Origin of the sequence: Pseudomonas sp. BN415 (assembly GCF_029871195.1) — a bacterium.
GTDB lineage: Bacteria > Pseudomonadota > Gammaproteobacteria > Pseudomonadales > Pseudomonadaceae > Metapseudomonas > Metapseudomonas resinovorans.
Genome location: NZ_SSOK01000061.1, coordinates 113920 through 169362 on the forward strand (window position 1 = coordinate 113920; position 55443 = coordinate 169362).

Annotated in this window: 58 protein-coding genes and 1 pseudogene (2 of these 59 cut by a window edge); 22 read left to right on the top strand and 37 right to left on the bottom strand. The window is 63.2% G+C overall.

Features of this window, described 5'->3' with window-relative positions; all coding sequences use genetic code 11:
• The 5 genes in view from E8F20_RS18870 to E8F20_RS18890 are tightly spaced (at most 37 nt apart) and all read right to left on the bottom strand, a layout consistent with a single transcriptional unit that may run on beyond the window.
• Positions 1–390, bottom strand: the 5' portion of a protein-coding gene (locus E8F20_RS18870) for an SCO family protein (protein WP_280285100.1). Its footprint begins 246 nt before the window's first position; only the first 390 of its 636 coding nucleotides appear in the window; it begins with the start codon at positions 388–390; its stop codon lies beyond the left edge, outside the window.
• Entirely contained in the window at positions 387–1292 is a 906-nt protein-coding gene (gene cyoE / locus E8F20_RS18875) for a heme o synthase (protein ID WP_137822110.1), read from the bottom strand. The genes E8F20_RS18870 and cyoE overlap by 4 nt, the downstream gene beginning before the upstream one ends.
• A 12-nt stretch (positions 1293–1304) precedes the next feature.
• Entirely contained in the window at positions 1305–2390 is a 1086-nt protein-coding gene (locus E8F20_RS18880) for a COX15/CtaA family protein (protein ID WP_280285101.1), read from the bottom strand.
• Between the two features lie 37 nt (positions 2391–2427).
• Positions 2428–3009 carry a hypothetical protein gene (locus E8F20_RS18885; RefSeq protein WP_280285102.1) on the bottom strand — a complete coding sequence of 194 codons (582 nt, stop codon included), beginning with the start codon at positions 3007–3009 and terminating at the stop codon, positions 2428–2430.
• A complete protein-coding gene (locus E8F20_RS18890; RefSeq protein ID WP_280285103.1) occupies positions 2984–3712 on the bottom strand; it encodes an SURF1 family protein in 729 nt (242 codons plus the stop codon). Before E8F20_RS18890 ends, E8F20_RS18885 begins: the two co-directional genes overlap by 26 nt.
• 69 nt (positions 3713–3781) lie before the next feature.
• Between E8F20_RS18890 and E8F20_RS18895 the strand changes: the two genes are divergently transcribed.
• Positions 3782–3985 carry a twin transmembrane helix small protein gene (locus tag E8F20_RS18895; RefSeq protein ID WP_028627068.1) on the top strand — a complete coding sequence of 68 codons (204 nt, stop codon included), beginning with the start codon at positions 3782–3784 and terminating at the stop codon, positions 3983–3985.
• Positions 3986–4015: 30 nt separating this feature from the next.
• Here E8F20_RS18895 and E8F20_RS18900 read toward each other — a convergent pair whose 3' ends face one another.
• The 4 genes from E8F20_RS18900 to coxB are packed head-to-tail and all read right to left on the bottom strand — an operon-like array spanning position 4016 to position 8228.
• Positions 4016–4903, bottom strand: coding sequence for a cytochrome c oxidase subunit 3 (locus E8F20_RS18900; RefSeq protein WP_280285104.1), 888 nt, complete (start codon positions 4901–4903; stop codon positions 4016–4018).
• Between the two features lie 25 nt (positions 4904–4928).
• Complete coding sequence (locus E8F20_RS18905) at positions 4929–5480, bottom strand: cytochrome c oxidase assembly protein (RefSeq protein ID WP_028627066.1); 552 nt, start codon at positions 5478–5480, stop codon at positions 4929–4931.
• A 1-nt stretch (position 5481) separates the two neighbouring features.
• Positions 5482–7071 carry a cytochrome c oxidase subunit I gene (ctaD, locus tag E8F20_RS18910; RefSeq protein WP_028627065.1) on the bottom strand — a complete coding sequence of 530 codons (1590 nt, stop codon included), beginning with the start codon at positions 7069–7071 and terminating at the stop codon, positions 5482–5484.
• A 29-nt stretch (positions 7072–7100) separates the two neighbouring features.
• Entirely contained in the window at positions 7101–8228 is a 1128-nt protein-coding gene (coxB, locus tag E8F20_RS18915; RefSeq protein WP_280285105.1) for a cytochrome c oxidase subunit II, read from the bottom strand.
• Positions 8229–8613: 385 nt separating this feature from the next.
• Between coxB and E8F20_RS18920 the strand changes: the two genes are divergently transcribed.
• Positions 8614–9273, top strand: coding sequence for a hypothetical protein (locus E8F20_RS18920; protein ID WP_280285106.1), 660 nt, complete (start codon positions 8614–8616; stop codon positions 9271–9273).
• 55 nt (positions 9274–9328) lie between these two features.
• Here the strand turns inward: E8F20_RS18920 and E8F20_RS18925 are convergent, their stop codons facing one another.
• The 5 genes from E8F20_RS18925 to prlC form a co-directional block, all read right to left on the bottom strand.
• Positions 9329–10036 carry a carbonic anhydrase gene (locus tag E8F20_RS18925; RefSeq protein ID WP_280285107.1) on the bottom strand — a complete coding sequence of 236 codons (708 nt, stop codon included), beginning with the start codon at positions 10034–10036 and terminating at the stop codon, positions 9329–9331.
• 111 nt (positions 10037–10147) lie between these two features.
• The gene (locus E8F20_RS18930) at positions 10148–11206 is read right to left on the bottom strand and encodes a PA0069 family radical SAM protein (RefSeq protein WP_280285108.1); all 1059 of its coding nucleotides are present in this window, start codon (positions 11204–11206) and stop codon (positions 10148–10150) included.
• A gap of 88 nt (positions 11207–11294) precedes the next feature.
• On the bottom strand, positions 11295–12071 hold the full coding sequence (locus E8F20_RS18935) for a DUF1835 domain-containing protein (protein WP_280285109.1): 777 nt from the start codon (positions 12069–12071) through the stop codon (positions 11295–11297).
• A 21-nt stretch (positions 12072–12092) separates the two neighbouring features.
• Positions 12093–12359: a YheV family putative zinc ribbon protein gene (locus tag E8F20_RS18940; protein WP_280285110.1), complete on the bottom strand. Its 267-nt coding sequence runs from the start codon at positions 12357–12359 to the stop codon at positions 12093–12095.
• Positions 12356–14404 (bottom strand): oligopeptidase A, encoded by a 2049-nt coding sequence (gene prlC / locus E8F20_RS18945; protein WP_280285111.1) that lies wholly within the window; start codon positions 14402–14404, stop codon positions 12356–12358. Before prlC ends, E8F20_RS18940 begins: the two co-directional genes overlap by 4 nt.
• Positions 14405–14516: 112 nt before the next feature.
• Between prlC and E8F20_RS18950 the strand changes: the two genes are divergently transcribed.
• Both E8F20_RS18950 and E8F20_RS18955 read left to right on the top strand, forming a co-directional pair.
• Positions 14517–15062, top strand: coding sequence for a gamma carbonic anhydrase family protein (locus tag E8F20_RS18950; RefSeq protein WP_280285116.1), 546 nt, complete (start codon positions 14517–14519; stop codon positions 15060–15062).
• Positions 15063–15066: 4 nt separating this feature from the next.
• The gene (locus E8F20_RS18955) at positions 15067–15711 is read left to right on the top strand and encodes an HAD family hydrolase (protein ID WP_280285117.1); all 645 of its coding nucleotides are present in this window, start codon (positions 15067–15069) and stop codon (positions 15709–15711) included.
• A gap of 290 nt (positions 15712–16001) precedes the next feature.
• Here E8F20_RS18955 and E8F20_RS18960 read toward each other — a convergent pair whose 3' ends face one another.
• Positions 16002–16235 carry a DUF1161 domain-containing protein gene (locus E8F20_RS18960; protein WP_028627054.1) on the bottom strand — a complete coding sequence of 78 codons (234 nt, stop codon included), beginning with the start codon at positions 16233–16235 and terminating at the stop codon, positions 16002–16004.
• 58 nt (positions 16236–16293) lie between these two features.
• Positions 16294–17370: an aminopeptidase gene (locus tag E8F20_RS18965; protein ID WP_280285118.1), complete on the bottom strand. Its 1077-nt coding sequence runs from the start codon at positions 17368–17370 to the stop codon at positions 16294–16296.
• Positions 17371–17422: 52 nt separating this feature from the next.
• On the opposite strand from E8F20_RS18965, the gene E8F20_RS18970 reads away from it, so the two are divergent.
• Both E8F20_RS18970 and E8F20_RS18975 read left to right on the top strand, forming a co-directional pair.
• The gene (locus tag E8F20_RS18970; protein ID WP_280285119.1) at positions 17423–17839 is read left to right on the top strand and encodes a hypothetical protein; all 417 of its coding nucleotides are present in this window, start codon (positions 17423–17425) and stop codon (positions 17837–17839) included.
• Between the two features lie 53 nt (positions 17840–17892).
• A complete protein-coding gene (locus E8F20_RS18975) occupies positions 17893–18318 on the top strand; it encodes a hypothetical protein (RefSeq protein ID WP_280285120.1) in 426 nt (141 codons plus the stop codon).
• Between the two features lie 6 nt (positions 18319–18324).
• Here E8F20_RS18975 and E8F20_RS18980 read toward each other — a convergent pair whose 3' ends face one another.
• The 4 genes from E8F20_RS18980 to E8F20_RS18995 form a co-directional block, all read right to left on the bottom strand.
• Positions 18325–19323 carry an LLM class flavin-dependent oxidoreductase gene (locus E8F20_RS18980; protein ID WP_028627050.1) on the bottom strand — a complete coding sequence of 333 codons (999 nt, stop codon included), beginning with the start codon at positions 19321–19323 and terminating at the stop codon, positions 18325–18327.
• Positions 19324–19491: 168 nt separating this feature from the next.
• Entirely contained in the window at positions 19492–19716 is a 225-nt protein-coding gene (locus tag E8F20_RS18985) for a DUF1161 domain-containing protein (RefSeq protein ID WP_280285121.1), read from the bottom strand.
• A 144-nt stretch (positions 19717–19860) separates the two neighbouring features.
• Positions 19861–20076, bottom strand: coding sequence for a dodecin (locus tag E8F20_RS18990; protein ID WP_280285122.1), 216 nt, complete (start codon positions 20074–20076; stop codon positions 19861–19863).
• A 59-nt stretch (positions 20077–20135) separates the two neighbouring features.
• Positions 20136–21026, bottom strand: a complete 891-nt coding sequence (locus tag E8F20_RS18995; RefSeq protein WP_280285123.1) for a LysR family transcriptional regulator — start codon at positions 21024–21026, stop codon at positions 20136–20138.
• Positions 21027–21174: 148 nt separating this feature from the next.
• Between E8F20_RS18995 and trpB the strand changes: the two genes are divergently transcribed.
• Positions 21175–22383 carry a tryptophan synthase subunit beta gene (gene trpB / locus E8F20_RS19000; protein WP_280285124.1) on the top strand — a complete coding sequence of 403 codons (1209 nt, stop codon included), beginning with the start codon at positions 21175–21177 and terminating at the stop codon, positions 22381–22383.
• On the top strand, positions 22380–23189 hold the full coding sequence (gene trpA, locus E8F20_RS19005; RefSeq protein ID WP_280285125.1) for a tryptophan synthase subunit alpha: 810 nt from the start codon (positions 22380–22382) through the stop codon (positions 23187–23189). Before trpB ends, trpA begins: the two co-directional genes overlap by 4 nt.
• Before the next feature lie 184 nt (positions 23190–23373).
• On the opposite strand, the gene E8F20_RS19010 is transcribed toward trpA, so the two are convergent.
• Complete coding sequence (locus E8F20_RS19010) at positions 23374–23742, bottom strand: DOPA 4,5-dioxygenase family protein (RefSeq protein ID WP_280285126.1); 369 nt, start codon at positions 23740–23742, stop codon at positions 23374–23376.
• Positions 23739–24692 (bottom strand): LysR family transcriptional regulator, encoded by a 954-nt coding sequence (locus E8F20_RS19015; RefSeq protein ID WP_280285127.1) that lies wholly within the window; start codon positions 24690–24692, stop codon positions 23739–23741. Before E8F20_RS19015 ends, E8F20_RS19010 begins: the two co-directional genes overlap by 4 nt.
• A 111-nt stretch (positions 24693–24803) precedes the next feature.
• Between E8F20_RS19015 and betC the strand changes: the two genes are divergently transcribed.
• From betC to E8F20_RS19030, 3 genes are read left to right on the top strand one after another with little or no spacing between them, the layout of a single operon-like run.
• Entirely contained in the window at positions 24804–26309 is a 1506-nt protein-coding gene (gene betC / locus E8F20_RS19020) for a choline-sulfatase (protein WP_280285128.1), read from the top strand.
• Positions 26310–26333: 24 nt separating this feature from the next.
• Positions 26334–27260, top strand: coding sequence for a choline ABC transporter substrate-binding protein (choX, locus tag E8F20_RS19025; RefSeq protein ID WP_280285129.1), 927 nt, complete (start codon positions 26334–26336; stop codon positions 27258–27260).
• A gap of 34 nt (positions 27261–27294) precedes the next feature.
• Positions 27295–28854, top strand: coding sequence for a SulP family inorganic anion transporter (locus E8F20_RS19030; protein ID WP_280285130.1), 1560 nt, complete (start codon positions 27295–27297; stop codon positions 28852–28854).
• Between the two features lie 124 nt (positions 28855–28978).
• Here E8F20_RS19030 and aroE read toward each other — a convergent pair whose 3' ends face one another.
• Both aroE and hemF read right to left on the bottom strand, forming a co-directional pair.
• On the bottom strand, positions 28979–29803 hold the full coding sequence (gene aroE / locus E8F20_RS19035) for a shikimate dehydrogenase (RefSeq protein ID WP_280285131.1): 825 nt from the start codon (positions 29801–29803) through the stop codon (positions 28979–28981).
• Complete coding sequence (gene hemF, locus E8F20_RS19040) at positions 29803–30723, bottom strand: oxygen-dependent coproporphyrinogen oxidase (RefSeq protein WP_280285132.1); 921 nt, start codon at positions 30721–30723, stop codon at positions 29803–29805. Before hemF ends, aroE begins: the two co-directional genes overlap by 1 nt.
• Positions 30724–30858: 135 nt before the next feature.
• Between hemF and E8F20_RS19045 the strand changes: the two genes are divergently transcribed.
• Positions 30859–31836 (top strand): NADPH:quinone reductase, encoded by a 978-nt coding sequence (locus E8F20_RS19045; protein WP_280285133.1) that lies wholly within the window; start codon positions 30859–30861, stop codon positions 31834–31836.
• Here E8F20_RS19045 and E8F20_RS19050 read toward each other — a convergent pair.
• The 3 genes from E8F20_RS19050 to E8F20_RS19060 form a co-directional block, all read right to left on the bottom strand.
• Positions 31826–32380 (bottom strand): Sua5/YciO/YrdC/YwlC family protein, encoded by a 555-nt coding sequence (locus tag E8F20_RS19050; protein ID WP_280285134.1) that lies wholly within the window; start codon positions 32378–32380, stop codon positions 31826–31828. The genes E8F20_RS19045 and E8F20_RS19050 overlap by 11 nt on opposite strands.
• Positions 32381–32422: 42 nt before the next feature.
• Positions 32423–33517: a DNA-processing protein DprA gene (dprA, locus tag E8F20_RS19055; protein WP_280285135.1), complete on the bottom strand. Its 1095-nt coding sequence runs from the start codon at positions 33515–33517 to the stop codon at positions 32423–32425.
• Between the two features lie 84 nt (positions 33518–33601).
• A complete protein-coding gene (locus tag E8F20_RS19060) occupies positions 33602–34627 on the bottom strand; it encodes a LysM peptidoglycan-binding domain-containing protein (RefSeq protein ID WP_274802451.1) in 1026 nt (341 codons plus the stop codon).
• Between the two features lie 141 nt (positions 34628–34768).
• Between E8F20_RS19060 and def the strand changes: the two genes are divergently transcribed.
• From def to E8F20_RS19085, 5 genes are read left to right on the top strand one after another with little or no spacing between them, the layout of a single operon-like run.
• Positions 34769–35275, top strand: coding sequence for a peptide deformylase (gene def, locus E8F20_RS19065; RefSeq protein WP_280285136.1), 507 nt, complete (start codon positions 34769–34771; stop codon positions 35273–35275).
• Positions 35276–35329: 54 nt separating this feature from the next.
• On the top strand, positions 35330–36274 hold the full coding sequence (gene fmt, locus E8F20_RS19070; protein ID WP_280285137.1) for a methionyl-tRNA formyltransferase: 945 nt from the start codon (positions 35330–35332) through the stop codon (positions 36272–36274).
• Positions 36271–37584: a 16S rRNA (cytosine(967)-C(5))-methyltransferase RsmB gene (rsmB, locus tag E8F20_RS19075; RefSeq protein WP_280285138.1), complete on the top strand. Its 1314-nt coding sequence runs from the start codon at positions 36271–36273 to the stop codon at positions 37582–37584. The genes fmt and rsmB overlap by 4 nt, the downstream gene beginning before the upstream one ends.
• Before the next feature lie 11 nt (positions 37585–37595).
• A complete protein-coding gene (gene trkA, locus E8F20_RS19080) occupies positions 37596–38969 on the top strand; it encodes a Trk system potassium transporter TrkA (protein WP_028627029.1) in 1374 nt (457 codons plus the stop codon).
• Between the two features lie 11 nt (positions 38970–38980).
• Positions 38981–39304 (top strand): tetratricopeptide repeat protein, encoded by a 324-nt coding sequence (locus E8F20_RS19085; RefSeq protein WP_280285139.1) that lies wholly within the window; start codon positions 38981–38983, stop codon positions 39302–39304.
• Positions 39305–39422: 118 nt separating this feature from the next.
• Here the strand turns inward: E8F20_RS19085 and E8F20_RS19090 are convergent, their stop codons facing one another.
• Positions 39423–40130: a cysteine hydrolase gene (locus E8F20_RS19090; protein WP_280285140.1), complete on the bottom strand. Its 708-nt coding sequence runs from the start codon at positions 40128–40130 to the stop codon at positions 39423–39425.
• Between the two features lie 149 nt (positions 40131–40279).
• Between E8F20_RS19090 and E8F20_RS19095 the strand changes: the two genes are divergently transcribed.
• On the top strand, positions 40280–41146 hold the full coding sequence (locus tag E8F20_RS19095; protein ID WP_280285141.1) for an AraC family transcriptional regulator: 867 nt from the start codon (positions 40280–40282) through the stop codon (positions 41144–41146).
• On the opposite strand, the gene E8F20_RS19100 is transcribed toward E8F20_RS19095, so the two are convergent.
• From E8F20_RS19100 to E8F20_RS19110, 3 genes are all read right to left on the bottom strand, one after another.
• On the bottom strand, positions 41143–41409 hold the full coding sequence (locus E8F20_RS19100; RefSeq protein ID WP_280285142.1) for a PilZ domain-containing protein: 267 nt from the start codon (positions 41407–41409) through the stop codon (positions 41143–41145). The two genes, E8F20_RS19095 and E8F20_RS19100, sit on opposite strands and share 4 nt — an antisense overlap.
• 123 nt (positions 41410–41532) lie before the next feature.
• Positions 41533–42420: a lysophospholipid acyltransferase gene (locus E8F20_RS19105; protein WP_280285143.1), complete on the bottom strand. Its 888-nt coding sequence runs from the start codon at positions 42418–42420 to the stop codon at positions 41533–41535.
• A gap of 48 nt (positions 42421–42468) precedes the next feature.
• A complete protein-coding gene (locus E8F20_RS19110) occupies positions 42469–43020 on the bottom strand; it encodes a DNA-3-methyladenine glycosylase I (RefSeq protein ID WP_280285144.1) in 552 nt (183 codons plus the stop codon).
• An 82-nt stretch (positions 43021–43102) separates the two neighbouring features.
• On the opposite strand from E8F20_RS19110, the gene glyQ reads away from it, so the two are divergent.
• From glyQ to E8F20_RS19130, 4 genes are all read left to right on the top strand, one after another.
• Entirely contained in the window at positions 43103–44050 is a 948-nt protein-coding gene (gene glyQ, locus E8F20_RS19115) for a glycine--tRNA ligase subunit alpha (protein ID WP_028627021.1), read from the top strand.
• Entirely contained in the window at positions 44047–46092 is a 2046-nt protein-coding gene (glyS, locus tag E8F20_RS19120) for a glycine--tRNA ligase subunit beta (RefSeq protein WP_280285145.1), read from the top strand. The genes glyQ and glyS overlap by 4 nt, the downstream gene beginning before the upstream one ends.
• Positions 46093–46157: 65 nt before the next feature.
• Positions 46158–46694, top strand: a complete 537-nt coding sequence (gene gmhB / locus E8F20_RS19125; RefSeq protein ID WP_280285146.1) for a D-glycero-beta-D-manno-heptose 1,7-bisphosphate 7-phosphatase — start codon at positions 46158–46160, stop codon at positions 46692–46694.
• A gap of 14 nt (positions 46695–46708) precedes the next feature.
• The gene (locus E8F20_RS19130; RefSeq protein WP_280285147.1) at positions 46709–47473 is read left to right on the top strand and encodes a lysophospholipid acyltransferase family protein; all 765 of its coding nucleotides are present in this window, start codon (positions 46709–46711) and stop codon (positions 47471–47473) included.
• A 133-nt stretch (positions 47474–47606) separates the two neighbouring features.
• On the opposite strand, the gene E8F20_RS19135 is transcribed toward E8F20_RS19130, so the two are convergent.
• From E8F20_RS19135 to dnaN, 6 genes and pseudogenes are all read right to left on the bottom strand, one after another.
• Complete coding sequence (locus E8F20_RS19135; protein WP_280285148.1) at positions 47607–47801, bottom strand: hypothetical protein; 195 nt, start codon at positions 47799–47801, stop codon at positions 47607–47609.
• Between the two features lie 739 nt (positions 47802–48540).
• On the bottom strand, positions 48541–49398 hold the full coding sequence (locus E8F20_RS19140; protein ID WP_280285149.1) for a hypothetical protein: 858 nt from the start codon (positions 49396–49398) through the stop codon (positions 48541–48543).
• A gap of 216 nt (positions 49399–49614) precedes the next feature.
• Positions 49615–50622: a hypothetical protein gene (locus E8F20_RS19145; RefSeq protein ID WP_280285150.1), complete on the bottom strand. Its 1008-nt coding sequence runs from the start codon at positions 50620–50622 to the stop codon at positions 49615–49617.
• 459 nt (positions 50623–51081) lie between these two features.
• A complete protein-coding gene (gene gyrB, locus E8F20_RS19150; RefSeq protein WP_280285151.1) occupies positions 51082–53502 on the bottom strand; it encodes a DNA topoisomerase (ATP-hydrolyzing) subunit B in 2421 nt (806 codons plus the stop codon).
• Between the two features lie 3 nt (positions 53503–53505).
• A pseudogene (recF, locus tag E8F20_RS19155) lies at positions 53506–54605 on the bottom strand (DNA replication/repair protein RecF).
• A 7-nt stretch (positions 54606–54612) separates the two neighbouring features.
• On the bottom strand, positions 54613–55443 hold the 3' portion of the coding sequence (gene dnaN / locus E8F20_RS19160; RefSeq protein ID WP_028627013.1) for a DNA polymerase III subunit beta. It continues 273 nt past the right edge of the window; the window shows 831 of its 1104 coding nt (coding positions 274–1104); the start codon falls outside the window, past its right edge — the gene reads right to left on this strand; its stop codon occupies positions 54613–54615.

Genomic DNA, 55443 nt, shown 5'->3' on the forward strand with positions numbered 1-55443 from the left:
GTACTGCTTGAGCTGCTGCGGCGTGTCGCGGTTGGGGTCGACGCTGACGAGGATAATCTGCAGGTTGTTGCGCGCCGCCTCCGGCAGCAGGCCCTTGAGTTCGCGCATTTGCGCCAGCGTGGTGGGGCAGATGTCCGGGCAGAAGGTGTAGCCGAAGAACACCAGGCTCCACTTGTCCTTGAACTGGTCGACGCGCATCTTTTCACCGTCCTGGTTGGTCATTTCCAGCGCCGGCAGGGTGCGGCTCTGCGGCAGCAGGACGATGCCGGCATCGAGCAACTTGGTCGGGTCGGCCTGAGCCTGGCTGGTCAGGACTTTGTGCACGGTGAGGCCGAGCACCACGGCAACCAGGGCGACGAGGACGAAGACGGTTTTCTGGATTCGAGTCATAGGTTCAGCATCAGGTAGTGGTCCACCAGCAGGGCGATGAACAGCAGGAAGAGGTAGGCGATAGAGTACTTGAAGGTCTTGATCGCGGCGTGCGGTCTGCTGTCACGGTACAGCACCCAGGCCCATTGCAGGAAGCGCGCACCCAGGGCCACCGCGCAAACCAGATAGAGCACGCCGCTCATGTGGATGGCGTAGGGCAGCAGGCTCACCGCGAACATCACCAGCGTATAGAGCAGGATGTGCACCTTGGTGTAGTGCTCACCGTGGGTCACCGGCAGCATCGGGATATCGGCCTTGGCGTATTCCTCTTTGCGATGAATGGCGAGCGCCCAGAAGTGCGGCGGGGTCCAGGCGAAGATGATCAGTACCAGCAGCAGCGGTTCGGCGGACAGGTGCCCAGTGACCGCTACCCAGCCGAGCAGCGGCGGTGCGGCGCCGGCCAGGCCGCCGATCACGATGTTCTGTGGCGTGGCGCGTTTGAGGAAGCCGGTGTAGAGCACCGCATAACCCACCAGCGAAGCCAGGGTGAGCCAGGCCGTCAGCTCGTTGGTGAAGGCCAGCAGCAGGGCCTGGCCGACGAGCGCCAGGATAAAGGCGAACGCCAGGGCCGCGACCGGCGAGACACGCCCATTCACCACCGGGCGCTTCAGCGTCCGCGCCATGATCGAATCGATGCGTCGGTCCACCACATGGTTGACCGCCGCTGCAGCCCCCGCGCAGAGGCCGATGCCGAGGTTGCCGAACAGCAGCACCGTCCAGGGCACGCCGGCGCGCGTGGCGAGGAACATGCCCACCAGCGAGGTGATCAGCATCAGCACCACTACCTTGGGCTTGGTCAGCTCCAGGTAGTCGCGCCAACTGGCGTGGGCCTGGCTGTGTCCTTGGCTGAGCAGTGTGGCCATGGCGTGTTCTCCTTATTTACTGTGCGAAGTGATCGCCGTAGGAGCGAGCTCTGCTCGCGAACCCCCGGCAATCTCGCGTTCGCGAGCAGAGCTCGCTCCTACTGAAAGAGCCGGGTGGCGCACCCGGTAATTCACTGAAACCAGCACCAGCAGCAACAGGGCGCCGCCGCCGTTGTGGGCGACGGCCACCGGCAGCGGCAGATGGAACAGCACGTTGCTGATGCCCAGCCCCACCTGCAGGCAGAGTGCCGCCAGCAGCAGTCCGGACAGTCGCGACAGTCCGTTGCGATGGAGTTGCCAGGCAACGCCCAGCAACACGAGGGTCACGGCCAGCGCACCCAAGCGGTGAGTCATGTGAATGGCGGTGCGGGCGTCACTGTCGAGCTGGCCGCCCAGGTAGTTGGGGCCGATGTGCTGAGTCAGGTGGAAGCCATTGGCGAAGTCCATCGTTGGCCACCACTCCCCGTGGCAGGTGGGCAGGTCGACGCAGGCTACCGCTGCATAGTTGGAGCTGACCCAGCCGCCCAGCGCGATCTGTCCGATCACCAGCACCAGCCCCAAGGCTGCCCAGTGCCGCAGTCGGGACGGCAGTTCGACTGCGGGAAAGGCGTTGGACAGCCGCAGACAGAGCAGCAACAACAGCGACAGGGTGGTGAAACCGCCCAACAGATGCGCAGTGACGACCTGGGGCCAAAGCTGGAGGGTCACCGTCCACATGCCGAACGCGGCCTGTGCGATCACCACGCCCACTAGCAGCAACGGCAACTTCAGTGGCTGTCCGTCCTGACCACGCTGGCGCACGGCATGAACGGCAAGGCCGAGGATCACCAGTCCCAGGGTACCGGCGAAATAGCGATGGACCATTTCGTTCCAGCCCTTGTCGGCTTCCACCGGTGCATAGGGGAAGTTGGCTTCGGCGTGGGCCAATTGGGCTTCGGTCTGCGGCACGGCGATGAAGCCGTAGCAGCCGGGCCAATCCGGGCAACCGAGGCCGGCATGGGTCAGGCGGGTGTAGGCGCCCAGTAGCACGACCACAACCGCCAGCAGGGTGGCGAACAGCGCGAGGCGGAATCCGGGCAGGCTCTTGTACTTATCCACAGCAACTGCTCCTCACCTTTCCAGTGAAAGGGATCGTTCAACCGATATTGGACAGCTTCAGCAGGTGGCGCAGGTCGTTGAGAATCTGCTTTCCCTTCGTGGTGCCGTCGTAGCGCAGGACCAGGTTGCCGTGGGGGTCGACTATCCACAGCAAGGCGCCGCCAAGGTTCTCGGTGCTCTTGCCGTAGGCGCCGGCATCCAGGCCATAGCGCTTGAGCTGTGGGTATTCCTGCTTGAGCTTATCGGCGTAGTCCGCTGGCAATCCGGTAACGGCCAGGGCGTGGCTGGCGCGGGAGGCCTCGCGACCCAGGCCGATATGGATTTGCCGCGCGGCATAGACCAACGCCTGGCAATCGGCCTCGCAGCCGGCCGGAGCGGTCACCAGCAGTTGCCAGGTTTCCTGCGGCGCCGCGTCCTGCACGCCGAGGTCGGCCAGCGTCTGTCCATTGCCAATCAGGACGCCGTGATAGCTGCGGCCTTCCGGCACCCAGAAGCTGAACTTGTACATGGCGGTGGCAAGCATCATCGGGCCGATCACCACCATCAGGATCAGCAGCAGTTGAATCCGCCCACGACGGCGCGGCGGTGCCGCCTCAGGCATGGCGAGTGCTGGGTTCATTGTTGTTCTCCCGTCCTTTGCGCAATCCGAAATAGATGAAAAGGCCGAACAGGGCCGCCGTCAGGGCGAACCACTGCACGGCGTAGCCGAGGTGTTTTTCCGGCCCCATGGCGACCACCGCCCAGTCGGTGCGGTAAGCCGCCGTGCCTTCTTCCAGGCGCAGCTCCAGGGGCAGTCCGCTGCGACCGAGGTGCTGCCAGAGATCCGCGGTATCCACCTGGCTGATCAGTTGCGGCCAGCCGGCCGTTTCGAGATGTTTGAGTTCGAAGGCAGCGCCCGGCGGTACGTAGGCCCAGGCAACGAGTTCCAGCTCGCCTGCGGGGGTAGTGAAGGCTGGCGCCACGCGGCGGTCCGGCCAGGGCAGCCAGCCACGGTTGACCAGGAGCCATTGCCCGCTCGTGCTGTCCTGAAAGGGTTGCAGCAACTCGATGCCGGCCTTGCCGTCGCGGATGCGGCTGTCCAGAAACAGGCTGTGCGCTGCGTCGAAATGGCCGTGCAGGCGCACACGCAGGTAGGCGGGAGCGGGGCTGGCGAGGAGGTGTTCGATCGTGACAGGTGGGGCAATGCGGCGGGCATCGGCGGCAGCCAGAAGCTGGCGCTTCTCATCCGCGCGGGAGAGCTGCCAGAAGCCCAGCGCGAGCAACACCGGCAGCAGGGCCAGCACCACCAGGGTGGGCACCAGGCCGGGTCGGAAGGCGCTCACGAGCGCCCCCCGTGAGGCTGAGCAGGGCTGGCTATACTGCACAACATCCCCCTTCCCCCGGAGTCACGCATGCTCAAGGCAGCGATCGTCCTCATGTTGCTTGCCACGGTGGTCAGCCTGTTCAGCGGCCTTTTCTTCCTGGTCAAGGACGAAGGTCGCAGCTCCCGCGTGGTCAATGCGCTAACGGTTCGTGTGGTCCTGGCCGCCCTGACCCTGGCGCTCATCGCCTGGGGTTTCTACAGCGGCCAGTTCGTTTCTCAAGTCACCTGGTAGACCGGAAGCCCCCACCTCCGGCCACCGTTTTCACAGCACGTAGACGAAGGTGAACAGGCCGATCCACACCACGTCCACGAAGTGCCAGTACCAGGCCGCCGCCTCGAAGCCGAAATGGTGATCGCTGTCGAAGTGGCCACGCAGGATACGGATCAGCATCACCGTCAGGATCAGCGCCCCCATGGTTACGTGGGCACCGTGGAATCCGGTGAGCATGAAGAAAGTGGCCCCGTAGATGCCCGACCCCAGGGTCAGCCCCAGTTCCTTGTAGGCATGGATGTATTCCTCAGCCTGGAAGCCCAGGAACACCACACCCAGCAGGATGGTCGCCGCCAGCCAGGCCTTGAGTGGACCACGCTTGTTCTTGCGCAGGGCGTGGTGGGCGAAGGTCACGGTGAAACTGGACGTCACCAGCAGGAGGGTGTTGATCAGCGGCAGGTGCCAGGGGTCGATCACGGCCTTGGGCGGCGGGAACAGCTTGGAGTCGGGGTTCTCCAGCAGAGGCCAGGCGTACTCGAAACTCGGCCAGAGCATGTTGGCGATACCCTTGTCGCCTTCGCCTCCAAGCCAGGGGCCAGCGAAGTGGCGAACATAGAAGAGGGCGCCGAAGAAGGCAGCGAAGAACATCACTTCGGAAAAGATGAACCAGCTCATGCCCCAGCGGAAGGAACGGTCCATCTGCCCGCTGTACAGGCCCGAACGGCTCTCGCGGATCACCGCGCCGAACCAGCCGAACATCATGTAGGCGATCAACAGTCCGCCGACGAAGAAGATCATCGGCCCGTTGGATTCCGGTCGGTCGTACTTCAGGTCGTTGAACCAGGTTCCCAGCCCATAGACTGTGACCAGCAAGGCAATGGTGGCGATGATCGGCCACTTGCTCTGGGCCGGTACGTAATAGTGCTCGTGACTTGCCATCGTTGTTGTTCTCCTTATCGTCCCGTCAGCCGTCATTCCTGGCGACTGGTGGCTTGCGGGCGGTGATATCGAACAGCGTGTAAGCGAGTGTCAGGTGATGTACATCGGCCGGCAGGTCACGGTCGACGATGAAGCGCACCGGCATTTCGATGCGCTCGCCGGGCTGCAGGACCTGCTGGGTGAAACAGAAGCATTCTGTCTTGTGGAAGAAGGCCGCCGCCTTGGACGGCGCCACGCTGGGAATCGCCTGGGCGGTCATTGGCTTGTCGGTCGGATTGTAGGCGACGAACAGCATCTCGTTGCTCGCGCCCGGATGCACCACCAGGTCATCCGCCCTGGGGCGAAATTCCCAGCTCATCCCCGCCGCGTTGGTGGCGAGGAACTGCACCCGCACCTGACGTTGCTGGTCCTCGGACTGCGCGCCCTCGTAGGCCGAGCCCGTGGTCTTGCCATTGATGCCGAAGGCCTGGCACATCACGTCGTAGATCGGCACCAGGGCAAAACCGAAGCCGAACATCGCCACCACCAGCACCAAAAGGCGCTGGATCAGGCGGCGAGTGCTCAATTCCCCGCTCATCTCACTTCACTTCCGGTGGCGTGGTGAAGGTGTGGTAAGGCGCCGGCGAAGGCACCGTCCACTCCAGCCCCTCGGCGCCATCCCAGGGCTTGGCCGGGGCTTTCTTGCCGCCACGGATGCACTTGATGACGATGAACAGGAAGAGGAACTGGGTCGCGCCGAAGCTGAAGGCACCGATGGAGGAGATCATGTTGAAGTCGGCGAACTGCAGGTTGTAGTCCGGAATCCGCCGCGGCATGCCGGCCAGCCCCACGAAGTGCATGGGAAAGAAGGCCATGTTCATGCCGATGAAGCTCAGCCAGAAGTGCAGTTTGCCGAGCGTCTCGTCGTACATGTGGCCGGTCCATTTCGGCAGCCAGTAGTACGCCGAGGCGAAAATGCCAAAGATGGCGCCCGGCACCAGCACGTAGTGGAAGTGCGCCACTACGAAGTAGGTGTCGTGGTACTGGAAGTCCGCCGGTGCGATTGCCAGCATCAGCCCCGAGAAGCCACCGATGGTGAACAGGATGACGAAGGCCACGGCGAACAACATCGGCGTCTCGAAGGTCAGCGAGCCTTCCCACATGGTGCTCACCCAGTTGAACACCTTCACCCCGGTGGGCACGGCGATCAGCATGGTGGCGAACATGAAGAACAGCTCACCGGTCAGCGGAATGCCCACGGTGAACATGTGGTGTGCCCAGACGATGAACGAGAGAAAGGCAATCGACGCCGTGGCGTAGACCATCGAGGTGTAGCCGAACAGCGGCTTGCGGCTGAAGGCCGGAATGATCGCGCTGACCGCACCGAATGCGGGCAGGATCATGATGTACACCTCAGGATGGCCGAAGAACCAGAACACATGCTGGAACAGCACCGGGTCACCGCCGCCGGCAGCACTGAAGAAGCTGGTGCCGAAGTGGATGTCCATCAGCATCATCGTCACGCAGCCGGCCAGTACCGGCATCACCGCGATCAGCAGGAAGGCGGTGATCAGCCAGGTCCAGACGAACAGCGGCATTTTCATCAGGGTCATGCCCGGAGCGCGCAGGTTGAGGATGGTGGCGATCACGTTGATCGCCCCCATGATCGAACTGATGCCCATCAGGTGGATGGCGAAGATGAAGAAAGTCACGCTTTCCGGCGCGTAGGTCGTGGATAACGGCGCGTAGAAGGTCCAGCCGAAGTTGGGCCCTCCGCCTGCGGAGAACAACGTGCTGACCAGCAGGCCGAAGGCAGCCGGCAGCAGCCAGAAGCTGAAGTTGTTCATCCGCGGCAGCGCCATGTCCGGCGCGCCGATCATCAGCGGGATCATCCAGTTGGCCAGGCCGACGAACGCTGGCATCACCGCGCCGAAGACCATGATCAGGCCGTGCATGGTGGTCATCTGGTTGAAGAACTCGGGCTGGACGATCTGCAGGCCGGGCTGGAACAGCTCGGCGCGGATCACCATGGCCATCGAGCCGCCCAGAAGGAACGCGGCGAAGCTGAACCACAGGTACATGGTCCCGATGTCCTTGTGGTTGGTGGTCAACACCCAACGCATCAGGCCCTTGGCCGGACCGTGGTGGTGATCATGCCCGGCATGATCGTGGTCGATCACTGCACTCATGTCAGTCTCCCTATAGGCCGGTGTCTTATTCATTGGCTTTGCGCCTGCTTCAGGGCGAGTACTTCCTTCGGCGTCACCATGTCGCCGGTGTTGTTACCCCAGGCGTTGCGCTCATAAGTGATGACGGCGGCGATATCGACCTCGGAAAGCTGCTTGCCGAAGGCGGCCATGGAGGTGCCAGGCTTGCCGTGGAAGACGATGTTCAGGTGATCTGCCTTGGGTCCGGTGGCGATCTTCGAACCCTTGAGCGCCGGGAACATGGGCGGCATGCCCTGGCCCTCCGGCTGGTGACAGGCCGCGCAACTGGTGTGGTAGACCTTGTCGCCGCGCTCGACCAGCTCTTCGAGCGTCCATTCCTTGTCGGTCAGCTCCTTGAGCTTGGCCGTCTCTTCCTTGCGCTGGGCCAGCCACTTGGCGAAGTCCTCCTGGGACTTTGCCTCGACCACGATGGGCATGAAGCCGTGGTCCTTGCCACACAGTTCGGTGCACTGGCCACGGTAGAGGCCGGGCTTCTCGATGCGGGTCCAGGATTCGTTGACGAAGCCGGGAATCGCATCCTTCTTCACCGCCAGCGCAGGCACCCACCAGGAGTGGATCACATCGGCCGCGGTGATCAGGAAGCGCACCTTGGTGCCCACCGGAACCACCAACGGCTGGTCGACTTCCAGCAGGTAGTGCTCGTCCTTCGGCGCCTTGTTGTGGATCTGATCGGCAGGTGTGGCCAGGTTGCTGAAGAACTCCACGTCCTGGCCCAGGTACTTGTAGTGCCATTTCCACTGGTAACCGGTGATCTGCACATCCAGTCCGGATTCGGAGGTGTCATAGATGTCGATCAGGGTCTTGGTCGCCGGCACCGCCATCAACACGAGGATGACGAAGGGCACGACGGTCCAGAGGATTTCCACAGTGGTGCTCTCGTGGAAATGCGCCGGCTGTTGGCCGGTGGAGCGGCGGTGGATGATCATCGACCAGAACATGGCACCAAAGACCACAACGCCGATAACGACGCAGATCCAGAAGATGGTCATGTGCAGATCGAAAACGGTGCGGCTGACCTCGGTAGCGCCGGGCGCCATGTTGACTGTCCAGGCAGCCTCCGCCTGGCTGAGAATCGACCACAGCAGGAGTCCCATCCAGACTCGTGGATGTCGCATCATTGCGGGTTCCCCTTCTCGTTCTTGTTATCCCGCCGGCTGGGCCAACGGCTTGGGGACGGCTGTCCGGACTACCAAACTCAGACCGCCGACCTCGGCACGCAGGTGCACAGTCGGGTTCCATCAGGTAATGCCTTTCGAGTCGGAGTATAGACAGGGACTTCCGGCGCGCAACGCGATCCAAGAAATGTCTGAAGGCGCGTAAGCCTTGTCCTAAACGCCACGGCTGGCGTGGGTCGGCAGCAGATGTCAAAGTGCCTTTATAGCGCGCCCGAATAACTGTGAAGCGATTATGACAATCCGGTCTTAGCGGTTTCGTCGGGCGAGCTAAGGTCTCTTCTTCACCTGTTAATCCCCGCAAACCGCCATGTCCTTTTCAGGAGCAGTCATGAACACCGCCGCACTGCGCGAAGTCATCCAGCGCGCCCTCAAGAACGAAGCAGCCTCTAGCCAACTGACCCGGATTCTCGAAACCCAGATCGACAGCCTGCACCCCGCCATTCGCCTGCCGGCGGACGACGCGCAGGGTGTGCTCGCCCGTTTCATCTCCGCCTACGTGGAACAGGTTCCAGACGTGCTGGATGCCGCCGCCACCGTCGCCCGCGAAGCGGGCATCGAGTCCCACATCAAGCCAGTACTCAAGGTCGCCGAACAATTCTTCCTGCAACCGCCTGCCCTGATGGCCGGCCACGAGGGTCTGGAAGGCCTGCTCGACGAGGCCTACCTGGCCCATCGCCTGGTGGAAGAAGTCAACGACCGCTACATCGTCCACTTCGGCCAACCGCTGATTCCCCTGGATACCACGGTGGCCAACCTGATCGCCCACCAGTTGATCGGCGAGCCCTTCGCCAACCAGTTGGATGAAGCCGTGCACCACGCCGTGGAGGGACTTCTCGATGAGGAAGTGTTCAACCTGCCCTCGGCCCAAACCTATCGCCAGCAATTGCACGATCCCAAGGTGGAAGAGGCCTGGAAGCGCTGGCCGTGCCTGTCCCAGCAACTGGGCGTCGGGCTGGAACTCAACCCGGGCCAGCGTGCGGCAAGCTGAATGGCGAATGACCCAGGCAATGAAAAAGGGGCTGCATCAGCAGCCCCTTTTTGCATCACTCCGACTGGTAACGCGGTCGTGGCGTGGCCATCGGCAGCGGGCCGTCGCCGATGGTGCGGAAGCGGCCCTGCTCAGCATCATAGGCCTTGATCACCGAGGTTTCGATGTCATAGACCCAGCCGTGGATAAACAACTGGCCGCTGGCCAGGCGCGCCGCCACCGAGGGGTGGGTGCGCAGATGGTCCAGCTGGGCCACCACGTTTTCCTCGGTAAGCACGCCCAGGGATTCGTGATTGGCGCAGCCGCAGTTCTCCTGCACCACCACCTTGGCCACCTCGGCATGACGCAGCCAGGCCTTGACCGTAGGCATGCGTTCCAGGGTCTGCGGGTCCATCACCGCCTTCATGGCACCGCAGTCAGAGTGTCCGCAAATGATGATGTGGTGCACGCCGAGGGCCATCACCGCGAACTCGATGGCAGTGGAAACGCCACCGTTCATCTGGCCGTAGGGCGGCACCACGTTGCCGACGTTACGGGTCACGAACAGATCGCCTGGGGAGCTCTGGGTGATCAGCTCGGGGACGATGCGCGAGTCGGCGCAGGTGATGAACATGGCGCGGGGTTTCTGCTCATGGGCGAGCTTCTTGAACAGTTCTTCCTGCTGCGGGAAGACCTCGTCGCGGAAACGCTGTAAGCCCTCGACTATGTTCCGCAGCGCCTCTTCCGCACTTTCACTGCCTTGCTTGTCATGCTCGTTGCTCATGCTGCCAACCTCGGTCACTGTAGGAATTGTCTTTTATGCCGCCCATTATCCATCTGATTGCCGGCATTTGAATTCCTACAGGACTGCCGCAACAGCCTCCCGAGTCACACCTCACAGTAACGCCATTTGTCCGCCGGGCGGACAGAAGCGCGAACAGTCCAGTTCGTCGCCGCGACGACGGTTCAGGCCCAACTTGCGGAGGGCCACGCCAAAGCGCTGCGCCAGCAACTCGGCGAAGGGGCCCTCGCCCTTGAAACGGTGGCCGAAGCGGCTGTCGTAGATTTCCCCGCCACGGCATTGGCGGATGATGCTCATCACATGGGCGGCGCGTTGAGGGTAGTGCGCCTGGAGCCACTCCTCGAACAGCGGCCCCACTTCCCGCGGCAGACGCAGCAACATGTAGTTCGCCTGCCGCGCCCCGGCGTCGCGCGCTGCTTCCAGCAGGCTTTCCAGCTCCATGTCGTTGATCATTGGAATCATCGGCGAACAGAGCACGCCCACCGGAATACGGTTCTCGCTCAGCACACGGATGGCCCGCAGTCGCGCCGACGGGGCCGCGGCACGAGGTTCGAGGGTACGTTTCAACTCATCGTCGAGGGTGGTGAGGCTGATCATCACCGCCACCAGGTTCTGTTCCGCCAGTTCGGTGAGCAGGTCGAGGTCGCGCAACACCAGCGAACCCTTGGTGACGATCGTCACCGGGTGGCGATAGCGCAGCAGTACTTCAAGCGTCTGGCGGGTGAGACGGTGTTCTCGCTCGATGGGTTGGTACGGATCGGTGTTGGAACCAAGGTTGATCGGCGCACACTGGTAGCCGGGCTTGGAAAGTTGCTGTTCAAGCAGGGCCACCGCGTTGGTCTTGGCGATCAGCCGGGTCTCGAAATCCAGCCCCGGCGACATGTCCCAGTACGCATGGCTGGGCCGCGCATAGCAGTAGATGCAGCCATGCTCGCAGCCGCGATAGGGATTCACCGAACGGTCGAAGGGCAGGTCCGGCGATTGGTTGCGGGTGATGATGCTCTTGGCGGTTTCCAGTCGCACCTCAGTGGCGCGGCTGGGCGGGACTTCCTGGAACCAGCCGTCATCCAGCGCCGCCGAGGTGGTTGGCGCGTAGCGATTGAACGGATTGCTGGCGGTACCGCGGCCACGGGGAGGGAGAGTGGCGGACATCGGGCGAACTCCACGCTAACTGTATATTTATACAGTATATGCAGCTTTCTCCTACGTCTGGCCAGTTTCTGCCGGATGGCGGATCAACCTACACAAGACGAACCGTCAGCGCGCCGTAGCCATGCTGGCCGGGAGTCCCGCCCAGTTCGATGCGCCTCTGGTCGGCCAGTTCGCGAGCGCGCCAGAAAGCGAAGAAGTCTGTGACGAAGAAGCCGTCGCTACCGGCCATTAGCTCGGCCATCACCCGTGGCAGCGGTTGCCATTCCGGGGTGCAGGCGGCGAGGAGCATGGCATCTACGGCGGCGTGACCCTCACCCTGGAAATCGCCATCGCGCCAGCGACGGATATCGGCATTGGCAGCCACGGCAGCATGCCACTGCCCGGCGAGCCGGGCCCTGCGCCCAGCCTCGACCTGTACCGGCAGGTAGTAGGTGCCGAGCGCGGTGGGCTCGATCATGCCGACCGCGCGACGCGTACGTACGCTGCTGTTCCCAGTACCGCAAGGCACCTCCCAGAGCGCCAATTCGCTGCCCTCCAGGGCGGCGGCCACGCGGGTCAGCAGGAGTTGCTCGGAGCAGCTGTCGCCATGCCAGACGGCCACCGATTGATCCTGGCGCGCCAGCCCGGCGAGCCAGTCGGTATCTCCACTGAGCCCGGGCGCGAAATCCGGCCTGGGCGTCACCGCCTCGGGCCAGACATCCAGCCAGAACTGCGCACGGGCGGTGCAGGGCGGTTGCTCGACATCCACCAGCGGGCCGACAGCAAGATCATCGCGCAACACACGCAGATGGCTCGCGGCAGCCGCCTCGCCAATCACGCGGCCAACACCGACAGCCGCCACGTCCCCACACACCAGATGCCACATACGCCCTCCTTGGCTCGCGCGTTATTCGGTGGGTTTCTTCAGCTTGGGATTGGGGAAGAACTGCACCCCCTGGACCTTGGGGTCGGCCGGCTTGGGCTTGGGCTGGTTGACTCGCGTGCCAAGTTCCTTCGGCACCGACTGGCCCTGGGCGTTGAGGGTGTCGGCGTAACCGCAGGCCACGCACTCGCGGTGCGGCACACCGTCTTCGTCCCACATCTGGATCTTGTCCATTTCGCTGCACGCTGGGCACACGGCACCGGCGATAAAGCGTTTCGGCGTCGCCGTCATGCCGCGTCCTCCGTCAGGCCGCTGTGGCGCAGCAGGGCGTCAATGGACGGCTCGCGACCACGGAAATCGACGAACAGCACCATCGGCTCCTGGGAACCACCACGGGCCAGGATGGCGTCGCGGAAAGCACGGCCGGTGGCCGGGTTGAGCACGCCTTCTTCCTCGAAACGGGAGAAGGCATCGGCAGACAGCACTTCCGCCCACTTGTAGCTGTAGTAACCGGCCGCGTAACCGCCAGCGAAGATGTGCGCAAAGCTATTGGCGAAGCGGTTGAACACCGGCGGTCGCATCACGGCCACCTCGTCGCGGATCGCTTCCAGCACGTCGAGCACGCTGCGACCGTCGCCGTGGGTGGCATGCAGTTCGAAGTCGAACAGGGAGAACTCCAGCTGGCGCACCATCATCAGGCCGGACTGGAAGTTCTTCGCTGCCAGCATCTTGTCCAGCAGGTCCTGGGGCAGCGGTTCACCGCTCTGGTAATGACCGGAGATCAGCGCCAGGCCCTCGGGCTCCCAGCACCAGTTCTCCATGAACTGGCTGGGCAACTCGACGGCGTCCCAGGCCACGCCATTGATACCGGAAGCACCGGCGTGCTCGACACGGGTCAGCAGGTGATGCAGGCCATGACCGAACTCGTGGAACAAGGTGGTGACTTCGTCGTGGGTCAGCAGCGCGGGCTTGTCGCCGACGGCAGGGGTAAAGTTGCACACCAGGTTGGCCACCGGCGCGATCAGCTCGCCGCTGGCGTTGCGGCGCTTGTCGCGGGCGCCGTCCATCCAGGCACCGCCGCGCTTGTTGGCACGGGCGTAGAGGTCGAAGAAGAAGCGCCCGACGTGCTGGCCGTTCTCGCTGATTTCGAACAGGCGCACGTCAGGGTGCCAAGTATCGAAACCGGACAGTTCCTTGATCTCGATACCGTAAAGCTTCTGCACGATGGCGAAGAGCCCGGAAAGCACCTTATCGATGGGGAAGTAGGCCCGCAGGATCTCCTGGGAAATGCTGTAGCGCTGCTCGCGCAGCTTCTCGCTGAAGTAGCCCACGTCCCAGCTTTTGAGGTCGGCCACGCCCTGCTCGGCAGCGAAGGCCTTGAGCTCTTCCAGGTCCTTGGCGGCGAAGGGCTTGCTGCGCTGGGCCAGGTCGCGGAGGAAGCCCAGCACCTGCGGAGTGGACTCGGCCATCTTGGTGGCGAGGCTCAGGTCGGAGAAATGCGCGAAGCCCAGGAGCCGGGCCAGCTCCTGGCGCAGATCGAGGATTTCGGCCATCACCGGGCCGTTGTCATTCTGCCCGGCGTTGGGGCCCTGGTCGGAGGCGCGGGTGCAATAGGCGGTGTAGACCTCTTCACGCAGGGCACGGTCGTCGGCGTAAGTCATCACCGCGTAGTAGCTGGGGAACTCCAGGGTGATCAGCCAGCCGTCCAGGCCCTTGGCCTCGGCGGCCTGCTTCATCTGTGCCTTGGCCGAGTCGGTGAGGCCGGCCAGCGCCGCTTCGTCGTGGATTTCCTTGGTCCAGGCCTGGGTGGCGTCCAGCAACTGGTTGGAGAAGCGGCTGCCCAGCTCGGACAGCTTCATCTGGATTTCGCCGTAGCGCTGCTGCTTGTCGGCCGGCAGGTCGATACCGGACAGGCGGAAGTCACGCAGGGCGTGGTCGAGAATGGTCTTCTGCGCCACCTCATAGCCGGCCGCTTCAGGGCTGGCGGCCAGGGCCTCGTAGGCCTGGAACAGTTCGCGGTTCTGGCCGATCTCGGTCCAGTACTCGGACAGTTTGGGTAGGCAGGCCTCATAAGCGTTGCGCAGTTCGGCGTTGTTGCACACGGCGTTCAGATGGCTCACCGGGCTCCAGGCTCGGCCCAGGCGCTCGCCCAGTTCGTCCAGCGCCAGCACCAGGCCCTGCCAGGTCGGCGTGCCGTCCTGACGCGCCAGCAGGTCGGTGATGGCGGCGCGATTGTCGGCAAGGATCTGGTCAACCGCAGGCTCGACGTGTTCCGGACGAATGGCGGAGTAGGGCGGCAGATCGAAGTCTTGCAGGAGGGGATTGCTCAGGGTCACGGCATTCACCTGTATTCGGGAAAGGGCGCGGGCTGCACGAGGAGACGAGACACAACCCGGATGTTGGCCATCTTAATTACAATCGCCGCCAGACGCAGCCTCAGGAATCTCTATGAACCCGATCAGAACCTACCAGGGCATCCCCCCTCAGCTCGGCGAGCGAGTCTTCGTCGATGCCTCCGCCGTGATCATCGGCGACGTGCAACTGGGCGATGACAGTTCCGTCTGGCCGCTGGTGACCGTCCGCGGCGACATGCACCGCATCCGCATCGGCGCGCGCACCAGCGTGCAGGACGGCAGCGTGCTGCACATCACCCATGCCGGTCCCTTCAACCCGGACGGCTACCCGCTGGAGATCGGCGATGACGTAACCATTGGCCACAAGGCCTTGCTGCACGGCTGCACGGTCGGCAGCCGGGTGCTGATCGGCATGGGCAGCATTGTCATGGATGGCGCGGTGATCGAAGACGACGTGGTACTCGGCGCCGGCAGCCTGGTACCGCCGGGCAAGCGCCTGGAGAGCGGCTACCTCTACGTCGGCAGCCCAGTGAAGCAGGCCCGCCCGCTGACCGACAAGGAAAAGGCCTTCTTCACTTACAGCGCCGCCAACTATGTGAAGCTGAAGGATCTGCATATCGCCGAAGGCTATGGGGGCTGATTCGATGCGCTACCAAAACATCCTCTTCGACCTCGATGGCACCCTCACCGACCCGCGTGAGGGCATCACCCGTTCGGTGCAGTACGCGCTGGCCAAGCTCGACATCCACGAACCGGACCTGGCCAACCTGGAACACTTCATCGGCCCGCCGCTGCTGCAGTGTTTCATGCAGACCTACAGCCTGACCGAAGAACGCGCCTGGGATGCCGTGAACCATTACCGCGAACGCTTCAAGGTCACCGGGCTCTACGAGAACCGCGTCTTCGACGGCATCGACGCCTTGCTCGGACGCCTGCGCGAACAAGGCCGCACGCTTTACATCGCCACCAGCAAGCCGACGGTCTTCGCCCGCGAGATCGCCCGGCATTTCGGTTTCGACCGGCACTTCAAGCACATCTACGGCAGCGAGCTGGACGGTACCCGTACCAACAAAGTCGAGCTGATCGCTCACCTGCTGGAAGAGGAAGGCCTGGACCGCGGCAATACCCTAATGATTGGCGACCGCAAGCACGACCTGATCGGCGCCAGTCACAATGGCCTGCACGGTGCGGGAGTGGGTTACGGCTTTGGCAGCCGCGAGGAACTGATGGGAGAGGCGCCAGCCTATTACTTCGCCAGCCTGGATGAGCTGAGCCGGGCGTTTGGGTAACGCGATTTCCCTTCAGGGGCGATTCCAATCGCCAAGGGGCACGCAGTGCGCCTTGGAAGGTCACAGGGGCAACCCTTCGGGTTGCTTGGTGAAGGTGTTGGCTATGTCTGCGTAAAGTGTTGAAGGTCCTGGAATCCCTTGTAGGAGCTAGCTTGCTAGCGAACGCGGACATTTTCGCCAGCAAGCTGGCTCCTACAGGCGTCCAGGTTCACCGGTTGCTCTCTAGCAACAGCTAACGCAGACATAGCCAATGTGTTCGCCTCCGCAACCGCTCGCTTGGCGTTTTCAGATCAATCCCCATTGCGCTGGTAGATGATCTTCCTGGTGCCGTTCTCGCAGGAGCCGACCACCATGTTCTGGTCCTTCACTTCGGCATTGGGGACTATCTCCAGGGTGTAGCTGGTCACCCCGGCGGCCTGGATCTTCACTTCGATCTCCTGCTTCAGCTCCTCGCAGGGCTTGGGCGCCGCCAGGGCGGTACCTGCCAGCGCACTCAGCATCAGGACTACAGCAACTCTCTTCATCGCCTGCTCCATTTCCTTGGTGTCCTGGCCGTTTGACTGGCAGCCAGCCTGGCAAGTTCTAGCGGTTTGCCACCAGGCTTTCCAGTGCCTTCGTACGCGCCTGCAGCGGTAGCTCACCCAGCTTACGAGCCCGCTGGTAGAAAGCCGGCCAGTCCCCCCCCACCTCCCGGAACAACGCGGCGAAGGCCGGTACCCACTGGTCATAAAGGCCGAAGGGCAGCAGCTTTGCGTTGTTCATTGGCCCCTCCACCCATGCGTCATAGCGGTTGTAGCCGCCCCACTCGCGGTCACGCAGCGCACGGTAGTCGCGACGCATACGCTCGAAAGTCTCGGCCTTGGCCTGACGCATCCGCTCGGGGGGCAGGCCGCTGGCGTAAAGGCGCGTCAGGCGCTCGCGGGTATCCAGCACCAGGCGGGTGAGGGCGTCCCGGCGTTCGGAGACGTCATCGCCTTGGCTCGACAGGCCACGGCTTGTGCGCCATTGCTTCAGACCTTCACGCTCGACGAAGCTGGCGAATGATTCGTTGAAAGCGGTATCCCCCGGCACGTAAAGCCGCTGGTGGGCCAGCTCGTGGAAGATCAGCGCGGCGAGGCGGTCGTCGTCCCAACGCAGCATGGTATTAAGCAGCGGGTCATCGAACCAGCCAAGGGTGGAATAGGCCTCGACGCCCCCGACCCAGGTGTCCAACCCCTGCTGCCTGAGGAGCGCCGCAGCGCCACGGGCACGGCCCAACTGGTAGTAACCGCGATAGGCGACGCAGCCCGCGATGGGAAAGCAATGCGTCTCCGGTTGCAGGGAGAACTCCTGCGTGGCGAACAGGTTCCAGACCACAAAGGGACGCTGGATATCGGCATAGACCCGGTAACTGCCGTTGTCCGGCAGCCCCAGCGCCACGCTGGCGAAGGTCCGCGCTTCCTGGGTAAGGGTAAGGCGCTGGCGCAGTTGCGGCGGCTGGGCCGGATCGTCGATCAGGCCCTGCACCGGCTGACGGGCGTACAAAAGCGCCATCTGCCCACGGGCCAGTTGGTTGTAGTAATCCAGGCTGGAACAACCGCTCAGCAGCCAGGCGCCCAACAGGGGAACCCAAGGCCGGCGAACGCGGTCAAGCAATTCGATAAGAAAGGTGGTCGGCATGCCGCGACACTAGCGCATTGGAACCACCTACTGCCATTGAACGGAGTCCTGCATGCGCCCTCTGCTGCTTTCCCTGCCGCTGCTCAGCCTTGGTGGCTGCGCCCTGCTGATGCCCAGCCCCGACCCGGACCAGGCGTGGATTTCCTTGCGCAAGCAGGAAGGCCAGGTGGTGCAGGCCAACCGGGTTGACGACAAGACCCTGGCCGATCCGCGCTACTTTCAGGTCACGCCGGGGCGGCATGAACTGGAGGTTCGCCTGGAATTCGAAGTCGGCGGACACGATATCGGCCAGGAGAGTCCGAGCTACCGGCGCACCTGCCTGCTCAAGCTGGCCTACGCGGATTTCGCCGCTGGCGAGCGCTACCAATTGGAAGCCGGCGGCATCGGTTTCCGCCCCTGGGCGCGGCTGTATGACGAACAGAACAAGGAAGTGGCCAAGGCTCGGGAAAGTCGCTGCGGCGATGTCTGAAATCTCCGACAAGGAGGTATTCTGAGATCATCCGCCCCTAAAGGAGACTCGCCATGCGCGCGGTGTTCGCCCTGACGCTGCTGGCCAGCCTCGCCGCCTGTGCCAGCCAGTTGCCTGATCCCGACCCACGAATGGCCTGGATCGATATCGTGCCCGACCCCAGCGACACCCTCATGGCCGACCGCCTGGACGACAGGCGCTGGGATGACGGCCGTTACTACCAGGTGCTGCCCGGCAAGCATGAACTGGAGCTGCGCTATCAGTTCGAGGTTGGCGGCGCGGGCGGAGGCTTTGGCATGAATGCCGAGCCCAGCCGCATCACGTGCTACATGATTCTGCGCTATGACGGTTTCGAGGCCGGCAAGCGCTACCGCGTGGAAGCACGCAACGCCGCCAACCAGCCGATGGCCTGGCTCTATGGCGAGAACCGCGAAGTACTCGCCAGGCACGAGATATTCCCGCGCTGCGGCCCCTTCTGATTCCGCTCAGTCACGCAGGCTAGCGAGGATGTCGAACGCTCGCAGCCGGTGTTCGTGCTGGTAAAGATCGCAGGTGAAGATCAGCTCATCGGCATCGGTCTGGTCCAGCAGCACCTGCAGACGTGCGCGAATCTTCTCCGGCCCGCCCACCATGGCCATGGCCAGGAAACTGCCCACGGCATCCTTCTCATGGGGCAGCCAGCGACCGGCCATGCTTTCAACCGGCGGGCGCAGCACCAGGCTTTCGCCACGAATCAGGGCAAGTACCCGCTGATACACCGTAGTGGCGAGGAACTCCGCTTCTTCGTCCGTGGGTGCCGCCACCAGAGGCACGCCGAGCATCACATAGGGTTTATCGAGCACCGCCGAGGGGCGGAAGTGGTTGCGGTAGACACGAATCGCCTCGTGCATGTAACGCGGAGCGAAGTGCGAGGCGAAGGCATAGGGCAACCCCTTCTGCCCGGCGAGCTGTGCGCTGAACAGGCTGGAGCCGAGCAGCCAGATGGGCACATTGGTATCCGCCCCCGGCATGGCAATCACCTTCTGATCGGGCTGACGCGGGCCAAGGAGCATTTCCAGTTCTTCGACATCCTGCGGGAAGTCGTCGGCGCTACCCAGGCGATCACGGCGCAGCGCGCGAGCGGTGAGGTGGTCGGCACCCGGCGCACGGCCCAGCCCCAGCTCGATTCGCCCCGGGTAGAGGCTGGCGAGCGTACCGAACTGCTCGGCGACCACCAGCGGCGCGTGGTTGGGCAGCATGATGCCGCCAGAGCCCAGGCGAATGCGGGAGGTACCGCCGGCGAGGTAGGCGAGCAATACAGCGGTGGCGGAGCTGGCGATGCCATCCATGTTGTGGTGCTCGGCCACCCAGAAGCGCGAGAAGCCCAGGTGTTCGACATGGCGTGCCAGCGCCAGGGAGTTGTGCAGGGCCTGGGTGGCGCCGCCGTGGTCACGGACGGGCGCCAGATCGAGGACGGAAAGGGGCAGATTGGACAGGGCAGACATGGGCAAGACCTTGGCAGGGGATAGGCCGGAGCCATATCCGAGTGAATCAGTAGGTCTTACTCTAGGGATTGGCGTCCAAGGCCGCTAGAAGGCACTTTTCGGTAACCAGGGCACCAGAAGGTAAGGATTGGGCCGGCAGGGGATGCCGGCCCCGGAACCGCAGTGCGATCAATTGCGCTGGTAGACGATCTCCTTGCTGCCACCCTCGCACGTGCCCACCACCTGCTTGCCGGCGGCGCTGCCCTTGTCGACGACTTCCAGGGTGTAGGAGACAACACCCTTGGCCTTGAGCTTGGCGTCGATCTCGGCCTTGAGTTCCTCGCAGGGTTTCACGGCGGCGAAGCTCGAACCGGCCAGGGCAAAAAGGCCAAGACCCAACAGCAATTTCTTCATGGATGACGCTCCCTCGTAATGGATGATTGACTCACACGAGCCATCCGCTCCCGCCTGGTTCCAACAAGGCCAGGGGCGGACGGTCAGAGCCTAACCGAATTCAGGAGCGGGGGATGTGCGTCACCTCGCTCGCCCGGACGAGTGTCAGCTGTCGCTGATCCGGAAGCCGATCTTAAGGGTCACCTGGTAATGGCCGACCCGGCCATTCTCGATATGTCCACGGGTCTCCACGACCTCGAACCAATCCATGTTGCGAATCGTCCTCGCCGCTTCGGTGAGGGCATTGTTGATCGCCTCATCAATGCTGGTGCGTGAGGTACCGACGATCTCGATCTTCTTGTAGGTGTGGTGATCAGACATGGCGTATCTCCTGTGGCAGGCACGGGTGGGTTCCCCAGCAAGGCTAGCCAAGAATGCCGCTATCGGCCCGTCAGTTCCTCACGCAACCAGTGGGCCAGGCGCTCAGCGCGGCGATCCATCTGCCGCGCCTGCACCCAGAGCGAAAGGCGTGCCGGCGTCTCGACGAAGCCCCAGGGCGCAACCAGACGGCCGGACGCCAGTTCGTCTGCGACCAGTTGCTGCGGGGCGATGGCCACACCGAGACCGGCTACCGCCGCTTCCAACAGGTAGTAGAGGTGCTCGAAGCCCTGGCCCAGGCGCAGTCGCTCAGTCGCCAGCCCCTGCGCCACCGCCCACTGGGGCCAGGCCTGGGGCCGCGACACGGTGTGCAACAGAGGCTCCTCCAGCAATGCGGCTGGTGCGGCGCAGGCCAGGGCGTCGTGCTGGGTGTAGCGCGGGCTCAGCACTGGGCCGATAGATTCCGCCGCCAGCTCGAACACCCGCATGTCCGCCGGCCAGGGCGGCTCGGCGAAGCAGAGGGTGGCGTCGACGCCAGGGCGACGCGGGTCCAGTTCGCCCTCGCTGGCCGAGAGCTGCAGGCGCAGTTCCGGGAGCGCGCGGTTGAGCCGGTCCAGGCGAGGTATGAACCAGCGCGCCAGTAGGCTGCCCGGACAGCCAAGGACGAAGGGCGCATCCTCGCTGCGCCTCTGCAGGTCGGCGCACACACCGCGCAGGCGCTCGAAAGCATCGCCAGTAGCATCTCGCAGGCGCTGGCCGGCATCCGTGAGTTTTACGCCACGGCCGTCTTTGCTGAACAAGGCAACGCCCAGTTCCTCCTCGAGCAACCGCACCTGGCGGCTCACTGCGCCATGGGTGACGTGCAGTTCGTCGGCCGCACGACTGATGCTCTGCAGGCGTGCCGCCGCTTCGAAGGCACGCAGGGCGTTCAGGGGAGGCAGGTCTCGGCTCATGGAAATCCGTGAGTTTTACTGACAGGTTAAAGCAATCTAATCGCTTTTCCGCTGGCCAGCCAGCGGTAGAATGGCTGCCATCACCCATTTCTCCCTCACCCCCGGCCCCTCTCCCGGCGGGAGAGGGGAGCAAGAGCAGGAGCACACCATGACCTCATTGCGCACCGGCCCTGACGCCAAGGGCCTCTTCGGCGCCTTCGGCGGCCAGTATGTCGCCGAGACCCTGATGCCGCTGATCCACGACCTGGCCCGCGAATACGAAAAGGCCAAGGACGATCCGGAATTCCAGAATGAGCTGGCCTACTTCCAGCGCGACTACGTCGGCCGCCCGAGCCCGCTGTACTTCGCCGAACGCCTGACCGAACACTGCGGCGGCGCGAAGATCTACCTCAAACGCGAAGAGCTGAACCACACCGGCGCGCACAAGATCAACAACTGCATCGGCCAGATTCTCCTGGCCCGGCGCATGGGCAAGAAACGCATCATTGCCGAGACCGGCGCCGGCATGCACGGCGTGGCCACCGCAACCGTGGCCGCCCGCTTCGGCCTGCAGTGCGTGATCTACATGGGCACCACTGACATCGACCGCCAGCAGGCCAACGTCTTCCGCATGAAGCTCCTGGGCGCCGAGGTGATTCCGGTCACAGCCGGCACCGGCACCCTGAAAGACGCGATGAACGAGGCCCTGCGCGACTGGGTGACCAACGTCGACACCACCTTCTACCTGATCGGCACCGTTGCCGGTCCGCACCCGTACCCGGCCATGGTCCGCGACTTCCAGGCCGTGATCGGCAAGGAAACCCGCGAGCAGCTGGCCGAGCAGGAAGGTCGCCTGCCCGACAGCCTGGTCGCCTGCATCGGCGGTGGCTCCAACGCCATGGGCCTGTTCCACCCCTTCCTCGATGACCAGAGCGTTGCCATCGTCGGCGTCGAAGCGGCCGGCCACGGCATCGAGACCGGCAAGCATGCGGCCAGCCTGAACGGCGGCGTTCCTGGCGTGCTGCACGGCAACCGCACTTTCCTGCTGCAGGACGAGGACGGCCAGATCATCGACGCCCACTCGATTTCCGCCGGCCTGGATTACCCCGGCATCGGCCCGGAACACGCCTGGCTGCATGACATCGGCCGCGTCGAGTACACCTCGATCACCGACGACGAAGCCCTGGCAGCCTTCCACCAGTGCTGCCGCCTTGAAGGCATCATCCCGGCCCTGGAGAGCTCCCACGCCCTCGCCGAAGTGTTCAAGCGCGCCCCGAACCTGCCGAAGGACCACATCATGGTGGTGAACCTGTCCGGTCGTGGCGACAAGGACATGCAGACCGTTATGCACCACATGCAACAGGAGCAGAAAGCATGAGCCGCCTGCAGACCCGCTTTGCCGAACTGAAGGAACAGAACCGTGCCGCCCTGGTGACCTTCGTCACCGCCGGCGACCCGAACTACGACGCGGCGCTGGCCATCCTCAAGGGCTTGCCGGACGCCGGCGCCGACGTGATCGAGCTGGGCATGCCCTTCACCGATCCGATGGCCGACGGCCCGTCCATCCAGCTGGCGAATATCCGCGCCCTGGGCGCCAAGCAGAACCTGGCCAAGACCCTGCAGATGGTTCGCGAATTCCGCGCCGGCAACCAGACCACACCGCTGGTGCTGATGGGTTACTTCAACCCCATCCACTACTACGGCGTGGAGCGTTTCATCGGCGACGCCAAGGAAGCCGGCGTAGATGGCCTGATCGTGGTGGACCTGCCGCCGGAACATAACGAAGACCTCTGCCACCCGGCCCAGGCCGCGGGCATCGACTTCATCCGTCTGACCACCCCGACCACCGACGACAATCGCCTGCCCACCGTGCTCGAAGGCAGCTCCGGCTTCGTCTACTACGTCTCCGTGGCCGGCGTGACCGGCGCCGGCTCCGCCACCCTGGAGCATGTGCAGGAAGCGGTTACCCGCCTGCGCCGCCACACCCAACTGCCAGTGGCCATCGGCTTCGGCATCCGCACCGCGGAGCACGCCGCCAACATCGCCAGGCTGGCCGACGGCGTGGTGGTGGGCTCCGCCCTGGTGGATCAGATCGCCAAGGCCGAGTCCCCCGAGCAAGCCGTTAACGGCGTCCTCAGCCTCTGCAAGACCCTCGCCGAAGGGGTACGCGGCGCCCGCGCCTGATCCACGCCCGCAGCACAAGAAAGCCGCTGTCCCTCAAGGGAACAGCGGCTTTTTCGTGGGTATTCGTCCCGACGCCTCCTGTGGGGGCTAATTCATTCGCCAAGCGGGCCGAAGGCTCGCCGGGGGGGCTGCTTTGCAGCCCTTTTTCGAATGAATTCGAACCCACAGTCGATCAGTCGACGCATCAGAGGTCGTACTCGATCGCGCCGTCCTCGAGACCCGACAAGTCCAGCGGCCGCACCGCGCCCATCCACATCGGGTAGTCGCGGTGGTCGCGCAGGTCGCTGCCGGTAATGGGGTGTACCAGCACGGTGAGGCCATCACGGTGCAAGGCCAGCCAGGGGATCACCTCGCCGAACAGCTCGGGCTTGAACGCCAGCTGGCAGCTCCAGTCGGGATGCGGGCCAACGGGCTTTTCGTGGACACGGCCCATCTTCAGCGGAAAGCGCCTGGCAGCTTCCTCGCAGAGCGCGCGGGCCCGGTCGAGGCTGTCGGCATCGAAGTAGACATGGGCGTGGAAACCCTTGATCCGGGGGGTGAGTGTCTGGGTCATATGGCGATTCCTTCCCGATGCCTGATGAGCTGGGCCTGGCGGGCTTCGTCACCCAGTTCCTGCTGCAACCAGTCGACGAAGCACTTCATCAGCCGTGCGCGGCGCTTGCGCTCAGGCTGCACCAGGTAATAACCGAATTCCGAGCTGACGCTGGTGTCCAGCACGCGCGCCAGAAGGCCCTGGTCGAGCAGGTCGTCCACCAGATAGCGCCAGCCGATGGCCACGCCCTGGCCGGCGATGGCGGCCTGGATCAGCAGGGTGTAGTTGTCGAAGCGCAGCATACCCGAGCCCGGTGGCTGGGCGATCCCGAGTTCGCGAAACAGTGCATTCCAGTCGAACCAACGGGTACGCACTTCGGGCTTCAGGTGCAGCAGCGGCAACTCGGCCAGGGCCGCCACCGGCAGCGGCTGGTCACGCCCGGCCAGCAGGCGCGGGCTGGCGATGGGGAAGACCTCCTCGCGGAACAACAGCAACGCCTCGCCGTGCTTGAAGCGGCCGTCGCCAAAGGCAATGGCAATGTCCACTTCCGAACGCAGCATGTTCATGGTGCGATCACTGGTGACGATGCTGACGTCGATTTCCGGGTTGGCCTCGTGGAATCGGTGCAGGCGCGGCATCAGCCAGTAGGCGGCGAAGGCGAAGTCAGTGGCCACTTGCAGTACCTCGTGCTGCGGTCGCGAGCCGATGGCGTCGAGTCCGGCATTGATGCTTTGCAAGCCCTCCTGCACATGCAGGAACAACAGGCGGCCAGCGTCAGTGAGTTCGATGCCGCGGTAGACGCGATCGAACAGGCGGGTCGCCAACTGCTTTTCCAGACGCTGGATCTGTTGGCTCACCGCAGGTTGCGTAGTGCCCAGCTCCACGGCGGCAGCGGTGAAGCTGAGATGGCGGGCAGCGGACTCGAACACCCGCAGCAGGTCCAGGGACAATTCAGAGTGAAGCTCTGCCATAACGTTTGCTTATCCGAGTCATGTTCCGCTGTGCGGTTTACCAGTTGGGTCGCTGACGCAATCATCGTCTCCAGCACTTTCGCATAATTCGACGGTATGGATAAGCGAACGATGAGACGTCCCAACATCCTCTTCATCATGGCTGACCAGATGGCGGCGCCGATGCTGCCCTTCTACGCCCCTTCCCCCATCAAGATGCCGAACCTGTCGCGCCTCGCTGCTGAAGGCGTGGTGTTCGACTCGGCCTACTGCAACAGCCCGCTGTGTGCGCCCTCGCGTTTTACCCTGGTAAGCGGTCAGCTGCCGTCGAAGATCGGCGCCTACGACAACGCGGCCGACTTCCCCGCCGACGTGCCCACTTACGCCCACTACCTGCGCCGGCTGGGCTATCGCACGGCACTGTCGGGCAAGATGCATTTCTGTGGCCCGGACCAGTTGCACGGCTACGAGGAGCGCCTGACCAGCGACATCTACCCCGCCGACTACGGCTGGGCCGTGAACTGGGACGAACCGGACGTTCGCCCGAGCTGGTACCACAACATGTCCTCCGTGCTGCAAGCCGGCCCCTGCGTGCGCACCAACCAGCTGGATTTCGACGACGAGGTGGTGTTCAAGGCGCGCCAGTACCTCTACGACCATGTTCGCGAGCGTGCAGGGCAGCCCTTCTGCCTGACCGTCTCGCTGACCCATCCCCACGACCCTTACACCATCCCGGCCGAGTATTGGGACCGCTACGACGACGCTGACATTCCGTTGCCGCGCATGCAGTTCGCCGATGCCGAACAGGACCCGCACAGCCAGCGCCTGCTCAAGGTCATCGACCTTTGGGGCAAGCCGCTGCCGGAGGCGAAGATCCGTGATGCACGCCGCGCCTACTTCGGTGCCTGCAGCTACGTGGACGACCAGATCGGCGCATTGCTGAAGACCCTGAGCGAGTGCCAGCTGGCTGAGGACACCATCGTCGTCTTCTCCGGCGATCACGGCGATATGCTTGGCGAGCGCGGCCTCTGGTACAAGATGCACTGGTTCGAGATGGCGGCCCGCGTGCCGTTGCTGGTCCACGCCCCTGGCCGCTTCCAGGCGCGACGGGTGAGCGAGTCCGTCTCCACGGTCGACCTGCTGCCCACCTTGGTAGAACTGGCCGGCGGTGAACTCGACAACAGCCTGCCGCTGGATGGCCGCTCGCTGCTGTCCCACCTTCAGGGCCGGGGCGGGCACGACGAAGTGCTGGGCGAGTACATGGCTGAAGGCACTACGAGCCCGCTGATGATGATCCGTCGCGGCCAGTACAAGTTCATCTTTTCCGAAGAAGACCCCTGCCTGCTCTTCGACCTCGCCAACGACCCGCAGGAGCTGGAGAACCTGGCCACCTCAGCGGATCACCAGACGCTGCTGGCGGCCTTCCTCGACGAGGCCTGGGCACGCTGGGACCTGGCAGCCATCGCCGAGGCGACCCTGGCCAGCCAGCGCCGACGCCGCTTCGTCGCCGAAGCGCTGACCCATGGCAAGCTGAAGAGCTGGGACCACCAGCCCTTCGTCGACGCCAGCCAGCAGTACATGCGCAACCACATCGACCTGGACGACCTGGAACGCCGCGCGCGTTTCCCCCAACCCTGACCCACTCTTGCGAGGAACGAAGGCATGAAGACGATCAATGCGGTGCTTGCCGGCGGCTTACTGCTGGCCGGTCTGGCGTTCAACGCCCAGGCGGAGGACGCCAGTTGCGCCACGGTGAAGTTGGGCGATCCAGGCTGGAGCGATATCGCCGTGACCAATGGCGTGGCGCGCTTCCTCCTAGACGGCCTGGGCTATCGCACCGAAACCTCGACGCTGGCGGTGCCGATCATCTTCGCCGGCCTGCACAAGGGGCAGATCGACGCCTTCCTCGGCAACTGGATGCCGGCCCAACAGAGCAGCTACGACAAATTCGTCGCCGCCGGCAGCGTCGACAAAGTGGCGCAGAACCTCTCCGGCACCGAGTACACCCTGGCCGTTCCGCGTTATGCCTTTGATGCGGGCGTGAAGACATTCGCCGACCTGGACAAGTTCGCCGACAAGTTCGACCGCAAGCTCTATGGCATCGCTTCTGGCTCACCCGCCAACGAGTCGATCCGGCAGATGATCGCCAACGATGAGTTCGGCCTGGGCGACTGGAAGCTGGTGGAGTCCAGCGAGCAGGCGATGCTGGTGCAGGTAGGCCGGGCGGTAAAGCGTGAGCAATTCGTGGTGTTCCTCGGCTGGACACCACACCCGATGAACGTGCAGTACGACATGGCCTACCTCAAGGGCGGTGAGAAGTACTTCGGCGAGAGTGGCAGTGTGAACACCCTGGCGCGCAAGGGCTTCGCCGCCCAGTGTCCGAACGTGGGCAAGCTTCTGGCCAACTTGCAATTCACCCAGGAGATGGAGAACGCCATCATGGACCAGGTGCTCAACAGCAACGCCGACAACGACGCGGCCATCAAAGCCTGGCTCAAGGCCAACCCGGCGGTGATTGACGGCTGGCTGCAGGGCGTCACCACCCGCGATGGTAGCGATGGGTTGGCGGCGGTGAAGGCAAAGCTCTGAACGACGAACTGACGGTGCAAGAGCCTCATCCGACGTGAAACTCGCCGACCTCTTCCCCTTCCTGCACTGGCTACCCGCAACGCGTGCCCACAGCCTGGGTCGCGACGCACTGGTGGGCCTGACCGGCGCCATCCTTGCCCTGCCACAGTCCATCGCCTACGCACTGATCGCCGGACTGCCGGCAGAGTACGGGCTCTATGCTGCGGTGGTGCCGGTGATCATCGCCTGCCTCTGGGGGTCGTCGTGGCACTTGATCTGCGGACCGACGGCAGCCATTTCAGTCGTGCTCTTTGCCAGTGTCAGCCCGCTGGCCCTGCCAGGCAGCCAGGACTACATCGGGCTGGTGCTGTTGCTGACTTTCCTCGCCGGCGCCTTTCAGTGGCTGCTGGGCATTCTGCGCTTCGGCTCCCTGGCCAACTTCGTCTCCCAGTCGGTAGTGCTCGGCTTTACCCTGGGTGCGGCATTGGTAATCGCCCTCGGCCAGGTACCTAACCTGCTCGGCCTGGCCAATCTGGAAGGGCGCGCCACGGCCTGGCAGAGCGCTCTGGAGTTGGCCAGACATGTGCGCGAAGTGCATTGGCCATCGCTGGCGGTGGCGGCTTTCACCCTCAGCCTTTCCATCCTGGTGCGCAGCCTGTGGCCGCGCCTGCCGGCGCTGCTGATCGGCATTATTGGCGGCAGCCTCCTGGTGCTGGCGCTGCCCGCCACCTTTTCCGGCGTCGAACGGGTTCACCCCTTCAGCGGCAGCCTGCCGCCGCTTGCCTCGATTCGTATCGACGCCGAGGACGTGCTGCGCCTGCTGCCATCGGCCGTGGCCTGCGGCCTGCTCGGCCTGGTCACCAGCCTGTCCATCGCCCGTGCACTGGCCAGCCAGTCGCGGCAGGTACTGGATGCCAACCAGGAAACCCGTGGCCAGGGCCTGTCCAACCTGATCGGTGCCTGGTTCTCCGGCTACCTCTCGGCAGGCTCTTTCACACGTTCCGCGCTGAATCTCCAGGCCGGCGCCCAAACACCGCTGGCAGGCGTCTTTTCGGCGCTCTGGGTGGCACTGTTCGCCCTGCTGGGCGCGCGGCTGATCGACCACATCCCGCTGCCGGCGATGGCGGCAAGCATCCTGCTGATCTGCTGGGGGCTGCTGGACAGGCACAGCGTGCGCCAGCTCTGGCGGGTCAGCCGGGCAGAGTTCGCAGTAATGGCGCTGACCTGCGTCGCGACGCTGCTGCTGGAGCTGCAAACGGCCATCTACGCCGGAGTGCTGGCGTCGTTGTTCTTCTACCTGAAACGCACCTCACAGCCACGGGTGCTGCAGGCGAAGGAGGGGGATGCCGAGGTGCTGCGCATCGAAGGGTCGATCTTCTTCGGCGCCTGCCCGTACCTGCAGAAGCTGATCCAGCGCAGCCGCGCCGGGCGCCTGGTGCTGGATGCGCACCATGTGAATTTCATCGACTACGCCGGCGTGAGCATGCTCCACGACGAAGCGCGGCGCCTGGGCGGGGAAGGGCGCAGCCTGGTGCTACGCCGCGCCAGGCCGCAAGTGGAGCGGGAACTGCGCAAGCTGGAAGGCGAGAGCAGCGGACTGCTGATCGAGCGTTGATCGGTAGAATGGGTGGAGCCTGCGATACTCATCAAACTCTGCGCAGCAGCATGGGCATCGCTCCGCTCGCGGAACGCCGCCCTCCACATCCTACAAAAGCTCGGCTTAACCCTCGCTCCCGCGGTCAGCCTTGCGCCAGCTGCCGACGCAGTTCGGCAAGGACCGGCGCGCTGTCGGGCAGTACGCCGCGCCAGAGCAGGAAGGCTTCGGCCGCCTGCTCCACCAGCATGCCCAGGCCATCCAGGGTACGCGCGGCACCATGCTCGGCGGCCCAACGGTTGAACGCGGTCATTTCCTTGCCGTACATCATGTCGTAGCAGACGGTGTGACCTGGCTTGATCAGGCTGGGCGAGATGGGCGGCAGATTACCGGCAAGGCTTGCCGAGGTGCCGTTGATGATCAGGTCCACCGGTTCTTCCAGCCAGTCGAAACCACTGGCGGAAACAGGGCCCAGTTCAGCGAACAACTGGGCCAGGGCTTCGGCCTTTTCCACGGTGCGATTGGCAATCACCAGGGCCGCCGGTTTTTCCGCGAGGATCGGCTCGATAACCCCACGCGCGGCGCCACCGGCACCCAACAGCAGGATGCGTTTGCCGCTGAGATTCACGCCGGCGTTGCGGGTGAGGTCGCGCACCAGCCCGGCGCCGTCGGTGTTGTCACCCAGCAGGCTGCCATCATCGAGCTTTTTCAGGGTGTTCACCGCGCCGGCACGTTGAGCGCGGGCGCTGAGGCTACCGGCCAGTTGATAGGCCTGCTCCTTGAACGGCACGGTGACGTTGCCGCCCTTGCCGGTTTCGAAGAACTGGCGGGCACAACCGGTGAAGTCGTCCAGCGGCGCCAGTACGGCTTCGTACGTAAGCTGCTGGCCGGTCTGCTCCGCGAACAGACGGTGGATCAGCGGCGACTTGCTGTGGCCGATTGGGTTGCCGAAGACGCAGTAGCTATCCATCAGAGACCTGCCTCCTTCAGCCAGTCGCGGTCCTTGAGGAAATACTCGGTCAGGCGCGCCTCTTCGCTGCCCACCTCCGGTTTCCAGTCATAGCCCCAGCGCACCTGAGGCGGCAGGGACATGAGGATGGACTCGGTACGGCCACCAGACTGCAGGCCGAAAAGGGTGCCGCGGTCGAACACCAGGTTGAACTCCACATAGCGTCCACGGCGGAACGCCTGGAACTCGCGCTGCTGCTCGGTGTAGGGCGTGTCCTTGCGCTTCCTCAGGATCGGCAGGTAGGCCTCCAGGTAGGCATCGCCGATGGCGCGCATGAAGGCGAAACTGGTGTCGAAGTCCCACTGGTTCAGGTCGTCGAAGAACAGGCCGCCAATGCCGCGCGGTTCGTTGCGATGCTTGAGATGGAAGTAGCGGTCGCACCATTCCTTGTAGCGCGGGTAGACGTCGGCACCAAAGGGCGCGCAGGCGTCGCGGGCGACCTTGTGCCAGAGCACGCAATCTTCCTCGACGGCGTAATAGGGGGTCAGGTCGAAGCCGCCGCCGAACCACCAGACGGGTTCTTCGCCTTCCTTCTCGGCGCAGAAAAAGCGCACGTTGGCGTGGGAGGTGGGCACATGGGGGTTTTCCGGGTGGATCACCAGGGACACACCGAGGGCCTGGAAGCCGCGACCGGCCAGTTCCGGGCGGTGGGCACTGGCCGACGGCGGCAGGTTGGCGCCGAACACATGGGAGAAGTTCACGCCGCCCTTCTCGATCAGTCCGCCGTTCTCGATCACCCGGGTGCGGCCGCCGCCACCAGCGGGACGAGTCCAGGCATCTTCGTAGAAGTCGGTCTTGCCGTCTTCGGCCGCGAGCGCGGCGCAGATGCGGTCTTGCAGATCGAGCAGGTAGGCCTTCACGGCCTCGATACGGTCAGTCACGTGGTCAACCCTGGCAGCGGTTAGGTGGCGGAAAAATGAGCAGGCAAGCATACCACCGCCCAAGGGCCCGGGCAGCTTGACGGAAATCAAGGGGAGGCGTTGGATGAGAGCTTTTCCGACCAGGAGGTTGCAAGCATGGCCAGACGCATCCAGTTCTCCGCCTACGGCGGTCCGGAGGTCCTCGAGTATGCGGAGTACCAGCCGGAGGAACCGGGGCCGCAGGAAGTGCGGGTGCGCAATCGCGCCATCGGCCTCAACTTCATCGACACTTATTACCGCAGCGGCCTCTATCCGGCACCGAATTTCCCCACCAGCCTGGGTACAGAGGGCGCAGGTGAAGTGGAAGCGGTGGGCAGTGCGGTCACCCAGTTCAAGGTGGGCGACCGCGTCGCCTACGCCACCGGTCCGCTAGGCGCTTACAGCGAGCTGCATGTGCTGCCTGCGGACAAGCTGGTGCGCCTGCCGGACAGCATCAGCTTCGAGCAGGCCGCCGCCGTGATGCTCAAGGGTCTGACCGTGCAGTACCTGCTGCGCCAGACCTACGAACTCAAAGGTGGCGAAACCATTCTCTTCCACGCCGCCGCCGGTGGGGTCGGCCTCATCGCCTGTCAGTGGGCGCGCGCGCTGGGCGTGAAGCTGATCGGTACCGTCAGCTCGCCGGAGAAAGCCGCGCAAGCCAAGGCCAACGGTGCTTGGGCGACCATCGACTACAGCCATGAGAACGTCGTGCAGCGCGTGCAGGAGCTCACCCACGGCGCCAAGTGCCCGGTGGTCTACGACTCGGTGGGCAAGGACACCTGGGAAACGTCACTGGACTGCGTGGCGCCACGCGGCCTGATGGTGAGCTTCGGCAACGCCTCGGGGCCGGTCACTGGAGTGAACCTGGGCATCCTCGCGCAAAAAGGCTCGCTATTCGTCACCCGGCCGACGCTGTTCGGCTACGCCAGCACGCCGCAGCGCCTGCAGGCGATGGCCGACGAGCTGTTCGGGCTGATCGCCGATGGACGCATCAAGGTGGAGGTGAACCAGCGCTTTGCTCTGGCCGACGCGGCCAAGGCACACACGGCCCTGGCCAACCGCCAGACCACCGGATCGACCGTGCTTATCCCCTGAGCACGCGGCCGCTGGCCAGGTCGCGGATCACGCTGGGATTGCGACGCCCGCCAAGGGCGCCGCCCAGCACTGCGTCCAACTTGTCGCCGAAATACTGCTGCACGCGCAGGCGCGAGTAGGCGGCGGGGCGGCCGGAGGGGTTGGCGGAGGTGGACACCAGCGGGCCGGTGTGGGCGCAGAGGTCGCGTACCAAGGGGTGGTCGCTGACGCGCAGGGCGACGCTGTCGTGCTGGCCGGTGATCCAATCGGGCAGCAGGTTCTGGTGCGGCACCAGCCAGGTGTTCGGGCCGGGCCAGCTGCTGGCGAGCCGGTCGATCCAGGCGTCCGGCAGGCCTTCGAGGAGGAAATCAAACTGGCGGATGTTGTCCGCCACCAGGATCAGCCCCTTCTCCACGGGACGCTCCTTGAGCGCCAGCAGGCGATACACCGCGTCTTCGTTCCAGGGATCGCATCCCAGCCCCCAGACCGCCTCGGTGGGATAGGCGATCACACCACCTTCACGCACGACCCGCGCCACTTGCTGCACACGCCAATTGCTGACCATCAACCGCTCCCCGCAATACTGGATCGGCAAAGTGTACAGGGCTCAACCTTGGCGATGCACCCAGCAGCCGGCCTCACGGGCGACGCGGCCCAGCAGCTCCAGATCGGTGAGCTCGGCGAGCAGGCGCGGCAACTCCCAGCCACTGGCCGCGGCCAGCCCTTCGCTGCTGTAGGGCGCAGCACGCAGCAGTTCGAGCAGCGGATGGTCGCCCTGCGTCGGGGCATCGGACCGGGGCTCGGAAGGCATGACCTGCCAGCCGCGCAGAGCCTCAAGGATGTCCTCCACCTTTTCCACCAGGGTCGCGCCTTCGCGGATCAATTGGTGACAGCCTCGCGCACCGGGGTGGTGGATGGAGCCGGGAATAGCGTAGACCTCTCGGCCCTGCTCAGCGGCCAGGCGTGCGGTGATCAGCGAGCCGCTGGAGGGGCTGGCCTCGACGACCAACACACCGAGGGATAGGCCGCTGATGATGCGATTGCGCCGGGGGAAGTTGGCCGGTTGCGGCGGGCAGTCCAACGGCAGTTCGGATACCAGCGCACCACCTTCAGCGACGATGCGCGCCGCCAGGCTGCGGTGGCGGTTGGGGTAAATGCGCTCTAGGCCAGTCCCGAGCACCGCCACCGTTGCGCCTCCGACCTCCAGCGTCCCCTGGTGGGCCGCGCCATCGATGCCCAGGGCCAGTCCGCTGGTGATGACGAATCCCCCACCCGCCAGGCTGCGGGCAAAAGCTCGGGCAGTATCCAGGCCGGCCGCCGAGGCGCGGCGGCTGCCAACCAGCGCCAGCTGCGGACGCTCCAGCAGCGTGGCGTCGCCGGCGACATAAAGCAGTGGTGGCGCGTTGCTCAGTTCCGCCAGCAGGGCGGGGTAGGCGGGGTCATCCCAACACAGCACCTGGTGGCCGGGTTGCTCCAGCCAGGCCAGGGCGCATGCCGCGGCATCACGGATTTCCGGGCTTCGCCGCGGATCGGCGGAGGCTCCCGGCAGGCCCAGGGAACGCCACGCGGCAGCCGGCGCGCTGAGGGCAGCGGACGCGGAGCCGAAGGCTTCGAGCAGACGACGGAAACGGGCAGGGCCGAGTTCGGGGAGGTGGTGCAGACGCAGTCGAGCTTCCAGCTCGGCAGGGGAGATTGATGGCACGTCGATCGGTCCTTGATCGCGCCGCGATTGCGGCAGGACCGCCATCAATACAACAAGCCCCCGCAGGGCGGGGGCTTGGAGGTGTTACGGGTTGTGTACCTTGTCCAGCACCGCCAACTGGCGGGTGGCAGCGAGGACCAGGCCGTAGCTGAGCTTGTCGTAGGTGCGGAACACCATCAGCAGGCCGGCGCGCTCGTCGGGGATCTTGATGAACTCGTCGGTGACGCGGTCACGTACGGTTTCGCCGGTTTTGTAGACCGCCAGCACGTTGCCTTCCACCAGGCCATCGCGTTTGCCCTTGTTGATGGTCACCACATCGAACTGGCCGATCTGGGTCACACCACGCGGTACGTCGAGGATCACGCCGTTGATGTCGCGGTCCGGCGCGCTGGGCATGAAGGTGGAGTTGATCGCGCGTTCCTCGGTTGGGAACAGGCGATCGCCCAGGCGCACTTCCTGGGTGGAACGGGACAGTAGCAGGGTGCCGATATCGCCTTCGTCGGCCACCATCTCGCCGCCGCCGATGTCGTCGGCGTTAACACCGAGGAACTCCTTGGATTCCGGGTCCACGTAGGTCTTGCCCTGGCGGAAAATGCCGTAGACCGGCTGTTCCTGGGAGAAGTTGCCACGCGCATAGACACGATCACCGGCACCGCTGACCACGCGCTCGGCATTGCCGGCGACGATGTAGGGAGCGGTTTCGAATTCCTTGGGATCGTCGATGATGCGGTTGGTCAGCAGGAAGGCGTTGATGGCTTCCAGCGGGATCGTCGGAATGGCTTCCGCCATCGGCGTGCTGCGCACCTGGGGCGACAGCTTGATCGTGCCGCGGGAAGCGCCGCGGTTCAGCATCAGGCGCGGCTGGCCGTCGACATAGACCAGGCTCAGCATGTCGCCGGGATAGATCAGGTGCGGGTTTTCGATCTGCGGGTTGGCGTGCCAGATTTCCGGCCACTTCCACGGCTGGCGCAGGAACTTGCCAGAAATATCCCAGAGCGTGTCGCCCTTGACGACGGTGTAGCGCTCCGGATGCCCTTCCTTGAGTTCCACCGCAGCCTGGGTCAGGCCACTGGCGGCCAGGAGCAGCAGGGCGAGTAGTGATTTCCTCATGCGGTGAATCCCTTTATTATGTTCATTCACATGCAACGCCCTGAGAGCCGCCCCAACCGGGCTCTTCAGCCGTTTTTCGATGCTGCTCACCATCTTAGCAGCGGATTTTTAACTTATTCCACAAGTGCATCACAAACGCATATGGCGATTCTGAACATTCTCGAGTTCCCCGATCCGCGGTTGCGCACCATCGCCAAACCGGTTGAGGTGGTCGACGACTCCATCCGCCAGCTGATCGACGACATGTTCGAAACCATGTACGACGCTCCGGGTATCGGCCTGGCCGCCACCCAGGTGAACGTTCACAAGCGCGTGGTGGTGATGGACCTATCCGAAGACAAGTCCGAGCCGCGGGTCTTCATCAACCCCGAGTTCGAGTCCCTGACCGACCAGATGGACCAGTATCAGGAAGGCTGCCTTTCGGTACCGGGCTTCTATGAAAACGTCGATCGTCCGCAGAAGGTGAAGATCAAGGCCCTGGACCGCGACGGCCAGCCCTATGAGCTGATCGCGGAGGGCTTGCTGGCCGTGTGCATCCAGCACGAATGCGACCACCTCAACGGCAAGCTCTTCGTCGACTACCTGTCGTCCCTCAAGCGCGACCGCATCAAGAAGAAGCTGGAAAAGCAACATCGCCAGCAGGCTTGATTCCCTCGATCCCAAAGGCTTGCTCCGGCAAGCCTTTTTCTTTAGCGAGTACCCATGACTGAGCCCCTGCGCCTCGTCTTCGCCGGCACCCCGGAATTCGCCGCGGAGCACCTCAAAGCCCTGCTCGACTCCCGCCACCAGGTCATCGCCGTCTACACCCAGCCGGACCGCCCGGCCGGTCGTGGGCAGAAGCTGATGCCGAGCCCGGTGAAACAACTGGCCGTGGAACACGGCATCCCGGTGCTGCAGCCGCCGACCCTGCGAGACCCGACCGCCCAGGCCGAGCTCAAGGGCCTCGATGCAGACTTGATGGTGGTGGTTGCCTATGGCCTGATCCTGCCTCAGGTGGTGCTCGATACCCCGCGCCTGGGCTGCATCAACAGTCACGCCTCGCTGCTGCCTCGCTGGCGCGGCGCCGCACCGATCCAGCGCGCGGTGCAGGCAGGCGATGCACAGAGCGGTGTCACCGTGATGCAGATGGAAGCCGGCCTCGACACCGGTCCGATGCTGCTCAAGGTCACCACACCGATCCGTGCAGAAGACACCGGTGGCAGCCTCCATGACCGCCTCGCCCAACTCGGCCCGAAAGCAGTGCTGGAAGCCATCGAAGGGCTGGCCGCCGGCACCTTGCAGGGTGAAGTCCAGGACGACGCCCTGGCCAATTACGCCCACAAGTTGAACAAGGACGAGGCGCGCCTCGACTGGGGTCGCCCGGCCATTGAGCTGGAACGCCTGGTGCGCGCCTTCAACCCCTGGCCCATCTGCCACAGCACACTCGATGACGAACCCTTGAAGGTGCTGGCCGCCGTGCTCGGTGAGGGCAAGGGCCAGCCCGGCCAGATCCTCGCCGCCAGCAAGGACGGCCTGACCGTCGCCTGTGGCGAAGGCGCCCTGCGCCTGACCCGCCTTCAATTGCCCGGCGGCAAGCCACTGAACTTCGCCGACCTTTACAACAGCCGCCGCGAGCAGTTCGCCCTGGGCAAGGTACTGGGCGCATGAACCCTCGTCTCGCCGCCGCCCGCGCACTGGCCGCGGTACTTTCTGGCAAGGCCTCGCTGGGCGGTAGCCTGCCGCCCCAGTTGGACAAGGTGGAGCCCCGCGACCGCGCCCTGGCCCAGGACCTCGCCTTCGGCGCCGCCCGCTGGCAGCCACGCCTTGCCGCCCTGGCCGAACGTCTCTTGCAAAAGCCTTTCAAGGCCGCTGACAAAGATGTGGAAGCCCTGCTGCTGGTGGGCCTCTACCAGCTCTTCTACACGCGCATTCCCGCCCACGCAGCCATCGGTGAAACCGTCGGCTGCGCGGACAAGCTGAAGAAACCTTGGGCCAAGGGATTGATCAACGCCGTGCTGCGCAACGCACAGCGCGATGGCGAGACAATCTTCGCCGAGCTGGAACGTGACCCGGCAGCGCGCACCGCCCACCCGCGCTGGCTGCAAAAGGCCCTCAAGGCCGCCTGGCCGGAACACTGGGAAGCGGTCTGCGCAGCGAACAACGCCCACCCGCCGCTGATCCTGCGCGTCAATCGCCGCCATGGCGGCCGCGACGCCTACCTGACCGAACTTCGCCAGGCCGGCATTGCCGCCGAGCCCTGCACCTTCAGCCGCGACGGCATCCGCCTGGCCGAAGCCTGCGATGTGAAGACCCTGCCAGGCTTCGCTGAAGGTCGCGTCAGCGTGCAGGACGAGGCCGCCCAGCTGGCCGCCGACCTGCTGGAACTGGCCCCCGGTCAACGCGTGCTGGATGCCTGCTGCGCACCCGGCGGCAAGACCTGCCACTTGCTGGAGGCGGAGCCCGGCCTGTCCGAAGTGCTGGGCGTGGACCTGGAAGAAAGCCGTCTGGTGCGCGTGCGCGAAAACCTCGCACGCCTCGGCCTGGATGCCCGCCTGATCGCCGCCGACGGCCGCGACACCGGAACCTGGTGGGACGGCAAACCGTTCCAGCGTATTCTCCTCGACGCGCCCTGTTCGGCCACCGGAGTGATCCGCCGTCACCCGGATATCAAGTTGACACGCAAGGAAGAGGACATCGACGCACTGGCCAAGCTCCAGGGCGAGCTGCTAGACGCTCTCTGGCAGACCCTGGAGGTGGGCGGCGTGCTGCTCTACGCCACCTGCTCCACACTGCCCATGGAAAACAGCGACAACATCGCGGCCTTCCTCGCTCGCACCCCGGGGGCCCGCGAACTGGATATCCCCGGCCCGTTCGGATTGAAACAACCCCATGGCCGCCAATTGCTGGCACAAGAAGTCGGCCATGACGGTTTCTACTATGCCAAGCTGGTCAAGATCGCCGCTTCGCCCCGCGGCTAAGGGAGTCTGCAGTGAAGATCATCATTCTCGGCGCCGGCCAGGTTGGCGGCACCCTCGCCGAACACCTGTCGGGGGAAGCCAACGACATCACCGTGGTCGACACCGACGGTGATCGCCTGCGCGATCTCGGCGATCGCCTGGACATCCGCACTGTCCAGGGCAAGGGGTCCTTCCCCACCGTGCTGCGCCAGGCCGGTGCCGACGACGCCGACATGCTGGTGGCAGTCACCAACAGCGACGAGGTGAACATGGTCGCCTGCCAAGTGGCCTACACCCTCTTCCACACGCCCACCAAGATCGCCCGGGTGCGTGAAGCGGCCTACCTGACCCGTACCGGCCTGTTCGACAACGAAGCCATCCCGGTGGACGTGTTGATCAGCCCCGAACAGGTGGTCACCAACTACATCAAGCGCCTGATTGAGTATCCCGGCGCGCTGCAGGTGATCGACTTCGCCGAAGGCAAGGCCCAGTTGGTGGGGGTCAAGGCGTACTACGGTGGTCCGCTGGTGGGGCAGGAGTTGCGACAGATCCGCGAGCACATGCCCAACGTGGATACGCGCGTGGCCGCCATCTTCCGCCGCAACCGGCCGATCCTGCCCAAGGGCGACACCGTGATCGAGGCCGACGACGAGGTCTTCTTCATTGCCGCCAAGGCGCATATCCGTGCCGTGATGAGCGAACTGCGCCGCCTGGAAGACAGTTACAAGCGCGTGGTGATCGCGGGCGGCGGGCACATCGGCGAACGTCTCGCCGAGGCCATCGAAAGCCGTTACCAGGTGAAGATCATCGAGATGAGTCCGGCGCGCTGCCGTCATCTCTCGGAAGTCCTCGACAGCACCATCGTGCTGCAAGGCAGCGCCTCCGACCGCGACCTGCTGGTGGAAGAGAACATCAACGATGCGGATATCTTCCTGGCCCTGACCAACGACGACGAGGCCAACATCATGTCCTCGCTGCTGGCAAAGCGCCTGGGTGCGCGGAAGGTGATGACCATCATCAACAACCCGGCGTATGTGGACCTGGTGCAGGGCGGCGATATCGACATCGCCATCAGCCCGCAGCTGGCCACCATCGGCACCCTGCTGACCCACGTGCGCCGTGGCGATATCGTCAGCGTGCACTCCCTGCGCCGCGGCGCGGCCGAGGCCATCGAAGCCATCGCCCATGGCGATGCCAAGTCGAGCAAGGTGGTGGGCAAGATGATCGAGGACATCGCCCTGCCGCCAGGCACCACCATTGGCGCCATCATCCGCGACGAGGAAGTGCTGATCGCCCACGACGATACGGTGATCGAGTCGGGCGACCACGTGATCCTCTTCCTGGTGGACAAGAAGTACATCCGCGACGCCGAGCGCCTGTTCCAGGTTGGCCTGACCTTCTTCTAAGGGGACACCGCATGCTCGAAGGACTGGAAAAGATGCTGGCCAAGGGCGTGGACAACGCGCTGTTGCGCTTCGGCCTGGGCAAGGGCTACCTCGACCAGGGTGATGCCGCCAAGGCTGCCCTGCACCTTCGCCGCTGCGTGGAGCAAGACCCGAAGTACTCCGCCGCCTGGAAGCTGCTGGGCAAAGCCCTGGAGACGCAGGGCGACTTCCCCGCTGCACGTGAAGCCTGGACCCAGGGCCTGGATGCCGCCCGCGCCCATGGCGACAAGCAGGCGGAAAAGGAGATGACCGTATTCCTCAAGCGCCTGGACAAGCGCGGGGGCGCTACGGCCTGATCAATCGGCTCTCCCCGTCAGATTTTTTCGGCAATAGGTCATTTCGGCTGGTGGACATCGGCAATAGGCGGCGCTGAACGCCCTTCGCCCCACCGCCCGAAAGCGGCGGGGCTCCGGATCACTGGCCGCGCAGGTAGCCGAGGGTCTGTTCGGTGGTCCACAGCGCATTGGCGATGAACCGGAAGTTGATCAACGCGGCCAGGTAGCCATCGCCTTCCGGGGTCGTCGGACCCGCCGTGGCGTCGCGCACCACCGCGACTTCAAACCCGGTCTCCAGCAGCTCTCGCAGGTGGGATTCCACACAGAGGTTGGCAGCCATACCGGCCAGGATCACCTGCGACACGCCGTGCTTGCGCAGTTGCAGCGCCAGGTCATTGGTTTCCGGGCCATAGACTTTGTGCGGCGAGGCAATGATGGTCTTTCCGTCGAGGATGTAGGGCTTGTACTCGGGCAGGAAGTCCGCGCCGGAGTTTTCGAAGCCTTCCAGGTTCAGCGGCCCTTTGCGGTCGAACATGCCGATGTTGTGCATGACTTTCTCCAGCGGTCCGCCGAACTGCCACTGGTGGTCGCTGGGGTAGTAGTAGTGCGGCGATACGGCAACCGTGATGCCGGCCGTCTTGGCCGCGGCAAAGAGCTGGCCGATGTGCTTGACCGTATCGTGCTCGGTAATGCTTTTGCCGAACACACTCCAGCTCACCCCTTCAGGGCTGAGGAAGTCGATCTGCGGGTCGATGACCACCAACGCGGCGCGGGCCAGGTCGAGCTTCATGCCCGGGTCAGGCAGCGCGGGTTCGAGGGGATCGGCGTAGGGGGATGTCTGGCTCATGAGGGTGAACTCCTGTGGGCTGTGGATAAATCGCGCAGGGCCATGGCCGCCGGCCTTCTGGCTGGCTAACATCGGCTTGAGTTCATCCTATGGCCGTGCCCCCGACGGCTTTTCCCAGGACGTACAGGATCTTTGCCAGGTTGTCCCCGATGGATGTCCTTTCCGAGTTTTTCGAACGCACCAATCTCCAGGGCCGACTGTTCTTCGCCGGCCGCGTGGACGGCGCCCTGATGCTCGACAAGCCACCCGGGATGGCATTCATCCATCTGGTGGAGCGTGGCGGCCTCGACCTGATCCAGCCGGGCATGCCGAACGTGTCGATCAGCCAGCCAAGCGTGCTGTTCTGCCCCAGTAGCTGCCGCTACCAGTTGCGTTCCAGCTCCATGGAAGGAGCCGAGCTGATCTGCGCTTCCTTCCGGTTCGGCAGGGGCACGGCACAACCGCTTCCCCTTGGACTGGAAGAAACCCTGGTATTCCCGCTCGACGCCCTCGGCCATGCGCTGCCGGTAATCCGTGCCCTGGTGGAGGAGTTCCAGGACCAGGCGCCAGGTCGCGCCAAGGCGCTGAACCTGCTGTTCGAGTATCTCTTCGTGCTGCTGGTGCGGCGGGCAGTCCAGGACGGCAGGATCGCCGGAGGCCTGTTCTACGCACTGCAGGATCCTCGGCTGGGCTCCGTACTGAGTCGGCTGCATGACGAGCCCGAAGCGGACTGGAGCGTGGAACGGATGGCGGGCCTGGCGGCGATGTCACGCTCGAAGTTCTCCGCCTGGTTCAGCCGGGTGCTGGGCGTCTCGCCCATGGGCTATCTGAGCGGCTGGCGCATGAAAGTCGCCCAGGACCTGCTGCGAGACGGAGTGCCGATCAAGGTTGTGGCAGACGCTGTGGGCTACAGCTCGCAAGCGTCCTTTTCCAGAACCTTCGCCAGCCTGGTGGGATGCCCACCGGCGGAATGGCTGCGCCAGGATGCGCGCGAGGCACCGACAGTAAAGGCGCGCCTCACCACTGCGGACGACTAGTCGCTGTCGAGGAAACGGAACCCGGCGCCCTCGGCATCCACGCGCATCACCTCCATCTGCAGGATCGGCGCCTCGATCGGCAGATCCTGCACCTGGCCGCAAACGATGCTGCCGACGGACAGGGCGGTCAGGTCGGGATGGCGGACATAGACGCCGCCATCGGACAGGTCACGGGTCTGGGCAATCAGGTCGCCGAAGCTCGGGTGGCTGATCTTGATCCTGCATTTCATCGGAGTTCGGGGAAATTGACGCTGGTTCGCCATGAGATCGCATCATCCTGAGCCGTTTTCAGCGCTCGTTAATACGGCTTATCGCGACTCGATTCAACCCTTCCACGGTTGAGAAATACCCGTCCATGAAAAAGGCGCCTCTCGGCGCCTTGTTCGTCAGTACCACTTCTTCTCGCCCTCGGGGCGTTTCTTGAAGCGCTTCATGCTCCACATGTACTGGGTCGGGTAGGCCCGCACGTATTTCTCAACCACCTGGCTCATGGCGGCAACGCCTTCTTCGACGTTCTCGCTGTACATACCTTCGGGGGCGGCTTCGAGGATGACCTTGAAGCCCGAGCCATCGGGCAGGCGCAGGGCATGGAGGAACACGCCACGCGCCTTGCCACCGGCGAGCATGCCAGGGACGAACTTACTGGTCAGCGCCAGGGTACCGAGGAAGGGCACGAAGACGCCCGCCGACAGGCTCGGCTCCGGGTCCGCGGGAATGCCCACGGCACCGCCCTTGCGCACTTCCTTGATGACGCTGAGGATGCCTTCCTTGGTGGACGGCGCCACACGGTTACCCAACTGCACACGCTGCTTCTGCAGCAGCTCGTCCACTGCCTTCAGCTTCGGCGGGCGGTAGAAGATGATGGGTCTGCACTGGGCGCAGTAGAAGTGGTTCAGCACTTCCCAGTTGCCCAGGTGGCTGGTGATGCCCACCACGCCCTTACCACTGGCCAGGGCCTCGCGCAGCACTTCCAGGCCTTCCACTTCGCGTACCAGCCCGATGGATTTCTCCGCCGGCCAGATCCAGGCGCAGGCGCTTTCGGTGAAGGTCTTGCCGATGTCCATCAAGCTCTGGCCAACACGCTGCTCCAACTCCGCCGGCGACCACTCGGGGAAGCATTTGGACAGGTTGATCCGCACCACGTCGCGGGAACGGTTCGGCAGCTTCCACATCAGCCAGCCAATGGTCGCGCCAACCGCTTGCACGGCGCGCCAGGGCAACATCGCGAAGAGGCGCAGGAAGCCGACAATCAGCGCACCTTTCAACTTATCCACAGGCAACTCCAGGACGTTCGAAAGCGCGCATTCTACCCTCGCACCGGATCACAGGGTCAGCTCGCGATAACGGTCGCAGTCGGTGGTGTGATCCATGACCATGCCGGCGGCCTGCATGAAGGCGTAGCAGATGGTCGGGCCGACGAAGGTGAAGCCGGCCTTCTTCAGTGCGCGGCTCATCGCTTCGGCCTCGGGAGTAGCCGCCGGGACCTGGCCGCGCTCGCTGAAGTGGTTGACCTTCGGTTTGCCGCCGACGAACGACCACAGCAGCGCTACCGGGTCTTCCTGGCGCAGCCAGGCCTGGGCGTTCTGCCGCGCGGCCTTGAGCTTGAGAAAGTTGCGGATGATGCCCGGGTCCTGCATCAGCTTCTCGATCTCCTCATCGCTCATTACAGACAAGCGCTTGGGGTCGAAGCCAAACAGCACCTCGCGGTAACGCTCGCGTTTCTTCAGCACGGTGATCCACGACAGGCCAGCCTGGAAGCCTTCCAGCAGGAGCAGTTCGAAGAGCGCCGCCGGGTCCTTCAGCGGTACGCCCCATTCGGTGTCGTGGTAGGCGATGTAGAGGGGGTCGTCATTGCACCAGAAGCAGCGTGGCATAAGGCTTTCCATGCGGTTGCGGCGGGGTCGGATCGGGTATACTCCGGCATTTTCCGTCGAAGACCCAGCACAGGTGAAATTCGTGAGCCAGACTACGCCCGCCGTGCGCACCTTCCAAGACCTGATCCTCGCCCTGCAGCAGTACTGGGCCGAGCAGGGCTGCGTGGTGCTCCAGCCCTACGACATGGAAGTGGGCGCCGGTACTTTCCACACCGCCACCTTCCTCCGCGCCATTGGCCCGGAGACCTGGAACGCCGCCTATGTGCAGCCGTCCCGCCGGCCGACCGACGGCCGCTACGGCGAAAACCCGAACCGCCTGCAGCACTACTACCAGTTCCAGGTGGTCTTGAAGCCCAACCCGGAAAACTTCCAGGAGCTGTACCTCGGCTCGCTGAAGGCCATCGGCATCGACCCGCTGGTGCATGACATTCGCTTCGTCGAGGACAACTGGGAATCGCCGACCCTTGGCGCCTGGGGCCTGGGCTGGGAAATCTGGCTGAACGGCATGGAAGTGACCCAGTTCACCTACTTCCAGCAGGTCGGTGGCATCGAGTGCTACCCGGTCACCGGCGAGATCACCTACGGCCTGGAGCGCCTGGCCATGTACATCCAGGGCGTCGATTCGGTGTACGACCTGGTCTGGGCCGACGGCCCCTTCGGCAAGGTCACTTACGGCGACGTGTTCCACCAGAATGAGGTGGAACAGTCGACCTACAACTTCGAGCACGCCAACGTCGAGAAGCTGTTCGAACTCTTCGACTTCTACGAAAGCGAGGCCAACCGCCTGATCGAGCTGCAGCTGCCGCTGCCGACCTACGAGATGGTCCTCAAGGCTTCCCACACCTTCAACCTGCTGGACGCCCGCCGTGCGATCTCGGTGACCGAGCGCCAGCGCTACATCCTGCGCGTGCGCACCCTGGCCCGCGCCGTGGCGCAAAGCTACCTGCAGGCGCGCGCGCGCCTCGGCTTCCCCATGGCCACTCCCGAACTGCGTGACGAAGTACTGGCCAAGCTGGAGGCTCAAGAATGAGTGCACAAGATTTCCTGGTAGAGCTGGGCACCGAAGAGCTGCCTCCCAAGGCCCTGAAATCCCTGGGTGATGCCTTCCTCGGCGGCATCGAGCAAGGCCTCAAGGCCGCCGGCCTCGGCTATGCCAAGGCCCAGGTGTTCGCCGCCCCGCGCCGCCTGGCAGTAGTGGTCGAGCAACTGGCCACCCAGCAGCCTGATCGCAGCGTCAATCTCGACGGCCCTCCGGTCCAGGCCGCCTTCGATGCCGAAGGCAAACCGACCCAGGCTGCCCTGGGCTTCGCCCGCAAATGTGGCGTCGACCTGGAACAGATCGACAAGAGCGGCCCGAAGCTGAAGTTCAGCCAGACCATCCCCGGCCAGCCCGCCGCAGGCCTGCTGCCCGGCATCGTCGAAACCTCCCTCGCCGCGCTGCCGATTCCGAAGCGCATGCGCTGGGCCGCCCGCCGCGAAGAGTTCGTCCGTCCGACCCAATGGCTGGTCATGCTGTTCGGCGAAGAAGTTGTCGACTGTGTGATCCTCGCGCAGAAGGCCGGCCGTGAATCCCGTGGCCATCGTTTCCACAACCCGGACAACATCCGCATCAGCAAACCATCCACTTACCTGGAAGACCTGCGTAGCGCCCACGTGCTGGCCGATTTCGCCGAGCGCCGCGAGATCATCGCCAAGCGCGTTGCCGAGCTGGCCGCCGAGCAGAAGGGCACCGCAGTGGTTCCCGCGGACCTGCTGGACGAAGTGACTGCCCTGGTCGAGTGGCCAGTGCCGCTGGTGTGCTCCTTCGAGGAACGCTTCCTCGAAGTGCCGCAAGAAGCCCTGATCACCACCATGCAGGACAACCAGAAGTACTTCTGCCTGCTGGACGCCAACGGCAAGCTGCTGCCGCGCTTCATCACCGTGGCCAACGTGGACAGCAAGAATCCTGCACAGATCATTTCCGGCAACGAAAAGGTGGTGCGCCCGCGCCTCACCGACGCCGAGTTCTTCTTCAAGCAGGACAAGAAGCAGAAGCTGGAAAGCTTCAATGAGCGCCTGAAGAACGTCGTGTTCCAGGCCCAGCTCGGCACCGTGTTCGAGAAGGCCGAGCGCATATCCCGCCTGGCAGGTTTCGTGGCCGAGCAGATCGGCGCCGACCCGGCCCGCGCGGCCCGCGCCGGTATCCTCGCCAAGTGCGACCTGGCCACTGAAATGGTCGGCGAGTTCCCTGAGATGCAGGGCATCGCCGGCTACTACTACGCGATCAACGATGGCGAGCCGGAAGACGTCGCCCAAGCACTGAACGAGCAGTACATGCCCCGTGGCGCTGGCGCCGAGCTACCGCAAACCCTCACCGGTGCAGCCGTGGCCGTGGCCGACAAACTGGACACCCTGGTTGGCATCTTCGGCATCGGCATGCTACCCACCGGCAGCAAGGACCCCTTTGCCCTGCGTCGTCAGGCCCTGGGGGTGCTGCGCATCCTGATCGAGAAGCAGCTCAACCTCGACCTCGGCGCCGCCGTCGCCTTCGCCGTCGACCTCTATGGCGCCAAGGTGAAGTCCGAAGGGCTGGCCGACCAGGTGCTGGAGTTCGTCTTCGACCGCCTGCGGGCCCGTTATGAAGACGAAGGCGTGGACGTGGCCGTGTACCTCTCCGTGCGTGCCCTGCAGCCGACCTCGGCGCTGGACTTCGACCAGCGCGTGCAGGCCGTACAGGCCTTCCGCAAGCTACCTGAAGCTGCCGCCCTGGCCGCTGCCAACAAGCGCGTCTCCAACCTGTTGAGCAAGGCTGAAGGCAGCGTGCCGAGCAGCGTGGACAATGCGCTGCTGCAGGAAGCCGCCGAGCAGGCCCTGGCCAAGGCCGTGGCTGACGCCGAGGTGGCCCTGGCGAACGCCGGCAGCTATCGCGAGGCGCTGGAGCGCCTGGCCAGCCTGCGTGAGCCGGTAGACAGCTTCTTCGAGGCCGTACTGGTCAACGCTGAAGATGCCGCCGTGCGCAGCAACCGCTATGCACTGCTGGCCAAGCTGCGCGGCCTGTTCCTGGGCGTGGCTGACATCTCGGTACTGGGCTGATACAAGCCCGTGGACCGGATACCCGACGCCTGGTGCTTCGGGTATCCGGCTCTACGCTTCAGGCAATGTTCATGAAACTACTGATTCTCGACCGCGACGGCGTCATCAATGAAGACTCCGACGCGTACATTAAATCTCTCGAGGAATGGGTCCCCATTCCCAGCGCCATCACCGCCATCGCCAGCCTGAGCAAGGCCGGCTGGACCGTGACCGTGGCCACCAACCAGTCTGGCATCGCCCGTGGCTACTACGACCTCGCCACGCTGGACTCCATGCATGCCCGCTTGCGCGAACTGGTGGCAGAGCAGGGCGGTGAACTCGGCGTGATCGAGTATTGCCCGCACGGCCCTGACGAAGGCTGCGATTGCCGCAAACCCCGTCCCGGTATGCTAAAGCGCATCGGCGAACACTATGGCGTGGACCTTGCTGGCACCTGGTTCGTTGGCGACAGCAGTGGTGACCTGGAAGCCGCGCGGGCCGTCGATTGTCAGCCCGTTTTGGTGAAGACCGGCAAGGGCGAACGCACCCTGGCCAAGCCGTTGCCGGCGGGAACCCTGGTATTCGACGATCTGGCGGCAGTCGCCACACATCTACTTCAGTAAGGTCAACAGCTCCCATGACGACAGTGCAGGCCATCAGAACCTTCCTCTTTTACCTGCTGCTATCGTTGAGCGCCTTCATCTGGGGCACGCTAAGTCTCTTCTTCGCACCGTTCATGCCCTTCCGGGCACGCTACCGTTTCATTGTCTGGCGCTGGTGCCGTTTCGCCGTCTGGCTGGCCAAAGTGATGGTCGGCATTCGCTACGAGGTGAAGGGACTTGAGAATGTGCCTGATCGGCCCTGCGTGATCCTCGCCAAGCATCAAAGCACCTGGGAGACGTTCTTCCTCTCCGGTGCCTTCGAGCCCCTCAGCCAGGTGGTCAAGCGCGAGCTATTGCGCGTGCCCTTTTTCGGCTGGGCCATGGCACTGATGAAGCCCATCGCGATTGATCGAAGTAATCCAAAGGCTGCCCTCAAGCAACTGGCGGCGCAGGGCGACGAGCGCTTGAAGCAGGGTGCCTGGGTGCTGATTTTCCCCGAAGGCACTCGAGTTCCGGTCGGGCAGATGGGCAAGTTCTCTCGGGGCGGCTCAGCGCTGGCAGTCAATGCCGGACTCCCCGTCCTACCGGTAGCGCACAATGCCGGGCATTTCTGGCCAAAGGAGGGCTGGGCCAAGCGCCCCGGGACCATCCAGGTCGTCATTGGCCCCGCGATGCAGGCAGCGGGAGAGGGTCCGCGTGCGATCGCCGAGCTGAACGAACGAGCCTTCGCCTGGGTGGAAGCCACTCAGCGCGAGCTCGAGGGCCCGCAATCCGCAGCGACTCTGGACCAACCGGCCTGATCTGTGGATAAGCTGTTAACAAAATTTTGGCTAATCGCCGAAATCATAGCGCAAGCCACTGATCTACAAGGGTTTACCTTTTACGCTAAGGCTTAGCGAGAAAGTGCATAACGATTTCTGCCATCCCCCGGTATTACCCCTTCAGATACGTCGAATCCAGGGTGTTGAAACAGCGGATAATCCGTTCGCGTGCGACGCCCGGGAAGTTCTTCTCAGTCAGCACCACCAGCACAGCGGGCTTGACCCGGCCTGAACGCAGCTGCCGTGTCATGTAAGCGCTGATCTCTTCATCGGAGATGCACGATGCATCCCCCTTGCTCTCATCCATCTCGTTGCTCCTGTATGGCCTTCTGGGCCTCTGCAAGCGCCTCCAGACTACGCTCCCCAATCAGTCGCCGACACACCCAACAGCCATGGGAACGCGCACCCGCGTCGCAACCGGATCGATAAGGGAATCAGAAAAGGAACGGAGTTTTCGCAGACCTGAAAGCACTGAGGGGAGCCGAAGCTCCCCTCAAATGTTTTTTCTTTTTTGTTGTTGTTCTTATCGAGTATTCGTTGTTGTTTTTTGCTACTGGCTACTAGCGAGCCAGAATTGGCTGGTCCCAACATGGACCGAGGGCAAACGGATTTTTTTGGACGCTGATCATGCCATCGTCATTAACTGAACCAACCAGAGCGCCGCTACCTCAAGGTAGTTTTATTGTTCTGTTGCTCTAGCCACCGGGTATGGAACGACACACCCTGTCCAAAAAAATCGGTTTGCTTCTTCTCTGGGCTGTTGTTGTTCTGTCAGAGTCGAAAAAAGTTCTTTTTGAAGCTTGTTATTGTTGTTGTACCGTCTATAGAGCATGACTCGTGCCATGTTTTTGTAAATCCTTACAAATCAATACCTTACAAAAATAACGCTCTCGAGAGCGCTCTGTTACGGCCCTGAAATGTTCCGATACGACCCGCCCTGATGCCCCAAAGCCGGACCATGGGTAACACCCCTCACTCTGGATTGCCACCGTAGTGTTACCCCCTGTTTCACGCGTGTAACCCATTACCCTGAATAGGAAAACTCCTCAGGTTCGAGCTGCCGCCAGCAACGATATGATCCAACCCAACGGGCGTTCATCGCCCTGCATATCCAGGACGAACTCTTGACCCCGGAATGCGCTGTCCAGCAGGCAGCCGTCTTCGGCACATGCCCATCGATTGGGATTTCGGTGAAAGCTCAGCCCACGCTGACCCTTCCCGGGAGCAAAGAAGGTCGGTAAACGCCAGCGCGTCTGGCGCTTCGAGTCGGAAGCAGTCAGCACCAGGCGCTCATCCAGATACGAGAAGGTTCCGGCTCCCGGATAACCCGCGGCAATTCCATCCAGACTCAGCTTCTCCCTGGCCAGGTACAGGGTATTGGAGGCATCCTTCCCATATGCGAAGTGAGGGTGATAACGCGCCCAAGGTATCGTGTCCCCAAGCAATTCGTCGACCTTGAGAACTTTGCCTACTTGCAGCCAGCCCCAGATCACCTGGCGGGGTGCCTGGCGCGGGCTGAAGCGCCAACCACCGGCAACCTGCTGTACGGGGCGAAAGGAGCCGAAGAAGAGAAACAGATCGCCGACCGTCACGCCCTCATTACGCAAGTGTCCCTGAGCACTGCCACTTTGCCCCAGCATCGGTGTCCAGCCAGGTAAGCGGGGTAGGGCGTCGGCGCGTAGGTCAGGGTCCAGGTGAGCCCCTTCGCCCTGCCAGCGCGCATTAAGCGTCAGCTGGCACACCAACTCACCAAGGTTGGTGCCGCAGTAGTCGATCTCCCCGTAGGAGATGGACGATGCATCGTCCGGGATGGGGAGTGAGCAAAGGCGTCCATCTGGCAGTATTGGACTCGGACAACCCCCGGCGGACGAATCGAAACCCTTGCGGCTCAGGATGATTCGCATCGCCGGGCTCCTCCATTACGCATGGTTGATTGATCAATGCTTGCTGCCGGCGGACCCCGAGGATCCGCACTAGATCTGGCCATGACGCGACGTTATTCGATTGGCCAAGATCATCCGCAGCAGCGTACAGCGGTTCGCGCAGCGTTCGGGCCGCTCCTGATTCGGGGACAACGCAACACCCACGCACTCGCCAGAACGCACGTTGAATTTTTTTACTTACCAATAGCTGCTTGGAATCGCATCGGAGCAGGGGTTCGTGCTGGTCACAGCGATCGACTTCAAACTCTCCGAAACCTGCCTCGCATAGCGCGAGAAGTCTTCGTCTTCAGAGAGGCTGCGCTTGAATGCTACAGCTGAACACATCGTCCAGACCTGGACGTTATCCGGATCGCTCTGGGCCAGTTCACTGTAGTGTTCCGCGATTAAGGCGTAGGTTTGGTTCACCGCTGAAACTTGAGCTGCGGCCCTTCCCTCCACCCGTTTCAAGGTACTAGGAGTGCCAGCAGACGGAACTCGATCCGTCTCGATGGTGCCCGGATCGAGGAGGCGCAGCGAGAATGTGGATCCACTATTTTCACTGTAGAACTGGTAACTGCCGTCAGGTTGCCGCTCATAGATCGATCGCTTGTTTGGCTCGACGACAACCAGGTTATCTCCGTCTTGCTCGATATTGATGGAGTAATTCCCGCCTTCGAGTACATAGGTGCCATCGAGAAAGCCCCGGCCGTCCACCTCAGACGACTCTGTGCTGACCACCTCTTCAGGGGGCAACGGCTGGACAGCTACTGAAGGCTCCAGCGGGGGAGGATCATCCTGATCAACTTGAACTGCCCCCACCGAGGGAGCCTGAAACTGAAGATCCGGCTTCGCCAGCGGCTCAACGTTCGCAGTCTCTGCCTTAGGTTTTGGGGGTAAGGGATCTTCTACAGCCTTCGGCACATACGTCGACGGTGGGGCTGGCAACGGAATCATGATAGGAGGAATCACAACACCGAACTGGTTCTGCGCCTTCAAGCTCTTGATCACCTCGGTCGCCTGAGCCTGGGCATGTGCTTGCCGCTCCGTCTCGGTCATCCAAGGTGCGTGAGTACGCAGCATCTCCACGTGGCCTTGCATGTACGACTTGTAGACTTCGTCGTAAGACGAAGGCACCCCCGGATGTGTGCCACAAGCCGCCAGGACCAGTGACAGACTCACAATGCTGGCGAGCAAGCCATACTTCAAGAAGTCACTCCTATGGCGACTGTTGCCGACGACACACATGGTGGCTCTGAGAGATTAAACCGAATGCCTCATACCAAACCCTATCCAGGCCAGCCTTGCGAAGTAACATCTCATGCGAGCTGGAGAGCCCTCTTGAGACGGCTTCCGTTGATCACATACACGCGCCGCGCAGCGTCCCTGAACGATGCGGCCTGATGGCGCCAGTACTCCCTGGATTCCGAATCATAGGTTTTCTCTGCAAGACAGGCCAATGCGCCCGTCCCATCAACGCCACTTCGCAAACCGTTTGGCGGTGCTTACCTGATAGGTGCAAATAGCCTGCTTGGTCCTTCACGCCCGCCTAATCCCATCATTTAGTCATTTAGCGGAAAAAGAAAAACCCCGGCTTTTGGCCGGGGTTCGATCTTTGATTGCAACGTCGGTGACATTCAGACGCGCATACTGCCTTTCGACGCCACGTCAGACGTCGAGGTTCGACACCGCCAGGGCGTTGCTCTCGATGAAGTCACGACGCGGCTCGACGGCGTCACCCATCAAGGTGTTGAAGATCTGGTCGGCGGCGATGGCGTCTTCGATGGTGACCTTGAGCATGCGACGGACAGTCGGGTCCATGGTGGTTTCCCACAGCTGCTCCGGGTTCATCTCACCCAGCCCTTTATAGCGCTGGATGGTGTGACGCTTGGTGCTTTCGGTCATCAGCCATGACAGTGCTTCCTTGAAGCTCGTCACCGGCTTCTTGCGCTCACCACGCTGAACGTAGGCACCATCTTCCAGCAGGTTGTTGAGTTGGTCGCCCAACTCGGTCACCTGGCGGTAGTCGTTGCTGGCGAAGAAATCCCGGTTGAAGGTTATGTAGTGAGACAGACCATGAGCAGTTTGCTCAACTTCCGGCAGCCACAGGTGACGCTCGCGGTCTTCACGAAGGCTGGCGGTGTAGGTCAGACCCGACTTCTCCGCTGCCTTCAAACGCGCCTGCAAGCCTTCCAGCCAGGCTTGCATCGCCACCTGGTCGGAGAGCTGATCAACACTGACACGTGGCAGGTAGATCATGTACTCAGTCAGGTCCTGGGGATACAGGCGCGACAGGCGCTTGAGGGTGCGCATCACGTTGCGGTAATCGTTCACCAGACGCTCGAGGGCCTCACCGGAGAGGCCCGGTGCATTCTCGTTGACGTGCAGGCTAGCGTCTTCCAGGGCCGACTGGGTCATGTACTCATCCATGGCCTCGTCATCCTTGATGTACTGCTCCTGCTTGCCCTTCTTCACTTTGTACAGCGGCGGCTGCGCGATGTAGACGTAGCCGCGCTCGATCAGCTCCGGCATCTGCCGGAAGAAGAACGTCAGCAGCAGGGTTCGGATGTGCGAACCGTCGACATCGGCGTCGGTCATGATGATGATGTTGTGGTAGCGCAGCTTCTCGATGTTGTACTCCTCACGCCCGATCCCGCAGCCTAGTGCAGTAATCAGGGTGCCAACTTCCTGGGAGGACAGCATCTTGTCGAAACGGGCTTTCTCTACGTTGAGGATCTTGCCCTTGAGCGGCAGGATCGCTTGGGTCTTGCGGTTGCGGCCTTGCTTCGCCGAGCCACCCGCAGAATCACCCTCCACAATGTAAAGTTCGGAAAGGGCAGGGTCTTTTTCCTGGCAGTCGGCCAGTTTTCCCGGCAAACCGGCGATATCCAGGGCCCCCTTGCGGCGGGTCATCTCACGGGCCTTGCGCGCCGCCTCTCGGGCGCGTGCGGCGTCGATCATCTTCCCAACTACGGCCTTGGCTTCGTTCGGGTTTTCCAGCAAGAAATCAGCGAAGAATTTGCCCATTTCCTGTTCCACCGCGGTTTTCACTTCGGAGGAAACAAGTTTGTCCTTGGTCTGGGAGCTGAACTTGGGATCCGGCACCTTTACCGAAATGATGGCAGTCAGACCTTCGCGCGCATCGTCACCGGTAGTGGCGATCTTGTACTTCTTCGCCAGGCCTTCCTGTTCGATGTAGTTGTTCAGGTTACGGGTAAGCGCGGAGCGGAAGCCCGCCAAGTGGGTGCCACCGTCACGCTGAGGAATGTTGTTGGTGAAACAGAGGAGGTTTTCGTTGAAGCTGTCGTTCCACTGCAGGGCGACTTCTACACCAACGCCGTCTTCTTCACGCTGAACATTGAAGTGGAAGACCTCATTAACGATAGTCTTGTTGGTGTTCAGATACTCGACGAATGCCTTTAGGCCGCCTTCGTACTTGAACAGTTCTTCCTTGCCGCTGCGCTCGTCGCGCAGCACGATGCCTACGCCCGAGTTGAGGAAGGACAGTTCACGCAGGCGCTTGGCCAGGATGTCCCAGCTGAAGTGGATATTGCTGAACGTCTCAGACGACGCCTTGAAATGCACTTCGGTGCCGGTACCATCGGTCTCACCAACCGGGCGCAAGGGGAACTGCGGAACGCCATGGCGGTAGATCTGTTCCCAGACCTGACCAGCACGACGGATGGTAAGACGTAGCTCTTCGGACAAGGCGTTCACAACGGAAACACCCACGCCGTGAAGGCCACCAGACACCTTGTAGGTATTGTCGTCGAACTTACCACCCGCATGCAGCACGGTCATGATGACCTCGGCGGCAGAAACCCCTTCTTCCTTATGGATATCTACCGGAATGCCACGACCGTTGTCGCGAACGGTGATGGATTCGTCAGTGTGGATGGTGATGCTAATTTCCGAGCAGAAGCCGGCAAGCGCTTCGTCGATCGAGTTATCAACGACCTCGAACACCATGTGGTGTAGACCTGTCCCATCATCGGTGTCGCCGATGTACATGCCGGGGCGTTTGCGTACGGCATCCAGCCCCTTCAGCACCTTGATGCTGGAAGAGTCGTACGTTCTGTTCTCGCTCATGCTTCACTCCCGATGATCGTGGGGCTGATACAGCCATGTTCCACGTGGAACATGGCAACTGGCGTATCCGTGCGCCAGCCATCCCTCAGAAATTCATGGTCAACGCAGGTAATGAACACCTGGCAATCCAAATCTTCCAGCAAACGGCAAAGTGATTGCCGATGCTGCTCGTCCAACTCTGACGGTAAGTCGTCAACTAGGTAGATGCACTGGCCACGTTTCGCATGGTTCACCAAATGGCCCTGGGCGATTCGCAGGGCGCAAACCACTAGTTTCTGTTGACCGCGCGACAGTATGTCTGCCGCGCTATGTGCACCTGAACGCAATCGCAGATCGGCGCGTTGCGGACCGGCCTGGGTGTGTCCGATTTGTTGATCGCGGAGAAGGGAAGTGGCCAGCACTTCGGACAGCTCCCGATCCTTGTCCCAGCCACGGTAATAACTGAGCGTGAGACTGTCGAGGTTCACCAGGTCAGCGAGAGTCTGTTGAAAGACCGGTTTCAACGCCTGGATGTAGGCCCTTCGATACTGGTCTATCTCATCACTGGCCAGGCATAGTTCCCGGTCCCAAGCCGCCTGCGAAGCGGGGTCCAGTGTACCATGCCGGAGCCACGAGTTCCGCTGCCTCAGCGCCTTCTGCAGTCGCTGCCAAGCGGGAAGGAAGCGAGGTTCCACGTGGAACACTCCCCAATCGAGGAACTGTCGACGTATCTTCGGAGCACCTTCGAGCAGACGGAAACTGTCCGGGTTGATCAGCTGAAGCGGCAAGGCCTCTGCCAGCTGGGCAGCACTCTTAGCATTCTGCCCATCGATGCGAATCTGGAACTCGCCCTGGCGATCCCGAGAGATGCCCAAACTACTCTGCCCACCCTCAGCAAGGCCGACTTGACCAAACACCGTACACGCAGACTGTTCGTACTGAATGACTGGTTGCAGCCGAGTACTGCGAAACGAACGGGCAAGACCGAGGAGGTGGATTGCTTCCAGCAGGCTGGTTTTTCCGCTGCCGTTAGCGCCGTAGAGAATGTTGATGCGGGGGGAGGGGGAAAGGGTCACCGGCTGCAGATTACGCACACCGGTGACCGAGATACGGCTGAGGGACATTGAGTCGTTACAGACGCATCGGCATTACGACGTAGGATGAGTCGTCGTTGCCAGCTTCCTGCACCAGGGCACTGCTGTTCGCATCGGACAGAATCAGACGGACCTGCTCGGTGGACATCACGCCCAGTACATCCAGGAGGTAGCTCACGTTGAAGCCAATCTCCAGGTTACTGCCGTTGTAATCGACCGCTACTTCTTCTTCAGCCTCTTCTTGCTCTGGGTTGTTCGCCTGGATCTTGAGCAGGCCGGAAGCGAGCGTCAGGCGAATACCACGGTACTTTTCGTTGGATAAGATCGCCGTACGGCTGAAGGCCTCGCGCAGCGCCTGGCGGTCACCGATAACCAGCTTGTCACCGCCACGGGGGAGTACGCGCTCATAATCCGGAAACTTACCGTCCACGAGTTTGGAGGTGAAGGTGAACTCACCGGTAGTAGCGCGGATATGATGCTGGCCCAGAACAATGCGAACTTCACCGTCCTGCTCTGTCAGCAGGCGAGCCAGTTCAAGGATACCTTTGCGCGGCACAATGACCTGGTGCCGGTCGACGCCTTCAAGTCCGGCTTCCATGGCACACATGGCCAGCCGGTGACCGTCTGTGGCGACGGCACGCAGGACACCGGCATTCACCTCCAGCAACATGCCGTTGAGGTAGTAACGAACATCCTGCTGAGCCATGGCAAAACTGGTGCGTTCGATCAGCCGACGCAGCTTGCTCTGCACGAGACTGAAATTCAGCGAGCCAGGGCCTTCCTCCACGGTCGGGAAGTCGTTCGCCGGCAGCGTCGAAAGGGTGAAGCGGCTACGACCTGCCTTGATGAGCAGCTTCTGCTCATCGAG

Excerpts from the sequence above, each read along its gene's own strand:
- trpA (WP_280285125.1), top strand. The coding sequence starts at position 22,380 with ATGAGCCGCCTGCAGACCCGCTTTGCCGAACTGAAGGAACAGAACCGT.
- E8F20_RS19045 (WP_280285133.1), top strand. The coding sequence starts at position 30,859 with ATGGCCAGACGCATCCAGTTCTCCGCCTACGGCGGTCCGGAGGTCCTC.
- E8F20_RS19095 (WP_280285141.1), top strand. The coding sequence starts at position 40,280 with ATGGATGTCCTTTCCGAGTTTTTCGAACGCACCAATCTCCAGGGCCGA.
- E8F20_RS18955 (WP_280285117.1), top strand. The coding sequence starts at position 15,067 with ATGCGCTACCAAAACATCCTCTTCGACCTCGATGGCACCCTCACCGAC.
- E8F20_RS18970 (WP_280285119.1), top strand. The coding sequence starts at position 17,423 with ATGCGCCCTCTGCTGCTTTCCCTGCCGCTGCTCAGCCTTGGTGGCTGC.
- E8F20_RS18900 (WP_280285104.1), bottom strand. The coding sequence starts at position 4,903 with ATGGCAAGTCACGAGCACTATTACGTACCGGCCCAGAGCAAGTGGCCG.
- E8F20_RS18990 (WP_280285122.1), bottom strand. The coding sequence starts at position 20,076 with ATGTCTGATCACCACACCTACAAGAAGATCGAGATCGTCGGTACCTCA.
- E8F20_RS19010 (WP_280285126.1), bottom strand. The coding sequence starts at position 23,742 with ATGACCCAGACACTCACCCCCCGGATCAAGGGTTTCCACGCCCATGTC.
- fmt (WP_280285137.1), top strand. The coding sequence starts at position 35,330 with ATGACTGAGCCCCTGCGCCTCGTCTTCGCCGGCACCCCGGAATTCGCC.
- ctaD (WP_028627065.1), bottom strand. The coding sequence starts at position 7,071 with ATGAGTGCAGTGATCGACCACGATCATGCCGGGCATGATCACCACCAC.
- E8F20_RS19140 (WP_280285149.1), bottom strand. The coding sequence starts at position 49,398 with ATGCGAATCATCCTGAGCCGCAAGGGTTTCGATTCGTCCGCCGGGGGT.
- E8F20_RS18920 (WP_280285106.1), top strand. The coding sequence starts at position 8,614 with ATGAACACCGCCGCACTGCGCGAAGTCATCCAGCGCGCCCTCAAGAAC.
- cyoE (WP_137822110.1), bottom strand. The coding sequence starts at position 1,292 with ATGGCCACACTGCTCAGCCAAGGACACAGCCAGGCCCACGCCAGTTGG.
- E8F20_RS18980 (WP_028627050.1), bottom strand. The coding sequence starts at position 19,323 with ATGTCTGCCCTGTCCAATCTGCCCCTTTCCGTCCTCGATCTGGCGCCC.
- E8F20_RS19085 (WP_280285139.1), top strand. The coding sequence starts at position 38,981 with ATGCTCGAAGGACTGGAAAAGATGCTGGCCAAGGGCGTGGACAACGCG.
- gyrB (WP_280285151.1), bottom strand. The coding sequence starts at position 53,502 with ATGAGCGAGAACAGAACGTACGACTCTTCCAGCATCAAGGTGCTGAAG.
- def (WP_280285136.1), top strand. The coding sequence starts at position 34,769 with ATGGCGATTCTGAACATTCTCGAGTTCCCCGATCCGCGGTTGCGCACC.
- trpB (WP_280285124.1), top strand. The coding sequence starts at position 21,175 with ATGACCTCATTGCGCACCGGCCCTGACGCCAAGGGCCTCTTCGGCGCC.
- E8F20_RS19130 (WP_280285147.1), top strand. The coding sequence starts at position 46,709 with ATGACGACAGTGCAGGCCATCAGAACCTTCCTCTTTTACCTGCTGCTA.
- E8F20_RS19135 (WP_280285148.1), bottom strand. The coding sequence starts at position 47,801 with ATGGATGAGAGCAAGGGGGATGCATCGTGCATCTCCGATGAAGAGATC.
- E8F20_RS18965 (WP_280285118.1), bottom strand. The coding sequence starts at position 17,370 with ATGCCGACCACCTTTCTTATCGAATTGCTTGACCGCGTTCGCCGGCCT.
- E8F20_RS18885 (WP_280285102.1), bottom strand. The coding sequence starts at position 3,009 with ATGAACCCAGCACTCGCCATGCCTGAGGCGGCACCGCCGCGCCGTCGT.
- coxB (WP_280285105.1), bottom strand. The coding sequence starts at position 8,228 with ATGATGCGACATCCACGAGTCTGGATGGGACTCCTGCTGTGGTCGATT.
- E8F20_RS18925 (WP_280285107.1), bottom strand. The coding sequence starts at position 10,036 with ATGAGCAACGAGCATGACAAGCAAGGCAGTGAAAGTGCGGAAGAGGCG.
- E8F20_RS19015 (WP_280285127.1), bottom strand. The coding sequence starts at position 24,692 with ATGGCAGAGCTTCACTCTGAATTGTCCCTGGACCTGCTGCGGGTGTTC.
- E8F20_RS18935 (WP_280285109.1), bottom strand. The coding sequence starts at position 12,071 with ATGTGGCATCTGGTGTGTGGGGACGTGGCGGCTGTCGGTGTTGGCCGC.
- glyS (WP_280285145.1), top strand. The coding sequence starts at position 44,047 with ATGAGTGCACAAGATTTCCTGGTAGAGCTGGGCACCGAAGAGCTGCCT.
- E8F20_RS18930 (WP_280285108.1), bottom strand. The coding sequence starts at position 11,206 with ATGTCCGCCACTCTCCCTCCCCGTGGCCGCGGTACCGCCAGCAATCCG.
- E8F20_RS18950 (WP_280285116.1), top strand. The coding sequence starts at position 14,517 with ATGAACCCGATCAGAACCTACCAGGGCATCCCCCCTCAGCTCGGCGAG.
- rsmB (WP_280285138.1), top strand. The coding sequence starts at position 36,271 with ATGAACCCTCGTCTCGCCGCCGCCCGCGCACTGGCCGCGGTACTTTCT.
- E8F20_RS18895 (WP_028627068.1), top strand. The coding sequence starts at position 3,782 with ATGCTCAAGGCAGCGATCGTCCTCATGTTGCTTGCCACGGTGGTCAGC.
- E8F20_RS18995 (WP_280285123.1), bottom strand. The coding sequence starts at position 21,026 with ATGAGCCGAGACCTGCCTCCCCTGAACGCCCTGCGTGCCTTCGAAGCG.
- E8F20_RS19050 (WP_280285134.1), bottom strand. The coding sequence starts at position 32,380 with ATGGTCAGCAATTGGCGTGTGCAGCAAGTGGCGCGGGTCGTGCGTGAA.
- betC (WP_280285128.1), top strand. The coding sequence starts at position 24,804 with ATGAGACGTCCCAACATCCTCTTCATCATGGCTGACCAGATGGCGGCG.
- choX (WP_280285129.1), top strand. The coding sequence starts at position 26,334 with ATGAAGACGATCAATGCGGTGCTTGCCGGCGGCTTACTGCTGGCCGGT.
- aroE (WP_280285131.1), bottom strand. The coding sequence starts at position 29,803 with ATGGATAGCTACTGCGTCTTCGGCAACCCAATCGGCCACAGCAAGTCG.
- E8F20_RS18985 (WP_280285121.1), bottom strand. The coding sequence starts at position 19,716 with ATGAAGAAATTGCTGTTGGGTCTTGGCCTTTTTGCCCTGGCCGGTTCG.
- E8F20_RS19090 (WP_280285140.1), bottom strand. The coding sequence starts at position 40,130 with ATGAGCCAGACATCCCCCTACGCCGATCCCCTCGAACCCGCGCTGCCT.
- E8F20_RS19060 (WP_274802451.1), bottom strand. The coding sequence starts at position 34,627 with ATGAGGAAATCACTACTCGCCCTGCTGCTCCTGGCCGCCAGTGGCCTG.
- E8F20_RS19100 (WP_280285142.1), bottom strand. The coding sequence starts at position 41,409 with ATGGCGAACCAGCGTCAATTTCCCCGAACTCCGATGAAATGCAGGATC.
- E8F20_RS18940 (WP_280285110.1), bottom strand. The coding sequence starts at position 12,359 with ATGACGGCGACGCCGAAACGCTTTATCGCCGGTGCCGTGTGCCCAGCG.
- E8F20_RS18975 (WP_280285120.1), top strand. The coding sequence starts at position 17,893 with ATGCGCGCGGTGTTCGCCCTGACGCTGCTGGCCAGCCTCGCCGCCTGT.
- E8F20_RS19110 (WP_280285144.1), bottom strand. The coding sequence starts at position 43,020 with ATGCCACGCTGCTTCTGGTGCAATGACGACCCCCTCTACATCGCCTAC.
- E8F20_RS18905 (WP_028627066.1), bottom strand. The coding sequence starts at position 5,480 with ATGAGCGGGGAATTGAGCACTCGCCGCCTGATCCAGCGCCTTTTGGTG.
- gmhB (WP_280285146.1), top strand. The coding sequence starts at position 46,158 with ATGTTCATGAAACTACTGATTCTCGACCGCGACGGCGTCATCAATGAA.
- E8F20_RS18960 (WP_028627054.1), bottom strand. The coding sequence starts at position 16,235 with ATGAAGAGAGTTGCTGTAGTCCTGATGCTGAGTGCGCTGGCAGGTACC.